This is a genomic window from Roseomonas fluvialis (genome assembly GCF_022846615.1).
Classification (GTDB): domain Bacteria; phylum Pseudomonadota; class Alphaproteobacteria; order Acetobacterales; family Acetobacteraceae; genus Neoroseomonas; species Neoroseomonas fluvialis.
The window spans coordinates 832657-888663 of sequence record NZ_AP025637.1 but is presented as its reverse complement, the minus strand read 5'-3'; the positions used below and the strand labels follow the sequence as shown (position 1 = coordinate 888663).

At 71.7% G+C, this 56007-nt stretch carries 50 protein-coding genes (2 of these 50 cut by a window edge); 31 read left to right on the top strand and 19 right to left on the bottom strand.

Annotated elements, in window-relative coordinates:
- From MWM08_RS04345 to MWM08_RS04315, 7 genes are all read left to right on the top strand, one after another.
- A protein-coding gene (locus MWM08_RS04345) for a tripartite tricarboxylate transporter substrate-binding protein (RefSeq protein WP_244458249.1) crosses the window boundary here: on the top strand, positions 1-900 show its 3' portion. Its footprint begins 48 nt before the window's first position; the window shows 900 of its 948 coding nt (coding positions 49-948); its start codon lies off the left edge, out of view; it ends in the stop codon at positions 898-900.
- Positions 901-1120: 220 nt separating this feature from the next.
- Positions 1121-1567, top strand: coding sequence for a succinate dehydrogenase, cytochrome b556 subunit (gene sdhC / locus MWM08_RS04340; RefSeq protein WP_244458248.1), 447 nt, complete (start codon positions 1121-1123; stop codon positions 1565-1567).
- A 5-nt stretch (positions 1568-1572) separates the two neighbouring features.
- Positions 1573-1965: a succinate dehydrogenase, hydrophobic membrane anchor protein gene (sdhD, locus tag MWM08_RS04335; protein ID WP_244458247.1), complete on the top strand. Its 393-nt coding sequence runs from the start codon at positions 1573-1575 to the stop codon at positions 1963-1965.
- Positions 1966-2067: 102 nt separating this feature from the next.
- On the top strand, positions 2068-3879 hold the full coding sequence (gene sdhA / locus MWM08_RS04330) for a succinate dehydrogenase flavoprotein subunit (RefSeq protein ID WP_244458246.1): 1812 nt from the start codon (positions 2068-2070) through the stop codon (positions 3877-3879).
- Positions 3880-3951: 72 nt separating this feature from the next.
- Entirely contained in the window at positions 3952-4734 is a 783-nt protein-coding gene (locus tag MWM08_RS04325) for a succinate dehydrogenase iron-sulfur subunit (RefSeq protein ID WP_244458245.1), read from the top strand.
- A gap of 91 nt (positions 4735-4825) precedes the next feature.
- On the top strand, positions 4826-6496 hold the full coding sequence (locus tag MWM08_RS04320) for a glycosyltransferase family protein (protein WP_244458244.1): 1671 nt from the start codon (positions 4826-4828) through the stop codon (positions 6494-6496).
- A 48-nt stretch (positions 6497-6544) separates the two neighbouring features.
- A complete protein-coding gene (locus tag MWM08_RS04315) occupies positions 6545-8140 on the top strand; it encodes an ABC transporter substrate-binding protein (RefSeq protein ID WP_244458243.1) in 1596 nt (531 codons plus the stop codon).
- Positions 8141-8225: 85 nt separating this feature from the next.
- Here the strand turns inward: MWM08_RS04315 and MWM08_RS04310 are convergent, their stop codons facing one another.
- Positions 8226-9461 (bottom strand): OprO/OprP family phosphate-selective porin, encoded by a 1236-nt coding sequence (locus MWM08_RS04310; RefSeq protein WP_244458242.1) that lies wholly within the window; start codon positions 9459-9461, stop codon positions 8226-8228.
- A gap of 62 nt (positions 9462-9523) precedes the next feature.
- The gene (locus MWM08_RS04305; protein ID WP_244458241.1) at positions 9524-11746 is read right to left on the bottom strand and encodes a primosomal protein N'; all 2223 of its coding nucleotides are present in this window, start codon (positions 11744-11746) and stop codon (positions 9524-9526) included.
- Between the two features lie 73 nt (positions 11747-11819).
- Between MWM08_RS04305 and fsa the strand changes: the two genes are divergently transcribed.
- From fsa to pap, 4 genes are all read left to right on the top strand, one after another.
- Entirely contained in the window at positions 11820-12476 is a 657-nt protein-coding gene (gene fsa, locus MWM08_RS04300) for a fructose-6-phosphate aldolase (RefSeq protein ID WP_244458240.1), read from the top strand.
- Complete coding sequence (locus MWM08_RS04295) at positions 12473-13153, top strand: DUF484 family protein (RefSeq protein WP_244458239.1); 681 nt, start codon at positions 12473-12475, stop codon at positions 13151-13153. Before fsa ends, MWM08_RS04295 begins: the two co-directional genes overlap by 4 nt.
- Position 13154: 1 nt before the next feature.
- Positions 13155-14087, top strand: coding sequence for a tyrosine recombinase XerC (locus MWM08_RS04290; RefSeq protein ID WP_244458238.1), 933 nt, complete (start codon positions 13155-13157; stop codon positions 14085-14087).
- 156 nt (positions 14088-14243) lie between these two features.
- Complete coding sequence (gene pap / locus MWM08_RS04285) at positions 14244-15728, top strand: polyphosphate:AMP phosphotransferase (RefSeq protein WP_244458237.1); 1485 nt, start codon at positions 14244-14246, stop codon at positions 15726-15728.
- A 274-nt stretch (positions 15729-16002) separates the two neighbouring features.
- Here pap and MWM08_RS04280 read toward each other — a convergent pair whose 3' ends face one another.
- Entirely contained in the window at positions 16003-16479 is a 477-nt protein-coding gene (locus MWM08_RS04280; protein ID WP_244458236.1) for a septal ring lytic transglycosylase RlpA family protein, read from the bottom strand.
- Positions 16480-16862: 383 nt separating this feature from the next.
- Between MWM08_RS04280 and MWM08_RS04275 the strand changes: the two genes are divergently transcribed.
- Complete coding sequence (locus MWM08_RS04275) at positions 16863-18107, top strand: Zn-dependent hydrolase (protein ID WP_244458235.1); 1245 nt, start codon at positions 16863-16865, stop codon at positions 18105-18107.
- Between the two features lie 13 nt (positions 18108-18120).
- On the opposite strand, the gene MWM08_RS04270 is transcribed toward MWM08_RS04275, so the two are convergent.
- A complete protein-coding gene (locus tag MWM08_RS04270) occupies positions 18121-19095 on the bottom strand; it encodes a Bug family tripartite tricarboxylate transporter substrate binding protein (RefSeq protein ID WP_244458234.1) in 975 nt (324 codons plus the stop codon).
- 321 nt (positions 19096-19416) lie between these two features.
- Here MWM08_RS04270 and MWM08_RS26410 point away from each other — a divergent pair, with 321 nt between their 5' ends.
- Positions 19417-20928: a helix-turn-helix domain-containing protein gene (locus MWM08_RS26410; RefSeq protein WP_279323232.1), complete on the top strand. Its 1512-nt coding sequence runs from the start codon at positions 19417-19419 to the stop codon at positions 20926-20928.
- 52 nt (positions 20929-20980) lie between these two features.
- Here the strand turns inward: MWM08_RS26410 and MWM08_RS04260 are convergent, their stop codons facing one another.
- The 3 genes from MWM08_RS04260 to MWM08_RS04250 are packed head-to-tail and all read right to left on the bottom strand — an operon-like array spanning position 20981 to position 23347.
- Positions 20981-21376: an AtzH-like domain-containing protein gene (locus tag MWM08_RS04260; protein WP_244458233.1), complete on the bottom strand. Its 396-nt coding sequence runs from the start codon at positions 21374-21376 to the stop codon at positions 20981-20983.
- A complete protein-coding gene (locus tag MWM08_RS04255; protein ID WP_244458232.1) occupies positions 21376-22554 on the bottom strand; it encodes an amidase in 1179 nt (392 codons plus the stop codon). The genes MWM08_RS04260 and MWM08_RS04255 overlap by 1 nt, the downstream gene beginning before the upstream one ends.
- Positions 22555-22585: 31 nt before the next feature.
- Entirely contained in the window at positions 22586-23347 is a 762-nt protein-coding gene (locus MWM08_RS04250; protein WP_244458231.1) for a VIT1/CCC1 transporter family protein, read from the bottom strand.
- A gap of 280 nt (positions 23348-23627) precedes the next feature.
- On the opposite strand from MWM08_RS04250, the gene MWM08_RS04245 reads away from it, so the two are divergent.
- The 3 genes from MWM08_RS04245 (at position 23628) to gap (ending at position 28089) form a co-directional block, all read left to right on the top strand.
- Entirely contained in the window at positions 23628-24707 is a 1080-nt protein-coding gene (locus tag MWM08_RS04245; protein ID WP_244458230.1) for a calcium:cation antiporter, read from the top strand.
- Between the two features lie 296 nt (positions 24708-25003).
- The gene (gene tkt, locus MWM08_RS04240; RefSeq protein WP_279323231.1) at positions 25004-27046 is read left to right on the top strand and encodes a transketolase; all 2043 of its coding nucleotides are present in this window, start codon (positions 25004-25006) and stop codon (positions 27044-27046) included.
- 23 nt (positions 27047-27069) lie between these two features.
- Complete coding sequence (gene gap / locus MWM08_RS04235) at positions 27070-28089, top strand: type I glyceraldehyde-3-phosphate dehydrogenase (RefSeq protein WP_244458229.1); 1020 nt, start codon at positions 27070-27072, stop codon at positions 28087-28089.
- 34 nt (positions 28090-28123) lie between these two features.
- Here gap and MWM08_RS04230 read toward each other — a convergent pair whose 3' ends face one another.
- From MWM08_RS04230 to MWM08_RS04210, 5 genes are all read right to left on the bottom strand, one after another.
- On the bottom strand, positions 28124-28354 hold the full coding sequence (locus MWM08_RS04230) for a hypothetical protein (protein WP_244458228.1): 231 nt from the start codon (positions 28352-28354) through the stop codon (positions 28124-28126).
- Between the two features lie 35 nt (positions 28355-28389).
- Positions 28390-28737, bottom strand: a complete 348-nt coding sequence (locus MWM08_RS04225) for a hypothetical protein (protein WP_244458227.1) — start codon at positions 28735-28737, stop codon at positions 28390-28392.
- Positions 28738-29208: 471 nt separating this feature from the next.
- Positions 29209-29553, bottom strand: a complete 345-nt coding sequence (locus MWM08_RS04220; RefSeq protein ID WP_244458226.1) for a hypothetical protein — start codon at positions 29551-29553, stop codon at positions 29209-29211.
- A gap of 199 nt (positions 29554-29752) precedes the next feature.
- The gene (locus tag MWM08_RS04215) at positions 29753-30730 is read right to left on the bottom strand and encodes an AraC family transcriptional regulator (RefSeq protein WP_244458225.1); all 978 of its coding nucleotides are present in this window, start codon (positions 30728-30730) and stop codon (positions 29753-29755) included.
- A 114-nt stretch (positions 30731-30844) separates the two neighbouring features.
- Positions 30845-31231: a DUF6636 domain-containing protein gene (locus MWM08_RS04210; RefSeq protein ID WP_244458224.1), complete on the bottom strand. Its 387-nt coding sequence runs from the start codon at positions 31229-31231 to the stop codon at positions 30845-30847.
- Positions 31232-31262: 31 nt separating this feature from the next.
- Here MWM08_RS04210 and MWM08_RS04205 point away from each other — a divergent pair, with 31 nt between their 5' ends.
- The 4 genes from MWM08_RS04205 (at position 31263) to MWM08_RS04190 (ending at position 33964) form a co-directional block, all read left to right on the top strand.
- On the top strand, positions 31263-32450 hold the full coding sequence (locus MWM08_RS04205; RefSeq protein ID WP_244458223.1) for a phosphoglycerate kinase: 1188 nt from the start codon (positions 31263-31265) through the stop codon (positions 32448-32450).
- A gap of 233 nt (positions 32451-32683) precedes the next feature.
- Positions 32684-32893, top strand: coding sequence for a hypothetical protein (locus MWM08_RS04200; protein ID WP_244458222.1), 210 nt, complete (start codon positions 32684-32686; stop codon positions 32891-32893).
- Between the two features lie 97 nt (positions 32894-32990).
- Positions 32991-33530, top strand: a complete 540-nt coding sequence (locus MWM08_RS04195; protein WP_244458221.1) for an NUDIX hydrolase — start codon at positions 32991-32993, stop codon at positions 33528-33530.
- Positions 33527-33964 carry a hypothetical protein gene (locus MWM08_RS04190; RefSeq protein ID WP_244458220.1) on the top strand — a complete coding sequence of 146 codons (438 nt, stop codon included), beginning with the start codon at positions 33527-33529 and terminating at the stop codon, positions 33962-33964. Before MWM08_RS04195 ends, MWM08_RS04190 begins: the two co-directional genes overlap by 4 nt.
- Before the next feature lie 70 nt (positions 33965-34034).
- Here MWM08_RS04190 and MWM08_RS04185 read toward each other — a convergent pair whose 3' ends face one another.
- A complete protein-coding gene (locus MWM08_RS04185) occupies positions 34035-35675 on the bottom strand; it encodes a tetratricopeptide repeat protein (RefSeq protein WP_244458219.1) in 1641 nt (546 codons plus the stop codon).
- Positions 35675-35959, bottom strand: a complete 285-nt coding sequence (locus tag MWM08_RS04180) for a BolA family protein (RefSeq protein ID WP_244458218.1) — start codon at positions 35957-35959, stop codon at positions 35675-35677. Before MWM08_RS04180 ends, MWM08_RS04185 begins: the two co-directional genes overlap by 1 nt.
- Before the next feature lie 84 nt (positions 35960-36043).
- On the opposite strand from MWM08_RS04180, the gene MWM08_RS04175 reads away from it, so the two are divergent.
- The 4 genes from MWM08_RS04175 to MWM08_RS04160 all read left to right on the top strand — a co-directional run bounded on the left by MWM08_RS04175 (position 36044) and on the right by MWM08_RS04160 (position 40803).
- The gene (locus tag MWM08_RS04175) at positions 36044-36646 is read left to right on the top strand and encodes a J domain-containing protein (protein ID WP_244458217.1); all 603 of its coding nucleotides are present in this window, start codon (positions 36044-36046) and stop codon (positions 36644-36646) included.
- A 56-nt stretch (positions 36647-36702) separates the two neighbouring features.
- Positions 36703-37707 carry a cobaltochelatase subunit CobS gene (gene cobS, locus MWM08_RS04170; RefSeq protein WP_244458216.1) on the top strand — a complete coding sequence of 335 codons (1005 nt, stop codon included), beginning with the start codon at positions 36703-36705 and terminating at the stop codon, positions 37705-37707.
- 236 nt (positions 37708-37943) lie between these two features.
- On the top strand, positions 37944-39818 hold the full coding sequence (cobT, locus tag MWM08_RS04165; RefSeq protein WP_244458215.1) for a cobaltochelatase subunit CobT: 1875 nt from the start codon (positions 37944-37946) through the stop codon (positions 39816-39818).
- Entirely contained in the window at positions 39784-40803 is a 1020-nt protein-coding gene (locus MWM08_RS04160; protein ID WP_244458214.1) for an esterase-like activity of phytase family protein, read from the top strand. Before cobT ends, MWM08_RS04160 begins: the two co-directional genes overlap by 35 nt.
- Positions 40804-40864: 61 nt before the next feature.
- On the opposite strand, the gene MWM08_RS04155 is transcribed toward MWM08_RS04160, so the two are convergent.
- Both MWM08_RS04155 and MWM08_RS04150 read right to left on the bottom strand, forming a co-directional pair.
- Entirely contained in the window at positions 40865-41629 is a 765-nt protein-coding gene (locus MWM08_RS04155) for a competence/damage-inducible protein A (RefSeq protein ID WP_244458213.1), read from the bottom strand.
- A gap of 46 nt (positions 41630-41675) precedes the next feature.
- The gene (locus MWM08_RS04150; protein WP_244458212.1) at positions 41676-42323 is read right to left on the bottom strand and encodes a class I SAM-dependent methyltransferase; all 648 of its coding nucleotides are present in this window, start codon (positions 42321-42323) and stop codon (positions 41676-41678) included.
- Between the two features lie 178 nt (positions 42324-42501).
- Here MWM08_RS04150 and MWM08_RS04145 point away from each other — a divergent pair, with 178 nt between their 5' ends.
- On the top strand, positions 42502-44019 hold the full coding sequence (locus MWM08_RS04145) for a class I SAM-dependent methyltransferase (RefSeq protein ID WP_244458211.1): 1518 nt from the start codon (positions 42502-42504) through the stop codon (positions 44017-44019).
- 21 nt (positions 44020-44040) lie between these two features.
- Here MWM08_RS04145 and MWM08_RS04140 read toward each other — a convergent pair whose 3' ends face one another.
- The 3 genes from MWM08_RS04140 to MWM08_RS04130 form a co-directional block, all read right to left on the bottom strand.
- Positions 44041-45120 carry a glycosyltransferase family 4 protein gene (locus tag MWM08_RS04140; RefSeq protein ID WP_244458210.1) on the bottom strand — a complete coding sequence of 360 codons (1080 nt, stop codon included), beginning with the start codon at positions 45118-45120 and terminating at the stop codon, positions 44041-44043.
- A gap of 16 nt (positions 45121-45136) precedes the next feature.
- On the bottom strand, positions 45137-48133 hold the full coding sequence (locus MWM08_RS04135; RefSeq protein ID WP_244458209.1) for a glycosyltransferase family 4 protein: 2997 nt from the start codon (positions 48131-48133) through the stop codon (positions 45137-45139).
- Between the two features lie 78 nt (positions 48134-48211).
- The gene (locus MWM08_RS04130) at positions 48212-49078 is read right to left on the bottom strand and encodes an FkbM family methyltransferase (protein ID WP_244458208.1); all 867 of its coding nucleotides are present in this window, start codon (positions 49076-49078) and stop codon (positions 48212-48214) included.
- Between the two features lie 231 nt (positions 49079-49309).
- Between MWM08_RS04130 and MWM08_RS04125 the strand changes: the two genes are divergently transcribed.
- From MWM08_RS04125 to rfbB, 6 genes are all read left to right on the top strand, one after another.
- Positions 49310-50218: a glycosyltransferase family 2 protein gene (locus tag MWM08_RS04125; RefSeq protein WP_244458207.1), complete on the top strand. Its 909-nt coding sequence runs from the start codon at positions 49310-49312 to the stop codon at positions 50216-50218.
- A 123-nt stretch (positions 50219-50341) separates the two neighbouring features.
- Entirely contained in the window at positions 50342-51427 is a 1086-nt protein-coding gene (gene gmd / locus MWM08_RS04120) for a GDP-mannose 4,6-dehydratase (protein WP_244458206.1), read from the top strand.
- Entirely contained in the window at positions 51420-52370 is a 951-nt protein-coding gene (fcl, locus tag MWM08_RS04115) for a GDP-L-fucose synthase (protein ID WP_279323230.1), read from the top strand. Before gmd ends, fcl begins: the two co-directional genes overlap by 8 nt.
- A 12-nt stretch (positions 52371-52382) precedes the next feature.
- The gene (locus MWM08_RS04110; protein ID WP_244458205.1) at positions 52383-54047 is read left to right on the top strand and encodes a glycosyltransferase; all 1665 of its coding nucleotides are present in this window, start codon (positions 52383-52385) and stop codon (positions 54045-54047) included.
- Complete coding sequence (locus tag MWM08_RS04105; protein ID WP_244458204.1) at positions 54044-54955, top strand: glycosyltransferase family 2 protein; 912 nt, start codon at positions 54044-54046, stop codon at positions 54953-54955. The genes MWM08_RS04110 and MWM08_RS04105 overlap by 4 nt, the downstream gene beginning before the upstream one ends.
- 124 nt (positions 54956-55079) lie before the next feature.
- Positions 55080-56007, top strand: partial view of a dTDP-glucose 4,6-dehydratase gene (gene rfbB, locus MWM08_RS04100; protein WP_244458203.1) — the 5' portion only. Its footprint extends 134 nt past the window's final position; only the first 928 of its 1062 coding nucleotides appear in the window; it begins with the start codon at positions 55080-55082; its stop codon lies beyond the right edge, outside the window.

Below are 56007 nucleotides of genomic sequence, written 5' to 3'. Positions count from 1 at the left end.
TCCCTACCGGCTGCGGCGCACGCCCAGCCCGTACCGACACTGGACCTTCTGATCGGCCGGGGTGGCCCGGCGGCCGGCGCCGGTGTGCTCGACGAAGCCCTGTGCCAGGCGCTGGGCCAGGTGCGCCGCGGGCGCGTGGCGTTGCGCGCGGACGGGCGGGCGATCCCCGACACCATCGCGGCACCGCCCGACGGCAGCACCCTGCTTCTGACCGATGACATCGCCACCTTCTTCCGGCCCACCACGCGCGCGATCCTGCCCGACCGGATGCACGATCTGGTGCCGGTCACGATGGTCTTCCGCTTTCCCAGCGTGCTGCTGGCGAAGGTGGAGCTCGGCGTGTCGGACCTCGCGGCGCTGCTCCGGCTGGCAGGGCGGGAGCCGGACAGCGTCGCGGTCCGGGTCGGTCCCACGCTGCGCTCGGAGGGCGTGGCCATGGCGCTGGTCGAAAGCGCGGCGGGCGTGCGCTTTTCCCTGGTCGATTTCGGCGTCCGCGGGCGCGGCTCGCCGCCGCGCTGGGACCTGGCCGTCGAGTCGCCTTCGGCCGCCACGCCCCGGCCACCGGGGGGACCCGCGCTGCGCCCCATCGCGGTCACGACGCCGCGGCGCGTCGCGCGGCTGCCGACTGTGCCCAGCTTCACCGAGCTCGGCCAACCGGGCTTCGAGGCGATCGGCTGGTGGGGGGTCTTCGCCCCGCCAGGCACCACGCCCGAGACCTGCGACGGCCTGCACCGCGACATCGCGCGCGCCTGCGCCCTGCCCGCGGTGCGCCAGGCAGTGGCGGGCTGGTACGCCGAGACGCCAGTGATGCCGCCGGCTGAGTTCGCCGCTCTCCTGGCGCAGGAGCGGCCGCGGATCACGGCGCTCGCGCCACGGCTGCGCCGAAGCATGTTGGGCTGATCGACCGTTCGAGATTGCCGTGCCGAACTGCGGACTTTGCCGGACGGCGCCGTCCCGAACGCTCGTGGAGAAGCCCCGGCTTGCGCCGTGCCCGAAACGGGCGCCGCGCGGAACCCGCGCGATTTGACGCTCTGCCGCGCCGCACCATACAAATGCGCGAGATCAAGGCCGCATCTTCCGCACGGGAACGGGACAAGCGGCCGCCTGGAGTACCGGACCCATGTCCAAGACCACCGATGTGCGGGAGGCCGTGATGGTCGGCCGCCGTTCGGACGGCACGCTTGTGCGCCGTCCGCTGTCGCCGCACTTGCAAGCCTACGACATGATGCAGATGACCAGCGTGCTGTCGATCACGCACCGCATCACCGGCATCGTGTGGTCGATCGGCATGGTCTTCCTGGTGTGGTGGCTGGCGGCCGCCGCCGCCGGCGAGGCATCGTTCAACGGCGTGCAGTGGTTCTTCGGATCCTTCTTCGGGATCCTGGGGCTGATGGCCCTGACCGCGGTGGCCTGGTACCACACGCTGGCGGGGCTGCGGCACCTGTATTGGGACAGCGGGCGCGGCTACGACCTGCCGACCACCTATGCCACAGGGCGGATGGTGCTGATGGGGACCGCGGGCCTCACCGCGCTCACCTGGCTCGTCCTGCTGATCACCTGGATCTGAGCGCGATGTCCCAGCCCACGCTCCGCACGCTTCGTTCCCCGCTCGGCCGCGCGCGCGGCATGGGGGCGGCCAAGACCGGCACGCATCACTGGTGGATGCAGCGCGTCACCTCGGTCGCGCTGCTGCCGCTGACGCTGTGGCTGGTGTTCTCGCTGGCGCGGATGCCCGACAGCACCTGGCAGCAGGCGGTGTCGTGGATCGGTCGGCCGTTCAACGCGGTGCTGCTGCTGGCCTTCCTGGCCGCCGCCTTCCACCATACCGCGGCCGGGCTGCAAGTGGTGATCGAGGATTACGTACGCGGCGAGCTGCCGCGCATGGGCGCAGTGCTGGCGGTGAAGGGCCTGTGTGCGCTGCTGTGGCTGGTGGCCACGCTGGCGGTACTGCGGATCGCGGTCTGAAACCCCTGGCAGGATGCCGGGGAACGCCCAAGTGGCTAGACGACACATGACGCGGGCCGGAGGGCTTCTTCCCCGCCGCGCGGAACGGATGAGACGGGATCGATGAACGCGATCAGCAAGCCTTCCAGCGGCGCCTACCGCATCGTGGACCACACCTATGACGTTGTGGTGGTGGGGGCCGGCGGCGCCGGGCTGCGCGCCACCTTCGGCATGGGTGCGGCGGGGCTCAAGACCGCCTGCATCACCAAGGTGTTCCCGACCCGCAGCCACACCGTGGCGGCGCAGGGCGGCGTCGGTGCCGCGCTCGGCAACATGGGCGAGGATGACTGGCGCTGGCACATGTACGACACCGTGAAGGGGTCGGACTGGCTGGGCGACCAGGACGCCATCGAATACATGTGCCGCGAGGCGGTGCCCGCGATCATCGAGCTCGAGCACTACGGCGTGCCGTTCTCCCGCACCGAGGACGGCAAGATCTACCAGCGCCCCTTCGGCGGCCACATGACGCATTACGGCAAGGAGCCCGCCATGCGGGCCTGCGCCGCGGCAGACCGCACCGGCCACGCGATCCTGCACACGCTGTACCAGCAGTCGCTGAAGCACAATTGCGAGTTCTTCGTGGAGTATTTCGCCCTCGACCTCATCATGGATGACGAGGGCGTGTGCCGCGGCGTGACCGCCTGGTGCCTCGAAGACGGCTCCATGCACCGCTTCCGCGCGCAGACGGTGGTGCTGGCCACCGGCGGCTATGGGCGCGCGTATTTCTCCTGCACCTCGGCGCATACCTGCACGGGCGATGGCGGCGGGATGGTGCTGCGCGCCGGCCTGCCGCTGCAGGACAACGAGTTCGTGCAGTTCCACCCGACCGGCATCTACGGATCGGGGTGCCTCGTAACGGAAGGCGCGCGCGGCGAAGGCGGCTACCTGACCAATTCCGAAGGCGAGCGCTTCATGGAGCGCTATGCGCCGACCGCGAAGGACCTGGCGTCGCGCGACGTCGTCTCCCGCGCCATGTCGATGGAAATCCGCGAAGGCCGCGGGGTGGGTCCGCACAAGGACCACATCCATCTGCACCTCGAGCACCTCGGCGCCGACATCCTGCACGAACGCCTGCCCGGTATTTCCGAGACGGCAAAAATCTTCGCCGGCGTGGACGTGACCAAGGAGCCGATCCCGATGCTCCCGACCGTCCACTACAACATGGGCGGCATCCCCACGAATATTCACTGCGAGGTGTTGGCCGCGACCGGCAAGGACCAGGACAAGGTCGTCCCCGGCCTGATGGCGGTGGGCGAGGCCGCCTGCGTGTCGGTGCATGGCGCGAACCGGCTCGGCACCAATTCGCTGCTCGACCTGGTGGTGTTCGGCCGCGCGGCGGCGCATCGCGCGGCGGAGACGATCCGCCCGGGCGCGAGCCAGCCGCCGCTGCCGGCCAAGGCGGGCGAGGCCTCGCTCGACCGCTTCGACCGCGTGCGCAACGCCAAGGGCAGCACCAGCGTGTCCGAGCTGCGCCTCAACATGCAGCGCACCATGCAGACCCACGCCGCGGTGTTCCGCACCACGGAACTGCTGCGCGAGGGCGTGGAGAAGATGGACAAGGTCGCCGCGGGCTATTCGGACATCAAGATCGCCGACCGCTCGCTGATCTGGAATTCCGACCTGGTCGAGGCGCTGGAACTCGACAACCTGATCGGCAATGCGCTGACCACCATCCACGGCGCCGATGCCCGCCACGAGAGCCGTGGGGCGCATTCGCACGAGGACCATCCGGACCGCGACGACCAGAACTGGATGAAGCACACGCTGGCGCGCGTGGACGACAAGTATGCGGTGAAGCTCGACTACCGCGACGTGAAGATGCGCACGCTGACGAACGAAGTGCAGGTGTTTCCGCCCAAGGCGCGCGTTTACTAGGACCCGGGCCGTCCGGCCGCCGCGGGGGCACCGGCCCCGGCGCGCGGCCCGGGCGGCGCAAAGGACAGCAAGATGGCCACCTTTACGCTTCCCAAGAACTCCACCGTCGGCGAGGGCCGCACCTATGCCGCGCCGTCGGGTGCGAAGAACGTGCGGTCCTTCCGCATCTACCGCTGGGACCCGGATGGCGGCGCCAATCCGCGCACCGACACGTATGAGATCGACCTCGACCAGTGCGGGCCGATGGTTCTCGACGCGCTGATCAAGATCAAGAACGAGGTCGACTCCACGCTGACCTTCCGCCGGTCCTGTCGCGAGGGCATCTGCGGGTCGTGCTCGATGAACATCGACGGGCTGAACACGCTGGCCTGCCTCAAGCCGATCGAGGAGGTGAAGGGCGATGTCCGCATTTCCCCGCTGCCGCACATGCCGGTGGTGAAGGACCTGGTGCCGGACCTCAGCCAGATCTACGCACAGCTGCGCAGCGTCGAACCCTGGCTGAAGGCCGACACGCCGCCGCCGCCGGATGGCGAGCGCCTGCAGTCCAAGGAGGAACGGGCGAAGCTCGACGGGCTGTGGGAATGCATCCTGTGCTTCTGCTGCTCCACCGCCTGCCCGTCCTACTGGTGGAATGGCGACCGCTACCTCGGCCCGGCCGTGCTGCTGCAGGCTTACCGCTGGATCGCCGACAGCCGCGACGAAGCCACCGGCGAACGGCTCGATGCGCTCGAGGACCCGTTCAAGCTCTATCGCTGCCATACCATCATGAATTGCACCCGCACCTGCCCCAAGGGGCTGAACCCGGCGCAGGCGATCGGCGAGATCAAGAAGCTGATGGTCGAACGCCAGGGCTGAGCCCCGGCGCAATGCCGGGAGCGGCACGCGCGCGCAGCTGGGCGGGCAACGCCCAGGCCCGGCGCCACCCGGCGCCGCGAGACCCCGCCCCTTGAGCGAACCTCCGCCCGATCCTGGCGCCATTGCCGGCCTGGTCGCCCGCCATGCGCCTGGGGCGCGCCGTTTCCTGGCCTGGCGCGCCGCCGCCGCGCTGCCGGCGCTGCTCACGGCGGCCCGGCGCGGCCAACCCGACTGGGTGATGGGCATGGAGGCGCGCGAGGCGGACCTCGCGCCGCTGCTCGCGACGCTGCCGCACGACCCCTGCCTGCACCTGCGCGGCCTGCCGCCGATCGAACCGCCGCCGCCGGGCCAGGCGCACCCCCTGCTGGTGCGCGCGCAGCACGGGCTGCGCCCCGACGTGGTGCTGGTCGGTGCCGAGGACGCGGTGCGTGGCGCGCTCGGCGCCACGCGGCTGCTACGGACGGACGGGCTTCTGCTCGCCCCGCCGCTGACCGCCGAGCAGGAAGACGCGATTGCGCGTGGCTTTACCGTGCTGGCACGGCTGCCGGGCCTGACCGCGCTGCGCCCGCGCCGCGGCGCCCCGCCCGCAGCACCACGCCCGCCCGGCCGCCACGCCATCATCGTCACCGTGGTCGGCGCCCAGACCGAGGCGGAATGGGAGATCACCGGCCCGTCCGTGCGCGCCTATGCCGCCGCGATCGACGCCGAGCTCGTGGTGGCGCGCGACGGCGCCGGCCTGCCCGGCCCCACGCTGAAGGCGTTGTCCATCCCGCTGGCCGAGGCCTTTGACCGCGTGATCATGATGGATGCCGACATCCTGGTCCGCCCGCACGCGCCCGACCTGTTCGGGTTGGTGCCGCCGGAGAAAGTCGGCGCCTATCCCGAAGCGCGGCACTTCCCGCGCGCCGAGATCGCGGCCGAGGCGGCGGCCATGCACGGCGTGCCCCCCTTCCCGCCCGAGGACTACTTCAATGCCGGGCTGATCGTGCTCTCGCGGTCGCACCTCGACCTGGTGCGCGCGGTCGGCGAGGGCCTCGTTGGCGGCACCCATCCCGAACAGGACACGATCAACGCCGAACTGCGCCGGCTCGGCTTCCCGCTGCACCGGCTCGATCCGGAGTTCAACCTGATCGCCACCGGCCGGCACCTCACGGATTGGCGCTGCGGCTGGATGCTGCACACCGCCGGCGCGCCCAAGGCCACGCAGCGCCGCCGCTTCGGCTGGCGCCGCCAGGACTTCCCGCGCGGCGTGGTCTGGACGCGGCAGCCCATCACCGGGCGCGGCCTGCGCCTGCCGCACATGGTGGCCCAGGCCGCGCGCATCGCCGGGCAGGAGGCGCGCGTGATCGACCCGGACGAGATCGCGGTCACGGCCCCGCGCGGCTTCGCCCGCGTGATGCCGAATGGCGTGGCAGCGATCTGGATCGAGGCTGCCGCGACCAACGCGCCGGATTGGCCGGCGGTCGCGCGCCTCGATGGGCTGGCGCCGGGGCGCTGGCAGCTGCGCGCGGTCCCGGTGCCGGAGGAGCCCCTGCCGGATTGTGCGCTGCGCGTGCAGCAGGCGGGCGGCGCGGCGCCGGTCCTGGACGGGCGCCTGCGCGCCGAGGTGTTCTTCGACCTGCCCGACGGTGCGCCGGCGATCGAGGTCGCGCTGGGCGGCAGCGGGGCGGGCGGGGCGCTGGCGGGGCTGGTGTTGCTGCGCGACCGGTCGTGGCCGAACGGGGACTGGCATCCGGCGCCAACTGTGCCAGCATCCCCCTGAAGGCCGGCCGCGCGACCGCGGGACGGCACGCAACGGGAGAACCGACCCATGGAACCTCGTGCCACGCATCGCCGGGCCCTGGCCGCGGCCGCAGGCCTCGCCGCCCTCGCCTTCGGCTTCGCAGCACCTGCTGCGGCTCAGACGCTGACGCTCGGGTCGGCCGCGCCGGTCACCACCATCGACCCGCATTTCCACAATGTCGGGCCGAACAACGCGCTGACGATGCACATCTTCGACCGGCTGGTGGAACGCGACGGGCGGGCCCGCCCGCGCCCTTCGCTCGCGGAATCCTGGCGCGTGGTGTCGGACACGGTATGGGAGTTCAAGCTGCGCCAGGGCGTGACGTGGCATGATGGGCGGCCCTTCACGGCGGACGATGTGGTCTTCACCTTCGGCCGCGTGCCGAACGTGCCGAACAGCCCGGGCGGCTTCCAGGGCTTCCTGCGCGCGATCGAACGGGTGGAGGTGGTGGACCCGCACACCATCCGCCTGCACACCCGCGCGCCGCATCCGCTGATGCCGCTCGACCTCGCATCCGTGTCGATCATTGCGCGGCACGCGGCGGAAGGGGCGGCGACCGAGGACTTCAACACCGGCCGCGCGGCGATCGGCACCGGGCCCTATCGGCTAGTGTCCTACCGCTCCGGCGACCGGATCGAGATGGCACGCAACGAGGCGTATTTCGGCGGGGCGGAGCCCTGGGCGCGCGTGTCGTACCGCATCGTCAACAACGACGCGGCGCGCACCGCTGCGCTGCTGGCCGGCGACCTCGACCTGATCGAACAGGTGCCGACCTCGGACCTCGCGCGGCTGCGCCGCGACAACCGCGTGACCATCACCGAGATCCCGTCGCTGCGCACCGTCTACATGGCGCCCGACTACACGCGCGACGGCAACACGCCGCTGGTGACCGACAACAACGGCACGCCGCTGCCGGTCAACCCGTTCAAGGACGTGCGCGTGCGCCGCGCCCTGTCCATGGCCATCAACCGCCAGGCGCTGGTGGACCAGGTGATGGAGGGTGCCGCCACCGCCACCGCGCAATGGCTGCCCGAGGGCGCCTTCGGCTACAACCCGCGCGTCCGCCCGCGCGCCTACGACCCCGACGGTGCGCGCCGGCTGCTGGCCGAGGCCGGCTACCCGAACGGCTTCCGCGTCACCGTCAACACGCCCAACGACCGCTGGCCGAACGATGCGCGCCTGACCCAGGCGATCGCCCAGATGTGGACGCGCGTGGGCGTGCGCGTGACGGTCGATGCCGCGCCCTGGACCGCCTTCGTGCCGCGCCGCGCACGCCTGGAATACGCCATGCAGATGGCGGCCTGGGGGTCTTCGACCGGCGAGGGCTCGAACTTCCTGGTCAACACCATCGCCACCAACAACCGGCAGCTGCTGACCGGGGCGAACAACAATGCGCGCTTCTCCTCGCCCGCCTTCGATGCTCTGGCGGCACGCGGTTCGGCCACGCTCGACGACGAACGGCGCGAGGCGATCTGGCAGGAAGCGGTCGAGCTGTTCGCCCAGGAGGAACCGGTGATCCAGCTGGTGCAGTACATCAACACCTGGGCGGCGCGTCGCGGCCTGGTGCATGACCCGCGGATGGACGAGCGCACCATCGCGATGGGCGTGCGCGCGGCACGGTAGCCTGATGCCCGCGGCCACGCGGCCCCGCCACGTCGCGAAGGGCGGGCGGGACGCGGCCTTGGCACGGGGCCCCGTGCCGTGCCGGTCACGGCGCCAGTGACACGCGCCACCCGACCGCCTGGAAGGGACGGTCGGGCCCGTTGCCGGTGATCCGCCCGGCCTCGGCCTGCATCGTCACGCGGATGCGGTCCTCGGGGTACCAGTTGAACGCCAGCGTCCAGATCGACTGGATGCCGCCGCGCGTCGGCCCGTCATTCAGGTCGGCCCGGCTGTAGCGGCCGGCGAGTTCCAGCCAGCCCCATTCGCCCGCGGCGGGATCGAGCAGCGCGCCGCCCGGCCGCGTCCAGGCACCCAGGCGTGGGTCCCAACGTCGCGGCGCCCCCAGCAGCGGCCAGGATGCCGCGCCGTACCAGCCGCCGAAGCGCCGCGCGCCGCCTGCGTCGGCATCGACGCCGATCGCCTGGGCCTCGGCGGCCAGGTGCAGCGGCCCGACCATGCCGGAGAGTTCCGGCCCCGCCGCCCAGGCCTGGCCGGCGGCGATGCTCCGCGTGTCGAGGAACCTGTTGGGCGAGATGCGCAGTTCGGGATAGTCGCGCAGCCGCACCGACGCGTCGCCGCGCGTGCCCGGCTCGGTCTGCAGCGCAGCATTGGCGCCCAGCGCCACGCGCAACCATCCCGCGAAGGGCTGCACGACGGCGCGGCCGGCGACGCCGCGCTGCTGCCCGTCATCGGCGGTGGTGGTGACGCCGCCGGTGGCATAGGCGGAGGCGAACCAAGTCTCGCCGCGCAGTTCGACGCCGGCCGCCAGCCGGCTGCTGCCCGAGGCCAGGCTGGTGGCGATCTCGATGATCGAAGCGCGTTCCATGAACAGTTGGGAGAACGACCCGCCCGACACCTCCAGCGTGTGCAGCGGCGTGAAGACCCCCGCCCGCGCGGTCATCCAGTCGAGGCCCGACCAGGCGAGCTGCGCCTCGTAGAGCTGCCCGCCATCCGGCTGCCCGCCCGGCGCGCGCGGGGCGAATTCCCACAGGACCACATAGTCGAGCCCGGGCAGGATCTGGCCCCGCACACCGACCTCCGCCCGCCGGACCGCGACATTGCTCTGGAAGCCCGGCCGCACCTCCTGACCGGCGAATGACCCGGCATCGAGGTCGAGCCGCCCGGCCGGCGCCAGGGTGAACCGTCCGTCGAACAGGTCGAGCCGCGGCATGGCGGCGCGCGGCGTATCCTCCGCGCGCGGCGTCGCCGGCACCAGCAGCGCGGCCAGCGCCATCGCGCCGCACCGAACCCGCCATCGCGCCTGCGCGCCCTGCTTCACCATGGCCCCGCCATCCCACGCTGCCCGGTCGGACCGTACCGTATCGGGCTGTCCCGTCACCCGAACTACAGGAAGCCCACCGGGTCCACATCCACCTGGACCCTGACATTGCCCGGGACGCTCACCTTGGCCAGCCAGGCTTCGAGCAGCGGCTGCACCGCGATGTCGCGCCGCGTCTTGAGCAGCAGTCGCCGCCGGTGCCGCCCGCGCAGGATCGCGAGCGGCGCGGGGGCCGGCCCCAACACCTCCACGCCATCGCCCCCCGGCGCCGCCAGGCCGAGGTCGCGCGCGATGCGGTCGGCCGCGCGCTCCTCCTCGGCACTCACGATCAGCGCCGCCAGGCGCCCGAAAGGCGGCCAGTGGCCCGGGCGGCGCGCATCGGCCTCGGCCGCCATGAAGGCCTCGAGGTCGTCGGCCACCAGCGCCTGCATCACCGGGTGTTCGGGCGCGAAGGATTGCAGCAGCACGCGCCCGGGCCGTTCCTCCCGCCCGGCCCGCCCGGCCACTTGGTGCAGCAGCTGGAAGGTGCGCTCCGCCGCGCGCAGGTCCCCGCCCGCGAGGCCGAGATCCGCATCGACCACGCCGACCAGCGTCAGGTGCGGGAAGTGCCAGCCTTTGGCGACGATCTGCGTGCCGATCACCAGGTCCACCGCGCGGTCCTGGATGGATTTCGCCGCCGCCGCCGCTGCCGCCGGGCCGGGGATGGTGTCCGACGCCATGACCAGCCGGCGCGCATCGGGCCAGATCGCGCTTGCTTCCTCGAGCACGCGCTCGACACCCGGGCCGATCGGCACGGTGGAATGGGGCGTGCCGCATTCGGGGCAGGCCTCGGGAATGCCCTCGACATGGCCGCAATGGTGGCATTGCAGGCGGCGCGCAGCGCGGTGTTCGACCAGCCAGGCGGTGCAGTTGGGGCAGCGCAGCCGGTGGCCGCAGCTGCGGCACAGCGTCATGGGCGCGTAGCCACGGCGGTTGAGGAACAGCATCGCCTGCTCGCCGCGCGCCAGCGTGTCGGTCACCGCCTGCACCAGCGGCGGGCTGATGAACCGGCCGCGCTCGGGCGGCGTTGCGCGCATGTCCACCAACGAGACGCTGGGCAGCGCCGCGCCGCCGTGCCGCGCGGGCAGATGCAGCGCGGCGTAGCGCCCGGTCTGCGCATTCACGCTCGATTCCAGCGAGGGCGTGGCGCTGGCCAGGACGCAGGCGGCCGAACACAGCCGCGCGCGCACCACCGCCATGTCGCGCGCGTGGTAGACCACGCCCTCCTCCTGCTTGAAGGCGGTCTCGTGTTCCTCATCGACCACGATCAGGCCAAGGTCGGGGAAGGGCAGGAACAGCGCGGAGCGTGCGCCGACCAGTACCGGGGCCTCGCCCTCGGCCACCGCGCGCCAGGTCTCGCGCCGCGTGCGCGACGTCAGTTCGGAATGCCACAGCGCAGGGGCGGCGCCGAAGCGCGCGGCGAAGCGGTCGAGCCATTGCGTCGACAGCGCGATCTCGGGCAGCAGCACCAGCGCCTGGCGGCCCTGCGCCAGGGTCGCGGCGATGGCTTCGAAATATACCTCGGTCTTGCCCGAGCCGGTCACGCCGGTCAGCAGCGTCACGCCGAAGGCCCGCCGGCCGGCGGCCAGGCGCAGCGCGGCCGCGGCATTGTCCTGCTCCGCACCCAGCACCGGGCCGGGGTGCGCCGCGTCGGGCCGCGTGAAGTGCGCGGGGCGGGGCAGCAGCGCGGGTTCCAGCAGCCCCGCATCGGCCATGCCGCGCAGCACCGCGGGCGCCACGCCGGCCTCCCGCGCGATCTCGCCGCCCGCGCGCGGCGCGCCGTCGGCCAGCAACGCCAGGACGCGTGCGCGGGGCGGTGTGATGCGCGGACCCTCGGGCCGGGCGGCGGTGCTGCGCCAGCCGGCTTGTGGCGCGCGGGCTTCGAGAGCCGAGGGCGTGCTCATGGCCATGCGCAGCACCGCGCCGGGCGGGCTGAGCGTATAGGCCGCGACCCAGTCCACGAATCGGCGCAGCGTTTCGGTCATGGGCGGGGCGTCGAGAACGCCGCGGATGTCGCGCAGGCGAGCATCCTGCAGCGCAGGATCGGCCGCGCCGTCCCACACCACGCCAGCGACTTCACGTCCGCCCAGGGGCACCACGACGAAGCAGCCCGGCGCCACCGCCATGCCGGAGGGCACGCGGTAGTCATAGGCCGCGCCCAGGGGCAGGGGCAGCAGCACCCGCACCCGTGTCGTGGCCGCAACAGCCTGCGCCGTCACGGGACCGCGCGTGTTCGCCGCGCCAGCCATCGGTTACACTGTGACCCCCGACACCGCCGGCGCGCGCGGCGCGCCCCAGACTGCCGCAGGAAGGTCTCCGGATATGAAGTTCTTCGTCGATACCGCCGAGGTGGCCGACATACGTTCGCTCGCCGAGGCCGGCCTGGTCGATGGCGTCACCACCAACCCCTCCCTGATCGCGAAATCCGGCCGCGACTTCAAGGAGGTGATCGCGGAGATCTGTGCCATCACCACCGGCCCCGTCAGCGCCGAGGTCACCGCCACCGACGCCGCCGGCATGGTCGCCGAGGGCCAGGTGCTGCGGGCCATCGCGCCGAACGTGGCGGTGAAGGTGCCCCTGACGGAAGCCGGGCTGGTCGCCTGCCGCCGCCTGGCGGACAACGGCGCGATGGTCAATGTCACGCTGTGCTTCTCCCCCGCGCAGGCGCTGCTGGCGGCCAAGGCGGGGGCGGCCTTCATCTCCCCCTTCGTGGGCCGGCTGGACGACATCGCGACGGACGGGATGCGGCTGATCGCTGACATCGTGCAGATCTACCGTAACTATCCCGCGCTCACGACCGAAGTCCTGGTGGCGTCGGTCCGCCACCCGATCCACCTGGTCGAAGCGGCGAAAATGGGCGCACACGTGGCAACCCTTCCTCCATCGGTGATCCGTATGTTGCTGAAGCACCCGCTGACCGACCGCGGGCTGGAGGCCTTCCTGGCCGACTGGAAGAAGACGGGGCAATCCATCCTGTGAGCACATCCCTCCCCGTCGCGGACGTCCAGCCGGATCTCCGGGCGGAGGAGGTCGAGGCCTTCCTGCGCGCCCACCCGCATTTCCTGGCCGAACGCCCGGAGATCTACCGCGTGCTGGTGCCGCCCCGGCGACTGCATGGCGAACGCCTGGCCGACCACATGGCGGCCATGCTGGCGGCCGAACGCGCCCGGGCGCGCGCCATGGAGGCCGAGGTGCGCGCCGCGGTCGAGGCCGGGCGCGCCGGCGCCGGGCTGACCGTGCGCATCCGCCTGGCCGTGCTGGCGCTGATGCGTGCCCCCGACGTGATGGAAGCCGTGACGCAGGAAGTGCCCGCGCTGCTGGGTGTCGAGACCTGCTCGCTGGCGGCCGAACCCGTGCCGCGCGCCATCCCGGCCCTGCCGCACGGGGTGCGGATGCTGCCGGGCGGCGCCGTGGCGCGCCTGATCGGGCGCGGGCGCGACGCCGTGGTGCGCGCCCAGCCCACCGAAACCGCGCTGCTGCATGCCGAGGCCGCGGGCCTGGTGTTGCGCGACGCGCTGGCACGCGTGCCGCTGGTCGATGGCCCCCCCATGCTGATCGCGGTCGGCGCGCGCGAGGCCGCCGCCCTGCCGGTGCGCCAGTCGGTCGCGGTGCTGGCCTTCCTGGGCCGCGCCGTGGCGGCCGCGCTGTCGCGGTGAGATGACCGGCGAACAGGCGCGCGCGGCCTGGCTCGCCTGGCTGGCCGGGGAACGCCGTGCCAGCCCGAATACGCTCGAGGCCTATGGCCACGACATCGCGGAATTCCTGGGCTTCCTCACGCGCCACCTGGGCGGGGAGCCCGATATCGCGGCGTTGGGCGCGCTGCGCCCGGCGGACCTGCGCGGTTTCCTGGCGGCGCGCGCGGGCGCGGGCGATGGCACCGCGACACGCGCTCGGCGGTTGGCGGCGGTGCGCGGCTTCCTGCGCTACCTGACGCGCCGGCATGCCATGGCGGCGTTGCCGGTCGGCGCGCTGCGCGGGCCTCGCCCGAAGCCACCCATCCCGCGCGCCCTGACGACCGCGGATGCCCGCGCCGTCGCGCGCGACGTCGGCGAGCACTACGACCCCGCCCGGCACGAACGCGCGCCATTGCAGGCGGCGCGGGACGTCGCGCTGTTCACGCTGCTGTATGGCGCTGGGCTGCGGATCGCCGAGGCGCTGGCGCTGAACCTGGGCGATGCGCCGCTGCCCGGCGGCAGCGCGGCGCTGCGCGTGGTGGGCAAGGGGGCCAAGGAACGCCTGGTGCCGGTTCTGCCGGCGGTGCGCGTGGCGATGGCCGACTACCTGAAGCATCGCGGGCCGGGAGCCGCGGATGATCCGCTGTTCCTCGGCGCGCGGGGCGGGCGGCTCGATGCCGCGGTGGCGCAGAGGTCGCTGCGCGAATTCCGCCGCCTGGCGGGGCTGCCGGAACACGCCACGCCGCACGCGCTGCGCCATTCCTTCGCAACGCACCTGCTGGGCGCGGGAGCGGATCTGCGCGCCATCCAGGACCTGCTGGGCCATGCCAGCCTGTCGACCACGCAGCGCTACACCGCGGTGGATGCGGCGGGGCTGCTGGCGACCTGGAAGAAGGCGCATCCGCGCGCGGGGTGACCCGAGCAGGCACCCATATGCGCGCAGGATTGGCGTGGCGGAAGCCAGGGCGTGCCGCCGCGGCACGACGCGCTGCTATCGCATCCCTGCGCGAGCCTGCATGATCGTCGGGCAGGACGCGCCCGGTACGCGGCGCGCCGCAGGGAACGACGCGCCATGTTCGAAGCGGCCGAGCTCGACCACAAGGTGACGAAGGCGGACTACAAGCGCGAGGAGGCGGAACTCCGCCGCGCGCTGCTGCAGGCGCAGCGCGACCTGGCCGAGCAGCAGCGCTTCCCGGTGCTGGTGCTGATCGCCGGCGTCGAGGGTGCGGGCAAGAGCGAGACGGTCCACCTGCTGAACGAATGGATGGACCCGCGCTTCATCGAGGTGACCGGCTTCGCCCTGCCCACCGAGGAGGAGGCGGCGCATCCGCCGATGTGGCGCTTCTGGAAGGCCCTGCCGCGCAAGGGGCGCATCGGCGTGTTCTTCGGCGCCTGGCAGACCCTGCCGATCCTGGAGCGGGTGCTGGGCAAGCTCGGCGCCGGCGGCTTCGCGCGCCGCACGGAGGAGATCCTGCGGCTCGAGCGGATGCTCGCCGCCGAGGGCGTGCTTCTGGTGAAGTACTGGTTCCACCTGTCCAAGGCGCAGCAGAAGCAGCGCATCAAGGGGCTGGAGAAGGACCGCGAGACGTCCTGGAAGGTCACGCGCTACGACCGCGTGCTGTTCGAGCGCTACGACGAGTTCATCGAGGTCTGCGAGCCCTTCCTGCGCGAGACCTCGACCGGTGAGGCGCCCTGGACCGTCGTGCCGGCGGCCGATGAACGGTATCGCGCGCTGTTCGTCGGGCGGCACCTGCTGGGGGCGATGCGCGCCAGGCTCGACGCGCCCGCCTCGGTGCCGGCGGCCGTGAGTGTCGCGGCATCCCCGCCGCCCGACCGCGTCAACGTCATCCGCGCGCTGGACCTCGACCAGGAGCTGTCGCGCGAGGACTACGAGGAGCAATTGGCCGAGGCGCAGGGGCGGCTCGCGCGGGCCACCCGGCACCGGCACTTCGGGCGGATCAGCGTCGTGGCGGTGTTCGAGGGCAACGACGCCGCCGGCAAGGGCGGCGCGATCCGCCGGCTAGGTGCGGCACTCGACCCGCGCGCGTATCGGATCGTGCCGGTCGCGGCGCCGACCGAGGAGGAACGCGCGCAGCCCTATCTCTGGCGCTTCTGGCGCCACATGCCGCGGCCGGGGCGCTTCGTGGTGTTCGACCGGTCCTGGTACGGGCGCGTGCTGGTCGAGCGCGTCGAGGGATTCGCGCCCGAGCACGACTGGCGGCGCGCCTATGGCGAGATCAACGATTTCGAGGAGCAGCTGGCGGCACGCGGCGCGGTGGTGGCGAAGTTCTGGCTCGCGATCAGCAAGGACGAGCAGCATCGCCGCTTCAAGGAACGCGAGGCCACGCCCTTCAAGCAGCACAAGATCACCGCCGAGGACTGGCGCAACCGCGAGAAATGGGACGCCTACGAGGAAGCGGTCTGTGAGATGGTGCAGCGGACCTCGACGCGCATCGCGCCGTGGACCCTGGTCGAGGCGGACAACAAGCTGCATGCCCGGGTCAAGGTGATCCGCACGCTGGCAGAGCGGGTCGAGGCGGCGTTGAAGAGCGCCTGAGGTCTGACAAACGGACCGCGCAGCGATCCGGAAGCGGAAGAAGCGACCGCGCCGAGACCACCCCTCGCGCTCGGCGCACCAGCACGCGGCGCGCAGCCAAGTTGGCGCATGCCGCTGCCCGGCGTTCAGGGGAAAGACAACGGATCGTGCAGCGATCCGCGAGCGCACAGCGCGACCGCGCCCAAACCTTCCGTCCCGCCTGGCGGATCAGTCCGTGGCGCGTAAGCCAAGCGGCCGGAGGCCGCGCCCGGCGCCTGAGGGCAAAAAAAGCGCGTCAGTCCCGCGCCTCGGCCACCTCGATGACCGGCACCACCTCGACCCGCGCGACGCCGCTGCGGATCATGTCGAGGTTGTGGGCAATGCGCGGGCTGAGATCCACGATGCGCCCGCGCGTCCAGGGCCCGCGGTCCTGCACCACGCCGGTCACGCTGCGGCCGTTGTGCAGGTTGGTCACGCGCACGATCGTCCCGAACGGCAGCGTGCGGTGCGCGATGGTGTCCGACTGCGGGTCGAAGGGCCGGCCATTGGCCATGCGCCGGCCGGTGAAGTGGCGCGCGTAGTAGGATGCGACGCCGACCTGCGGCGCGCCGGCGGGACGATGCTCGACGGTGGGCGCCGCGGCATTGGGCTGGGCATCGCCCTCGGCGGATTGGGCGCAGCCCATGGTCATCAGCGACAGGCCGAGCGCGGCGCCGCAGGTGGCGGCACGCAGCGCTGGGGCGCGGAAGGCTGGGCGACGGCGGAACGCCATGGGGGGCACACTCCTCGGCGGTTCTGGCGGCACGGGCGCTGGCGATGGCCGGCGCGCGCCCGTGGTTGCCTGAATTCGCAGGCGGGGGGCTTGGCAACGTCCCCTTCCTTGCAGCAATTCCCGGGGGCACGCAATACCCCTGCCATGATGTGCCAGCACATGGGCAAGGAACGCCCCGGTATAGGGGCGGCGTGACTTGCCGCGTCTGTAAAGTATTGTGCTGTAATTTCTATTTGGATTGCCCTGCGCGTCCATTGAATTCACCGCTCTCGTTATTGTATTCGCCGGACCGCAAGCGACGCGCGGCCGGGCGGCAGGGGATTGGCGCCGCGCGGCCGGTCCAGTACACGCGCCCGTCTCCCCCGGCACGGACCCGACGCACCATGAGCGGCACCAACCAGCGCATCGACGGCAAGCGATTGTGGGACAGCCTGATGGCCATGGCGCAGATCGGCGCCACGCCCAAGGGCGGCGTCAGGCGCCTCACGCTGTCCGACGTGGACAAGCAGGGCCGCGACACCTTCAAGGGCTGGTGCGAGGCGCTGGGGCTCACGGTCCGCGTGGATGCCATCGGCAACATGTTCGCCAGGCGCGAGGGGCGCGACCCCAGGCGCCTGCCGGTGCTGCTGGGCAGCCACCTCGATAGCCAGCCCACCGGCGGCAAGTTCGACGGCGCGCTGGGCGTCATCGCCGGGCTCGAGGTGATGCGCACGCTGGCCGACCTCAACATCACGACCGAAGCGCCGATCGAACTCATCAACTGGACCGACGAGGAAGGCTCGCGCTTCGGCCATTCGCTGATGGGGTCGGGCACCTGGGCCGGCATCTACAGCCTCGAGAAGACCTACGGCCTGCGCGACGTCGATGGCGTGTCGGTCGGCGAGGCGTTGGACGCCATCGGCTACAAGGGCCCGCACGACGCCAAGCCCTTCCCGGCCGACGCCTATTTCGAACTGCACATCGAACAGGGGCCGATCCTGGAGCGCGAGGGCAAGCAGGTCGGCATCGTCACGGGTGCACAAGCACAGGTCTGGTACGACGCGGTCATCATCGGCCAGGACAGCCATGCCGGCACAACGCCGCCCTCCGCGCGGCGCGACGCGCTGGTGGCGGCCGCGCGCGTGGTCACGCTGGTCGATCGCCTGATGCGCGAGCGCGGCGAAGATGGCCGCGGCACCGTCGGCTGGCTGACCATCCCGCAGGCGAGCCGCAACGTGGTGCCCGGCGAGGTCCGCTTCAGCGTCGAATTCCGCCACCCCGACGACGCGCAGATCACCGGCCTGGCGGAATCCTTCCCGGCCGAGGCGGCGCGGCTGGTCGCCGAGACCGGCTGCCGGCTCGACCTGTCGGAACTCTTCCGCATCCCGGCCCAGCCCTTCGACCCATCCTGCGTCGACCTGGTGCGCCAGGCGGCGCAGCGGCTGGGGTTCACCTCGCGCGAGATCATCTCGGGCGCGGGGCACGACGCGGTATACGTCGCACGCAGCATCCCGACCGCGATGATCTTCACGCCCTGCAAGGACGGGCTGTCGCACAACGAAGCGGAGAGCATCCTGCCGGAGGAAGCGGAGGCAGGATGCCAGGTGTTGTTCGAGGCGGTTGTGGCGCGCGCAAACCGCGTCGTGTGACGCCGGGGGGTCGTCAATCCGGTCGGATCCCAGCGCGGCGAATAACTCCCGCCCAACGCTCGGCATCGGCCCGAATGACGGTGGCCATCGCCTCGGGCGGCTCGTCCAGTGGCTGGGCGCCGAGGGCAAGAAGACGCTCGACCACCTCAGGTCTCTGGACGGACTCGCGAATCGCAACGTTCAGGCGTGCAACGATTGTCGCGTCGGTGCCCGCCGGCGCCAACACGCCCTGCCATCCCACGGCAGGTGGCACGCCGGTCACGCCCGCCTCCAACAGGGTCGGGACCTCCGGCAGGATCGCGAGACGCTCGGCTGTCGAGACGAACAACCCGCGCAGCCGCCCGCTGCGAACCAGGTCCGCGACGGGCGTCACGTTGATCGCGACGCACTGCAGCACGCCGGCAAGAAGGTCGTTCATCGCCGGGGCACCGCCGCGATAGGGCACATGCGTCCAGCGTGTCCCGGTCGCCGCCTGGACCTGCTCCGCGACCAGGTGCGCCAGCATGCCGTTGCCGGCGCTGCCAAAGGAGACCGGCTGGGATCGTGCAGCGGCGATGAAGGCCGCGAAGTCCCGCGCACCGCCATCGGCACGCACGACCAGGATCTGCGGGACGCGCACCGCCCGCGCGACCGGGGCGAAGTCGGCGACGGGGTCGTAGCCGACGCGGGCGTAGAGTCCCGGATTGATCGACAGGCTGTCCGACCCGGCGAGCAGAGTGTAGCCGTCGGGCCTGGAGCGGGCGACGAACTCGTAGCCGATGTTGCTGCCCGCGCCGGGCATGTTCTCCACCAGCACGGATTGCCCGAGCGCGTCCGTGAGCGGGCGGGCCAGCAACCGCGCGACGATGTCCTGGCTGCCGCCGGGCGTGACCGGGACGATGAATCGGATGGGGCGGGCGGCAGGCCAGGATGGGCCCTGCCCATGGGCGCGCGGCAAGGCGATCGGGAGAAGCGCGGCTGGAAGGCCCAGCAGGACGCGTCGACGCATGCGATCCTCCGTTCAAATGCGCGGCAAATGCGCGGCGCATCGAAACTGCGGAAGCACGGATGGAGGCACTATCCAGTTTCGGCCACTCCTGTCCGGGAAATGCCAGAATCTACGTCCGGGGGATCGGTGGGCAGCCTATGCTCACGCCGCGGTGTGGCCGAGGGTCCAAGAAGGAACGCCGGGCGGTGCCGCTGCCTGGAGCATGCCATGGTGCCAGATGGCTCCCGTGCGTTCCCCGGATCGGCCGCGTGTGCTGCGGTCCCGCGCGATGTCGGGCGTGCGCTGGCGTATATGCGCAGGGCGCTGTCGCACCCGCTGTCCGTGACGGACCTTGCCCGCTTCTGCGACGTGCCAGAACGCACGTTGCATCGCCATTTCGTTGCCTTCGTCGGTCATCCGCCGCTCGCGCATTTTCGCGGTATGCGTCTTGCCGCGGCGCGCGAGGCGCTGCTGGCACCGAGACCCGACACGTCGACCACTGACATCGCCACACGGTTCGGTTTTGCCCACCTCGGGCGCTTCGCCGCGGAGTATCGGCGCCGTTTCGGCGAGGCACCATCCGCAACGCTCGCGCGAGGCCGCGGCATCACGGCAGACGCACGCACCGTCGACCACCTTGCTGTACCCCACCTATCGCGCCGGCGTGACGCGCCGGTGATTGCCGTTCACAGCTTCCAGACCGAAGGCGGCTGCTTCGAACTGCGGCGGCTTGCGGAAGCTGTCTCCGAGCAGATTTCGGGCGCGCTGGCCCGCAACCATGGCTTCGCTGTTCGCCTCGTCCGGCCAGCACCGGATGGTCGGGGCGTGCAGCCATCCGATGCGCGCTATGGTCTCACCGGACGGGTCGTGCGCCTGCCCGGCGGCACTGTCCGCGTCCTGACCGCCCTGCGCGACCTCGCGGACGGGTCGCGGCATCTTTGGGGCGACGCGCACGACGGGACGGTCGAGCAGCTGCCGCAGCTTCAGGACCGTATCGCTCATCAGGTCGTTCGCGCGACGCGGCAGAGCATCGACGCCGCGGAGATGGACTCCGCCCGTCGCAAGCCGCCAGGCAGCTTGCGCGCGCACGATCTCGTGTTGCGTGCGCTGCCGTTCATCCTGGCAGCCGACCCGACCAGCGCCCGCGCGGCGCTCGGGCCGCTCGAGCAGGCGATGGGACTCGACCCGGACGACCCGCGGCCTGTCGCGCTGGCATCGTGGTGCCGGGCCCAGCTTCTCCTCTACGACGGGACCGCGCATCCGGACGCCGAAAGGGTATTGGCGCGGCAGCTCGCCGACCGCGCAGCGGCACTCGATCCATGCGGCGATCCGTTGGTGCTGACGGCGCGCAGCGGCGGCGCCATTGCCGCAAACCGATGCGATCAGGTCGACGCGCTGCTCGCACGCGCGGGAGCCGTCGACCCGGGCTTCGGCTGGGTGTGGGAGCGCAAAGGGTGGCTACGGGCGATCCATGGAGAACCCGAGGCCGCGCTCGCGTGCTTTCGCCGCGCGATGCAGCTCAAGGGGCCGCGGGCACCCATCGCGAACTGCCTCGCGGGTATCGGCAAGGCGCATTTCGTCGCCGGACGCTTCGAGGAAGCGGCGCGCTGGATGAATCGGGCGCTGTCGGAGAACCCCGCGGCAGTCTGGCTCAACCGGGTGCTTGCGCCGTGTTACCTCGCATTCGGTGAACAACAGTCTGCCGCCCGCTCGCTTGACCTGCTCCGTCGGGCCTATCCGGGCATCACGCTCGCGCGGGTCGAAGCCGCGCTTCCAGGCATCGGCGACTCACGCTGCGACGATACTCAGGGCCGGCTCCTGGAGGGACTGACCGCGCTTGGCCTGCCGGCATGAGGTGACGGATGCGCCGGCGCTCGCGGCCGCGGGCCGTCAGGAGCCGGCGCGCTCAATAGGCCGGGCTCGACTCCGTCACCGAGACATGCGCCAGGACCACCTTCCAGCCGACATCCGGCAGGCGCACCCAGGTCTGGGATTGGCGCGCGGGCATGTCGCGGCCGCGCATGTCGAATTCCAGGTGGACGGTGGCGATGTCGCGGCCGAGCGTGGTGATCACCAGGCGCCGGCGGTTCAGCTTGATGCCGGGGCCGGGCGGGCGACGGACGCGATGGGCGTGGATCTCGTCGAAGCCGAAGCCGTTCTCGTGGATGGCCGAACGGATCGTCAGCGGCGAATTCCAGAAGGTCGCGTCGAGCACATCGACATCCTTGTCGATCAGCGCCTGTTCGTAGCGTTCGAACAGGGCGCGGACCTCCTCCACGACCTCGGGGTTGTTGATCTCCATCAGGCAGTCTCACTTTCGTTCGCAAGGGCAACGGCGGTAGCGACCAGCAGCGCATCGGCACCCCGCGCGGCCAGCAGGGAAAGACCGACCGGGCGGCCATCGCAGACCGCGCCCGGCATGCTGACCTGCGGATGCCCCGCCAGCCCGCCGAAGGCACACAACACGTTGATCGCGGCACGGATGGCTTCGAGCTCGGGCAGCGGCAGGCCGGTGCGCGGCGCGGGAAACGGCGTGGTCGGCAGCGCCAGCACGGTGCCCGGCGGCAGCAGATGCGCCATGCGCCCGCGGGCCTCGCGCCGCACCAGCGCAGCCCTGCCGCGCTCGGCCTCGGGCATCGTGGCCCCCAGCACCAGGCCGCGCGCCACATTGAAGGCGAAGCGCGGATTGTCGCGCTCGACCCAGGGGCGGAAGGTCTCCCAGGCCTCGACCGGCTGCAGCGTGCGCTGGGCGCGCGACCAGGTGGTCAGGCCGGGCGGGGCCAGGATGTCCTCCCGCCAGTCGGGAATGATGCGCTTCAGGCGATCCAGCATCGGCTGAAGCACGTCGCGAGTCGCCGGGTCGGCGAAGCCGAACGCGTCGGTCGCCACCACCAGGCGCGTGGGCAGCGCGGGGGCGATGGGCTCCTGCAGCAGCACCGCCGAAACCCGCGCGAAGGTCGCGGCATCGCGCGCGAACCAGCCCGTGGTGTCCGAGGTCGGCGCCTGCGGCAGCATGCCCGACAGGTCGAGCCGTCCATGCGTGGGCCGGATGCCGAACAGCCCGCAGAAGGAGGCCGGCACGCGCACGCTCCCGCCGGTATCTGTGCCGAGCGCGGTGTCGCAGATCCCCGCCGCGACCGCGCTCGCCGAACCGGAGGACGACCCGCCCGGCACGTAGCCCGGCGCTGCCGGGTTCTCTGGCGTGCCCTCGAAGGCGTTCTCGCCGAGGATGCCGAGCGAGACCTCGTCCGTGATGGTCTTGCCGACCAGCGTGCAACCGGCATCGAGCAGCGCCTGCACGGCCCAGGCGTGGCGCGTCGGGATGGGGTTCTGCCGGGCCCAGTCAGGGTTGCTGCCCCCGGTCGGGTGGCCGGCGACGTCGAACAGGTCCTTGGCGGCGAAGGTGAGGCCCGCGAGCTGGCCGCCGGGGGCGCCATCGATGCGGACGGAAGTGCCGGGGACGAAGGGGGAGGAGGTCATGCGCCCATCCTGCCCCGCCGGGCGCGGCGCGTCAGCCGCCCACCGCACGCGCCACGATGAAGGCCACCGCCGCGGCCGCACCGCCGATCGCCAGCGTCTGCAAGGCCCCGCGCGCGGGCGGCAGTCCTGTCGCGCGGGCCTTCAGCCAGCCGAATCCGAACAGCGCGCAGGCGGTCAGCGCGGATGACAGCGCCAAGGCCGGTGGCGTGGTCGCGAACATCATGTAGGGCGACAGTGGAATCATGCCGCCCACCACATAGGCGCCGCCGATCGCGATGGCGGATTTCGCGGCGCGCTGGGGCTCGGGTTCCTTCAGGTCGAGTTCGAAGCGCATCATGAAGTCGACCCAGCGGCGCTTGTCGGCGCAGATCGAATCGACCGCCATGCGCAGCGCGTCGCCGCGCACGCCGTAGCGGTGCAGGATGGCGGCGACCTCCCACCGCTCGCGGTCGGCGTATTCGACCGTCTCCTCCTCCTCGCGCCGGCGCTCGGCGGCGTAGTGGTCGGCCTCGCTGCGCGCGGCCAGGTAGCCGCCCAGGCCCATGGCGATGCACCCCGCGGCGATCTCGGCCAGGCCCGCGGTGACGATCAGCGGGTTGGCGGCGATCGCGCCCGACAGCCCGGCCGCCAGCGCGAAGGGCACCGTCAGGCCGTCGGCGGTGCCGATCACGAGGTCGCGCACCACCTCGTTCTGGGTGAAGTGCTTTTCCTCGTGCGGCGGGCCCGGCGGCATCGGCCAGAGGCCGTCGCGGTTGACCAGGTCTGCGGCGGGGGTTTGCGGCGGGGTGTCCATGCGCACAAGGCTATCGCAACGCGGCGGCCGCGACTTGTTCGCAACTCCTCACGACCCGACGGCGGCAGGCGGAAACGGCGATGCTGCGGATCGCGATGGTCGTGCCCTGCATGGTCTTCGGCGCGCCCGAGGCGATGGTTCGGCCGAGGCGTGCGGCACATCAAGGGCTGGATGCAGCGGCACGGGCTGATGCGCGAGGCACCGCCGGGCAAGCGCCGGCGCGGCGGCTGACGCCGCGGTCGCGGTTGCCGCGGCCACGCGCTCACATTACGTAAAGTTCATGTCAGGCGCGCCGACCGACCGCATCCCACCCCATACCATCCTGTTGCCGGTGCTGGGCGTGGCGGCCTGGCTGCTGCTGGGCAAGGCCGGCGCGGGTCTGGTCGCACTGCTGCTGGCTGCGGTGCTGCTCGGCAATGTCATGGCCGCCGTCCACCATGCCGAGGTGATCGCGCTGCGGGTGGGCGAGCCCTTCGGCACGCTTGTGCTGGCGCTGGCGGTCACGGTGATCGAGGTCGGGCTGATCATCTCCATCATGCTGACCGGCGAACCCAACCCGGCGCTGATGCGCGATTCCGTCCATGCGGTGGTGATGCTGGTGCTGCACGGCCTGGCGGGGCTGTGCATCGTGGTGGGCGCCATCCGCCACCGCACCACCGAGTTCCGCGTCGAGGGGGCCAGCGCCTTCCTGGCGGTGCTGATCCCGATGGCGGTGCTGGTGCTGGTGGTGCCGAACCACGTGGTCTCGGCGCCGGGGCCGTTCTATTCGCCGGTGCAGATCGTGTTCGTCTCGCTGGCCTGCATCGCGCTCTATATCGCCTTCCTGTTCATCCAGACCAATTGGCACCGGGATTACTTCATGCCGGTCGGCGCCATGGCGGATGCCGGGCACGCTCGGCCGAGCGGGCGGATGGCGCTGGCATCATTCGGGCTGATGTCCGTGGCCTTGTTCGCGGTCGTGGTGCTCGCGAAGGCGCTCGCGCCGGCGCTGCAGGCGGGGGTTCAGGCGGTTGGCGCGCCGCTGGCGATCGTGGGCGTGATGATCGCGGCGATCGTGCTGCTGCCGGAGACCACGGCGGCGGTGCGCGCAGCGGCGGCCAACCGGCTTCAATCCAGCATCAACCTCTCGCTGGGCAGCGCGGTGGCCTGCATCGGGCTGACCGTGCCCTCGGTCGCGGTGGTGGCCTGGTGGATCGGCCAGCCTCTCGAACTCGGCATATCGCCCGGGGCCAGCGTGCTGATGGCGCTCGGGTTCACGGTGGCGATCATCACCTATGGCACCGGGCGGACCAACCTACTGTCGGGCATCGTGCACCTGGTGCTGCTCGCGACCTACATCTTCTCGGTATTCGCACCTTGAACCCGGGCGCTCTGCGGGGCGCACGGGTTCAAGAGTCATTCTTGATCCCTCGGACGGCGGGCGCCGGCCGTCCGGCCGGCTTGCCTTCGCGCCGTGGACTGGTGCGCCGGGGACCGCTGGTGGTCTGCGCGCGGTCGCGCAGTCGCGCTCCCGGATTGCTGCGAGATCCGTTCTTGTTGGCGGCCGCGCACCGTACGACCGCCTGGCGCATGGGCGCCACCCGCCCCGCCCGGTTGCTCACGGCGCCCCCCGCCTCTATAGCGGCGCCGCCCCCCGACGCAGCCCCAGGTGCCCCTTTGGCCAGCATTGCCCCGACGCCCGACGCTTCCGCCAACCCGGCCCTGGCCGCCCAGGCGGCGATCCTCGCCCGGCCGGCGAGCGAGGCGCGGCGCATGGCCGACGCCATCCGCGCGCTGGCGATCGACGCGGTCGAAGCGGCGAAGTCTGGCCATCCCGGCATGCCCATGGGCATGGCCGATGTCGCGACCGTGCTGTTCACGAAGTTCCTGAAATATGACGCCGCCGACCCGCGCTGGGCCGACCGCGACCGCTTCGTGCTGTCCGCCGGCCACGGGTCCATGCTGCTGTACGCCCTGCTGCACCTGACCGGCCATGCCGGCATGGGCACGGACGAACTGAAGCGCTTCCGCCAGCTGCATTCCCCCGCCGCGGGCCACCCCGAATACGGCGAGCACCCGGGCATCGAGACTACCACCGGTCCGCTCGGCCAGGGCATCGCCACCGCGGTCGGCATGGCGCTGGCGGAACGGATGATGGCGGCGCGCTTCGGCGTGTCGCTGGTCGACCACCGCACCTGGGTCATCGCGTCGGATGGCGACCTGCAGGAAGGCGTCAGCCACGAGGCGGCGTCGCTGGCGGGCCATTACGGCCTGTCGAAGCTGTGCGTGCTGTGGGACGACAACCACATCTCGATCGACGGCGACACCGCGCTGTCCTTCACCGACGACACGCTGAAGCGCTTCCAGGCCTATGGCTGGGCGACGCGCCGCGTGGACGGGCACGACCCCGACGCGCTGGCCGCGGCGATGGCCTGGGCGACACGCAGCCGCAAGCCGGTGCTGATCGCCTGCCGCACCATCATCGGGCTCGGCGCGCCGACCAAGGCGGGCACGGCCGGGTCGCACGGGTCGCCATTGGGTGCGGCCGAGGCCGCCGCGGCGAAGGAAGCCCTGGGCTGGACCGCCGCGCCCTTCACGGTGCCGGACGACATCAAGGCCGGCTGGGAGGCCGCCGGGCGCCGCAGCGCGGGCACGCGCCGGTCCTGGTTGAAGCGCCTGGCCAAGCACCCGCAGCAGGGCGAATTCGACCGTGCCATTGCCGGCCGCCTGCCGGAATCCTGGCACGAGGCGCTGGCTGCGCTGCGCGCCAAGCACGCAGAGGAAAAGCCCAAGCTCGCCACGCGCGTGTCGTCGCAGCGCGCGCTGGAAGCGCTGGTGCCGAGCGTGCCGGAAATGGTCGGCGGTTCGGCCGACCTGACGGGGTCGAACAACACCAACGTGAAGGGCATCCCGGCCATCGCGCCGGGCAATTTCGCCGGCCGCTTCGTCCATTGGGGCGTGCGCGAACACGGCATGGCGGCGGCCATGAACGGCATGGCGCTGCATGGCGGCATCATCCCGTATTCCGGCACCTTCCTGGTGTTCTCCGACTACCTGCGCCCGGCCGTGCGCCTGGCCGCGCTGATGCACACCCGCGTCATCCACGTGCTGACGCATGACAGCATCGGCCTGGGCGAGGACGGCCCGACCCACCAGCCGGTCGAGCACCTGGCATCGTTCCGTGCCATGCCGAACGTCTTCGTGTTCCGCCCCGCGGATGCCATGGAGACGGCGGAGTGCTGGGAACTGGCGGTGAAGCGCGCCGATGGCCCGTCGCTGCTGGCGCTGTCGCGGCAGAACCTGCCCGCGCTGCGCACCGACACGGGCGAGAACCGCTGCGCGCGCGGCGGCTACGTCCTGGCCGAGGCGTCCGGACCGCGCAAGGCGACGCTGATCGCGACCGGGTCGGAACTGTCCCTCGCGATGGAGGCGCGCGCCGCGCTGGAAGCCGACGGGATCCCGACCGCCGTGGTCTCCCTGCCCTGCTGGGAAATCTTCGCGGCACAGGATGCGTCGTACCGCGACCAGGTGCTCGGTTCCGCGCTGCGCGTCGGCATCGAGGCCGCGATCGGCTTCGGCTGGGAACGCTGGCTCGGCGCGGATGGCATCTTCATCGGCATGGGCGGCTTCGGTGCCTCGGCGCCGGCCGAGGACCTGTACCGGCATTTCGGCATCACGACGGATGCGGTCACGGCGGCGGTGAAGAAGCGCGTCGCGTAGTTCAGGACGGGAAGGACAACACCATGGCGGTGAAGGTTTCCATCAACGGGTTCGGGCGCATCGGTCGCCTGGTGCTGCGCGCCGCCTGCGAGGCCGGCCGGCAGGACCTCGAATTCGTCACCATCAACGACCTCGGTTCGGTCGAAGCGAATGCCCACCTGTTCCGCTACGACAGCGTGCATGGGCGTTTCCCGGGCGAGGTGATCGTCGAGGGCGACACCATCACGATCAAGAACGCGGGCAAGACCTGGGGCCCGATCAAGATCACCGCGGAGCGCGATCCGTCCAAGCTGCCGCTGGCCGGCATCGACGTCGCGATGGAATGCACCGGCATCTTCACCAGCAAGGAGAAGGCCTCGGCGCTGCTGACGGCCGGCGCGCGCAAGGTCGTCATCTCCGCACCCGGCGACAATGCGGACGCGACCATCGTCTATGGCGTGAACGAGAAGACGCTGACCAAGGAGATGACGGTCATCTCCAACGCGTCCTGCACCACCAACTGCCTCGCACCCATCGCGAAGGTGCTGCACGACAATTTCGGCATTGTGCGCGGCTACATGGTGACCATCCACGCCTATACCGGCGACCAGAACACGGTCGATACGCTGCACAAGGACCTGCACCGCGCGCGTGCGGCGGCGGTCAGCGCGATCCCGACCAGCACGGGTGCCGCGAAGGCGGTGGGTCTCGTGATGCCGGAACTCAAGGGCAAGCTGGACGGCACCGCCATCCGCATCCCGACGCCGAATGTCTCGCTGGTCAGCCTCGACTTCGTGCCCGCCAAGGAAGGTGTCACGAAGGAAGCGGTGAATGCGGCGATGAAGGCAGCGTCGGAGTCCGGGCCACTCAAGGGCATCCTCGGCTACAATACCGAGCCGCTGGTCAGCATCGACTTCAACCACAACCCGATGTCGTCCACCTTCGACGCGACGCAGACCCAGGTGGTCGATGGCGGGCTGGTGCGCGTGCTGTCGTGGTACGACAACGAGTGGGGCTTTTCGAACCGCATGAGCGACACGGTCGCGCTGTTCGGCAAGCTCTGAGAGGGGCTTGCGGCCGCCCCCCGGCGGCCGCAGGTCACTGGTCGCGATCGGCGCGCCCTGCCCAGGGTGGCCGCCGATCGCGGCGCGTCCATTGCGCGACGTCATCCAGGTCGTCGCCCCGCCACCACCGTGCCCACTGCAACCACCAGCGCATGGCGGCCAGGGCCACGACGAAGCCGATCACGATCGACGCACCACGACACATCTCGCCGGCGGTTAGCGACGCCGTCGTCTCACTGACAGTCGTGATCAGGTCCGTGATCACCGCGCGAAGGTTCACTGCGCCGGCGTGGGCATTCGTCAGCCGGCGCGCGCGCGACGGCTGATGCCATTGCCGCGGCGCCGTGCGTGACGCGACCGAAGGGCGTCGAGCATCGGCCCGAGCAGCACATGATGGCACGCCAGCGTTTCAGACCGACGGGTGTTGCGGGCCAGTGCCGGCGGCTTGAACAGCGCCACGGCGCCGCCATGGTCGAACAGGTTGCGGTTCCCGTCGTCGAAACAGCATTCCGCCGGCATGCCCTCGGCCACCAGCACGCCGTGATCGGGCCGTTCGACGTGCCAGTCGGTGATCTCGAGTGTCGCCGTCTCGGACGCGGTGACGTCGATCGGCTCATCCAGGATGAGCAGGATGCTGGTGATCGTCATGGCGACTCTCCGCATCGGATGAACCGGACGTGGCGGGCATCCTGCTGCCCCGCCGCGGTGCCGGGCGGCGCGGTTCGGAGGGCGGGCCTCGGCGCCGGGTGGGTCATGATGCTGCCAGCCGGATAGTCGCCAGCACCAGCACCGCGCCCAGCGCCGCCGCCAGCGCGGCACCAGGCAGGCCCGCCGCGAGGCTCACGCCCAGCGCCGGCAGCAGCCCCCCCTGCAGCGACCGCGCCGAGGGCGCCGACCACCATGCTGCCGACCATCCCGAGTGGCCCGCGACGCACCAGCATGGTGGCGAGCCGGCCGACGGCGGCGCCGACGATGACCCAGACCAGGACGCGGAACGCGCCCATTCAGGCGCGCGCCATCGCCGCGCCCGTCATGGAACGGCGCGGCGCGCCGATGCTGCCGGCGTCGAAGACACGGGCGGCATGCGGCGTCGTGGCGGCGGCGCCATCGACGGTGCCCTCAGCGCCCGCAATTCGACGCGGGGACACTGTCGACCGTCGTGTAGCGGCCGCCCGAGGTCACCGTGCGCACGCAGCTGCCGGACGGCGCATGGAGCCAGTAGGCAGTCAGCCCCCGCTGGCGCGCGACCGTGAAGCCGCGCGTCTGCATCTCGCTTTCGCCGGAGGAGGCACGCGCGCCCCGCAGGTCTGCCACGGACGGCGCGGCGGCCGGCTGCGGCGCCGGTGCAGCTTGAGCGGCCGGCGGCGCGGACGCTCCATGCGGGGTCGCCGGCTGGCCACAGGCCGCAAGGCCAAGCAGGAGAGCGAGCACGGAGGCGAGGGTGACGTTGCGGTGCGTGAGCATGGCGAGCCTTTAATTGTTCATTAACCTGATCATGCTGCGTGGCGCCGCTGGTCGCCGCCATCCACCGGGCGAAACCGCCATCCACCCGGCGAAGCCCGTCCGCCGATTTTCGTGGCCGGCGCGATCACCGAAACGTCACCGGAAGGAACGGCCACTTGGCCGCCCGCGCGCAGGCATGCGGTGGCGGACGCCACGCCGTTCAGTCGGAGCGACGGGTCCGCGCCAATGTCTCGGACGGTGCTTCCCCGAAGCGATCCCGATAGTGCGCGGCGAAGCGACCGAGATGCGTGACGCCGCAGTCCAGGGCGATTCCCGTAACCGACGCCGCCGGCGACGCCGCACTCAGCAGCGCATGCGCTGCATCCAGTCGGGCCGTCGCGATGGCCTCCCGCGGCGTCACCCCGCGATGGGCCCGGAAGGCGAGCTGCAAGGCACGCGTACCGACACCGAGTTCGGCCGCCAGCGCGGGCACCGACAGGTCTTCCCCGACGCGGGCACGGATCGCCGCTTCGGCGCGTTCCACATGCCGGCGGCCGGCGGCGGCCGCACGCTGCGGCGCCGTCGTGGCCGCCACTGCCGCAAAGCAGTCCAGCACCAGCGCGGTCACCATGTTCGCCGCGGCCTGCGCACCCCGCGGCGCGCGCAGCACCGTCGTATCGTGGTCGACCTCGGCGGCGAGGTAGCGCAGATAGCGTGCCAGCACGGCGGTCGCGCTGCCCGCGCTGCGCCGGTCGAAGCCGCCATCGATCGCACGGGCCAGGACGGCGCCGTCCTCGGGGTTGTGGCTGGCGCTCAGCCGCAGCGAGCCAGTCGAGACCTGGACCACCAGGCCGACATAATCCTCGCCGACGAGGGTCCGCCTCGGCCCGCGTCGCGGCGCAACCAGGTCGCCGGCACGGGCTTCCAGTCGGCCAGCCGTGGTGTCCGTCGCGATGATGCCCCGATAGGGTGCCAGCAGCGTGATGGCATCGTCCTCAACGAGGCCGATGGCATGGCCGGTGCTCGTGACAGCGCTCAGCCTGATGGTGTCGATAGCGGCGGTCGCGACAACCAGGCGAAACGCGGCAGGGTCGCCGAGCGGGCTGAGGTGCAGCGGGCCGCGAAACAGCCGGTTGGCGTCGCGCGCGACCGAGACCGAACGGGTGTCGAGCACGACATGGCGGCCAAGGAGAGGCAAGGCACCTCCTTCTATCCACCGATGACACGGGGCCGCCGGCCGGGCTGAGGTTGAAGAATCATTGCCGGAGTTTCAAGAGCCGTCCAGGTTTGCGGCCGAGGCGGCCCGCGGCGTTCAGAACAGCAACAACCGCGACCGCGCCATCTCAAACCCGCGCCCATCCGCATTGACGCAGCGCAGCGCCTGGGGCGTCGCCGTGCAGGTCATGCCCCTGCCCTGCCAGGCCTGGCCATAGCCCAGCACCGGCGCCATCGGGTTTGCCACCGTGTCCCCGTGGCAGATCAGCGCGGCCGCGCCCTGCGCGCGCATCTCGACCGCGCCGCCAAAGTCCAGGTCGCAACTGCGTGGCCGCGGCGGGCGTTGGTAGGTGAAGTTCAGCACGTCGCAGCGCAGGCTGCCGTCATGCACGGCGCAATGGATGTTGCCCGAGGGCAACTGGAAGGCCTCCTGTGCCGATGCTAGGACCGGCAGAAGGACGAAGACCGCGATCCACCGGACCATCCCACCTCTCCTCGCCAGGATTTTCGACGCGATGACCTACCGAACCATCGATGCGCTGGACGCCCAGGGAAAGCGGGTCCTGCTGCGCGCCGACCTTAACGTCCCGGTGCGCGACGGCGCCATCACCGATCGTACGCGCATCGAACGCCTGTGCCCGACCATCGCGGAGCTCGCCAATGCCGGCGCGCGCGTCGTCATCTGCAGCCATTTCGACCGCCCCAAGGGAAAGCGCGTGCCCGAGATGTCGCTCAAGCCGCTGGCCGAGGCGCTGTCGGCCGCGCTGAAGCGCCCCGTGGCCTTCGCCGACGATTGCATCGGGCCGGTGGCCGAGGCGGCGGTCGCGGCGCTGGCCGATGGCGAGATCCTGCTGCTGGAGAACACCCGCTTCCACGCCGGCGAGGAGACGAACGACCCCGCCATGGCCGCGGCGCTGGCGAAGCTGGCTGACGCCTATGTGAACGACGCGTTTTCCGCTGCCCATCGCGCCCACGCGAGCACCGAGGGCGTGGCCCACCTGCTGCCGTCCTATGCCGGGCGGCTGATGGAAGCCGAGCTCAAGGCGCTCGATGCCGCGCTGGGCAACCCGGCGCGCCCGGTGGTGGCGATCGTCGGTGGGTCGAAGGTGTCGACCAAGCTCGACCTGCTGGGCAACCTGTCCAAGCGCGTGGACGTGCTGGTGATCGGCGGCGCGATGGCCAACACCTTCCTGGCGGCGCAGGGCCACGGCATGGGGAAGTCCCTGCAGGAGGCCGAGATGCACGACACCGCGCGTGCCATCCTGGACACCGCGCGCGCCGCCAATTGCGAGATCCTGCTGCCGACCGACCTGGTGGTGGCCGAGGAGTTCAAGCCGAACGCGCCCACCCGCACCGTGCGCGCGGGCGCGGTGCCCGAGGGCAGCATGGCCCTCGATGTCGGCCCCGAGACCGAGCAGGCGATCGAGGCGCGGCTGCGCGGTGCCTCGACCCTGGTGTGGAACGGCCCGCTGGGCGCCTTCGAAACGCCGCCCTTCGACGCCGCGACGGTGGCGACGGCGCAGGTGGTGGCCGCTCTGACGCAATCCGGTGCGCTGAAGTCGATTGGCGGCGGCGGGGATACGGTGGCGGCGCTGCGCCATGCGGGCGTGGCGGAGCGCATGACGTATGTCTCGACCGCCGGGGGCGCCTTCCTGGAATGGCTGGAGGGCAAGACGCTGCCGGGGGTGGCCGCGCTGGGCTAGCGCGGATCCCGGTCGGATGGACTCATCCGAGCGGGTGCAGAGGCGTTGCCGCGAGCCAGGGCGAGCGGAGGAGGCCCCAGCCGCGGCCGTCGGCCCAAATTGCAGCCACTGGTTGCTGGAAGGTTAACGGCACCTGGGCGCAGGGTCCGGATATGCGTATCTCCCCCTTGCGCCCTGTCGTGCGTCGGCCGCCGTTCAGCCATTCTTCACGTCTTGGCTGGACAATGCTGCGCATGATCAGCCTGAATTCCCTGGCCGCCTTCACGCAGGAGGTCACCCGCAGCGCCGGCATCCAGCCGGTCCGCGGTACCGAACGCCCGACGGACGCCGCGCGCGCCGCTTCCCCCGCCCAGCAGCGCACGCTCGAGACGGTGCCGCCCTCAGGCAGTCTGCCGGCGCTGCAGATGCTGCCGCGCGGGTCGCTTCTCGACCTGCGGGTTTAGCCTCGGGTCGCGCTGCACGCGGCCTGTCGACAGTTTTTGAACGCGGCGGCGCAACCAGCGCTTGCGGCGGTGGGGTGGGCTGCCCCATGATTCCGTCATGTCCCGCTTCATCCGGCGGATCCCCGAGGGCGATGACCGCGAAAGGCTGATGTGCCCCGATTGCGGGCATGTCGCTTATGAAAACCCAAAGGTCGTCGTTGGCTCCATCGTGGCCGAGGGCGACACGGTCCTGCTATGCCGCCGCGCCATCGAACCGCGTCGCGGCTTCTGGACCATCCCCGCCGGCTACATGGAAATGAACGAGACCACCGAGGAAGGCGCGCGCCGCGAAGCCTGGGAGGAAGCGCGCGCGCGCATCGCTCTGGAGGGCGTGCTCGCGGTCTATTCCATCGCGCGGCTGGGCCAGGTGCAGGTCATCTTCCGCGCCCGCATGGCCGAACCGGGCTTCGAGGCCGGGCCGGAAAGCCTCGAGGTGCGCCGCTTCGCCTGGGACGAGATCCCGTGGGACGACCTCGCCTTCCCCTCGGTGCGCTGGGCGCTGCACGCCTGGCGGGATGGTCCGCCCGGCGCGGTCGCGACCAACCCGCCCGAGGATGCGCGCGGCATGCGCCCGTTGCCGGCCGGGAGCGCGGCATGACCCCCCGGCGCGCCCTGCTGGTCGCTGTGCTGGCGGCGTTGGCCGTGCCGGCCGTGGCGCAGACGAGCCCCGCGCCGGGACAGGCGCCGTCCGCCCGCACAACGGCGCAGGCGGCCACCGCACCCACGACCCGCGCCGCGCAGCGCCCGGCTCCGCGCCGCGCGCAGCCACAGCGCCGCGCTACCCCGGCCCCCGCGCCGGCGCAGGCCGCGCATCCGCGCGGCGACCCCGCACCGGTGCCAAACAGGGACATGGAACCGCCGCGCGCACGCGAGGCACCTGGGCCGACCGCCCGGCTCGACCCGACCCTGATCGACCCGAACGAACCGCGCTACGGCACTGCGGTGGACCGCAATAACCTGCAGGCCCGTGAGGACCGGCTGCTCCGCCAGCCCGCGCCGGGTGCGAGGCTTCGCCTGCCCTTCGCCTATTGAAGCGAACGGCCCGCGTGCTGGCGCGTGCTGCGGACCAGGGTCGGCGCCGCCGGTCGTCCGGCGCGCCGCGTCAGCCCCGCGGGGCCGTCAGCGTACGTCCGCGCGTCAGCAGCCGGCGCAGCCGTCCCATGATCCCGGTCCGCGCGCGCGCCGGCGCGGCCAGCCGGCGCAGGGCGTCGCCCAGCGCGCCATCCCCGGGCCGGTCGGTGGCGGCCCGGCGCAGCAGTGCCAGCGCCTCCCCGCGGCGGTCCAGCGCCACCAGGGCATCCGCCAGCCCGACCTGCGCCTCGGCCGAACCCGGCATATCGCGCAGGATGCGGCGAAACCGGCGCTCGGCCCGGGCGGCGTCGCCGGTCGCGAGGCACAGCCGCGCCTGCAGCAGCCGCACATCGCCCCGCCCGGGCAGGCGCTGGGCCGCGCGTGTCGCGAACAGCAGCGCCGGCACGTGGTCCGCACGCGCCGCGAGCACGCTGGCCAGGCCGAACAGCGCCTGACCCATGCGCGGGTCGCGCGCCAGCACGGCCCGGAACACCGCCTCGGCGTCCGCCTGACGGGCGGGGCCGGCGGCGTTCAGCAGGTGGCCATAATGCGCACCGAGGTCGGTATCCTGCGGCAGCGCGGTGTGGCCGGCGGCGGCCGCGGCCAGCGCATCCGCCGCGCGGCCCTGCGACGCCAGCGCCAGGCTCAGGCCCAGATGCAGGTCGGCGGCCTCCGGCCGCAGGGCCAGAGCCTGATGGAAGGTCGCCTCGGCCTCAGGGGCGGCGCCGGTCGCGAGCATCAGATGGGCCGCGCGCCCCAGCCGCTGGGCCGAAGGCGGTTCCATCGCGGCGAGGCTGCGGCAGGCCTGCGCCGCTTCCTCCCGCCGGCCGAGTGTCATCAGGCGCAGCGCGCGGTCGGCGACGGCCTCGGCGCGTTCGTGGCGCAGCACCGCAGGCGGCACGCCCAGTTCGGCGGCACGCGCCCAGAGGGCCTCGGCCAGGCTGGCATGGCCGCGGCCGAAGGCGGCCCGGCCCATCAGGCGGAACCAGTGCGTGGAGCGCGCGCGCCGTTCGCGCAGCAGGCGGCGCATCGCCGCCGCGTCGCCGGCCAGCGCCGCGGCCAGGATGGGCGCCAGCACCTCGGTCCCGGCCAGCAGCCAGATCGCCCCATGGCCGGACAGTGGCGCGCGCAGCAGGTGCACCGGCCCCGCCTGCGCCGCGAGGCGCGCATGGCGCCAGTCGGCCGCGTCGTAGGGGTCGGCGATCACCGCCGTGAAGGGCGCGAGGTCGCCGGCCTCGATCCGCATGCCGCGATGCGCCGGGGGGCGGTGGAAGCGATGGAACCGCTCGTCCCAGGGCACCTCGGCCGGGGCGATGCTGACCTGCGGCGCGACCGCGATGGCGCTGCCGATGCCAAGCCGCCCGGCATGCTTCAGCACGCCATACCCGCCCATGCTGTAGCCATATGCGACCGCGCGGGGCTTCAGCGCGGCGCGCACCGCGGTGGCCGCGGCATCGACCGAGGCGCGCGGGAACCAGTTCTCCCGCCGCGCGACGAAGCCGATCGCATCGAGGCCGAGCTTCGCCGCGGCGTCATCCCCCCAGAAGGCCGCGCGCTTCGGACGGGTGGTGAGATCCGAGAAGGTCACGAGGCTGTGCTCGGACTCGCCCGGCTGATGCACCACCAGGATCTCGCGGTCGCTGTAGATGATCCGGCGGCGGGGGCGCGGCATCAGCGGCGCGCCGCTTCCTCGGGCGTGAGGAGCCGCAGCGCGAGGGCGTGCAGGCCGGTGTCGAATTCGGCGGCGAGCAGGTCGTGCACGGTGCGCGATCGCGCCACGCGGGACTGCCCGGCGAAGGCCGCGCTCACGATCGTGACGCTGTAGTGCGTCTGCCCGCCCGGCCGTGCGCCGGCATGGCCGGCATGGCTGGCGCTGTCGTCCTGCACCGTGACCTGGGCGGAGGCGAAGGCAGCTTCGAGGATGGACCGGATGCGCTGGGCGCGGCTGTCATTCATGCGCGCTTTTCCCGCCTTCGGCCCACGCTGCCAAGGGCCGTCTCGTGCCTTGCGGGACGGGCGCACCCCTACCATAACGGCTGAATGCGCAAGGGTGGCAGGAAGGTCGAGCCGGATCCCGAGGACATGCCGCGGCACGCCTGCGAGCATCCCGGCTGCACCGAGGCCGGCCTGTACCGCGCCCCGCGCGACCGCACGCTGCGCCAGTTCCTGTGGTTCTGCCTGCCGCATGTGCGCGCCTACAATGCCGCCTGGGACTACTACAAGGGCATGGCGCCGAACGAGATCGAGGCGCATCTGCGCGACGACACCGCCTGGCAGCGCCCGACCTGGCCGCTCGGGCGGCTTGGCGGCGCGGGCCGCTTCGATTCCGAGATCCTGCGCGACCCGCTGGGCATCCTGCGCGAGGAAGCGCCCACACGCCGGCGTGCGCGCGAGGTGGTCGAGACACCGCCCGACCTGCGCGCCGCGCTGGAGCTCATGGAACTGACCTGGCCGCTCGACCAGGTGGAACTGCGAACCCGCTACAAGGACCTGGCCAAGCGCTACCATCCCGATGCCACCGGCGGCGACCGCGCCGCCGAGGATCGCCTGAAGGACATCAACCGCGCCTATAGCCTGCTCAAGCGCCGCGTTCCGGCGCGTGGGCGCGTGGGTGCCGAGCCCGCCGGCGCGCCCGCCGGGTAGCCGGATCGCCCGCGCACCCCTAGTATGCCCCCGACAGTGACGGAACCGGACTGCAGATGAACAAGGTCGCCCCAATCTCCGACATCCGCCCGACCTCGGCGATCGACGCGCCGGACATCAAGGTGACGGCGCGCGAGGCCTTCGGCCTCGACCTCGACCTCGAGGTGCCGGCCTTCTCGGTGCGCACGGAGCATGTGCCGGAGGTCGACAGCACCTATCGCTTCGACAAAGAGACGACGCTCGCGATCGTGGCGGGCTTCGCCTTCAATCGCCGCGTGATGATCCAGGGCTACCACGGCACCGGGAAGTCGACCCACATCGAGCAGGTGGCGGCACGGCTCAACTGGCCCTGCATCCGCGTGAACCTCGACAGCCACATCTCGCGCATCGACCTGATCGGCAAGGACGCGATCGTCCTGAAGGACGGCAAGCAGGTCACGGAATTCCGCGAAGGCATCCTGCCCTGGGCGCTGCAGCACCCCTGCGCGCTGGTGTTCGACGAATACGATGCCGGCCGCCCGGACGTGATGTTCGTGATCCAGCGCGTGCTGGAGGTCGAGGGCAAGCTGACGCTGCTGGACCAGAACAAGGTGATCCGCCCGAACCCGTATTTCCGTCTGTTCGCCACCGCCAACACGGTGGGCCTGGGCGACACGACCGGCCTGTACCACGGCACCCAGCAGATCAATCAGGGCCAGATGGACCGCTGGTCGATCGTGGCGACGCTGAACTACCTGCCGCACAAGATGGAAACCGAGATCGTGCTCGCGAAGATGGGCATGGAAGGCGACGCCAAGGCGAAGAAGCAGGTCGAGGCGATGGTGGCCCTGGCCGACCTGACGCGCGCCGGTTTCATCGCGGGGGACATCTCGACCGTCATGTCGCCGCGCACCGTCATCACCTGGGCGGAGAATGCGCGCATCTTCGGCGATGTCGGCTTCGCCTTCCGCCTGACCTTCCTCAACAAGTGCGACGAGGCGGAGCGCGCGACGGTGGCGGAGTACTACCAGCGCTGCTTCAACGAGGAAGTCTCGACCGGGCTGCTGAAGAAGGCGGGCTAGGCCGGACCTGGGGGGCGGATATCCTGCCCCCCACCACGCAGTAACGCAGACGGCCGTCCCGATGACGGAGCACCGCAGCGCCGCAGGCGCCCGGAGCGAAACCCGGATCGGGCCGACCCAGACGAACGCAGTAACGCAGAGGGCCGTCCTGATGACGGAGCCCCGGAGGCGCACGGCGCCGAGGAGCGAAGTCTGAATCAGGCCGGCCCCGCCGGAGCGAAGCGGAGGCCACACCTATGTCCGGCAAGCAAGACCTCACCCGCCAGGAAGAATTCAAGCGTGCCACGGCCGGCGCGCTGCGCGCCGTGGCGCACGCCGACCCCGAGGTGCAGGTGGCGTTCCAGCCCGGCCCTTCCGGCGTGGCGGGCAAGCGCGTGCGCCTGCCGCTGCCCACGCGCGCGCTGCCCCCGGCCGAGATGGCGAAGCTGCGCGGCGCCGCCGACGCCGCCGCGCTGCGGCTGCGCCACCACGACGAATCCCTGCACGCCGCGCGCATCCCCGGCCGGCGCGAGGCACGCGAGGTGTTCGACGCGCTGGAACAGGTGCGCGTCGAGACCGTCGGCTCGAAGTTCATGGAAGGTGTCGCCGCCAACCTGCGCGCCAAGCTGGCCGAGGAATGCGAGGCCGAGGGCTACGACCGCATGACGCGGAAGGACCAGCTTCCGCTGCCCGCCGCGCTCGGCATGCTGGCGCGCGAACGCCTGACCGGCCACCCCGCGCCCGAGATCGCGCACCGCGTGCTCGACCTGTGGCGCGACACGCTGGGCGAGAAGGCCGACGAGGCGCTGGCCGAGATGGCGACCAACGCCGAGGACCAGGTCGCCTTCGCCAAGGCCGCGCGCAAGCTGCTGACCGCGCTTGACTTGGCCGAAGCCGAGGTCGAGGCCGAATCCGAACAGCAGGACGAGGAAGGCGAGGAGGGCGGCGAGAGCACCCCCCAGCAGGACCAGTCCGGCGAAGGGCAGTCCCAGTCCGAGCAGGAAGACCAGATGCTCGGCGCCCAGCCCGAGCAGATGCAGGGCGAGGCCTCCGACGAGGAAGGCGAGGAGACCGAGGAGGACGGCGCCGCCGCCGATGGCGACGACAAGCCCGGCGGCCCGCAGCAGCGCCGCGAGGTGCCGCAGGTCGATGACACCACGCGCTACCACGCCTTCACGACGCAGTTCGACGAGACGGTCTCGGCCGACGACCTGTGTGACCCGGATGAGCTGAACCGGCTGCGCCAGCAGCTCGACCAGCAGCTGAGCCATCTGCAGGGCGTGGTGTCGAAGCTCGCGAACCGGTTGCAGCGCCGGCTGCTCGCGCAGCAGCAGCGCGCCTGGGAATTCGACCTCGAGGAAGGGATGCTGGATGCCGCGCGGCTGACGCGCGTGGTGACCAACCCGATGCACGCGCTGTCCTACAAGCGCGAGCGCGACACCGATTTCCGCGACACCGTCGTCTCCCTGCTGATCGACAATTCGGGGTCGATGCGCGGGCGGCCGATCACGGTGGCGGCGATGTGCTGCGACATCCTGGCGCGCACGCTGGAACGCTGCTCGGTGAAGGTCGAGATCCTGGGCTTCACGACGCGTGCGTGGAAGGGCGGGCAGAGCCGCGAACGCTGGGTGCAGGAAGGCAAGCCGCGCAACCCAGGCCGCCTGAACGACCTGCGCCACGTGGTCTACAAGGCCGCCGACGCGCCGTGGCGGCGTGCGCGCAAGAACCTCGGCCTCATGCTGCGCGAGGGTCTGCTCAAGGAGAACATCGACGGCGAGGCGCTGGAATGGGCCTACAAGCGGCTGCTGCCGCGGCCCGAGCACCGGCGCATCCTGATGGTGATCAGCGACGGCGCGCCGGTTGATGACAGCACGCTGAGCGTGAACCCGGGCAACTACCTGGAGCGCCACCTGCGCAAGGTCATCCACGAGATCGAGGGCCGCAACCAGGTGGAACTCATCGCCATCGGCATCGGCCACGACGTCACGCGCTATTACCGCCGCGCCGTCACCATCGTGGATGCCGAGGAACTTGGCGGCACGATGATGAAGAAGCTGGCCGAGTTGTTCGACGAGGATGCCGCCGAGGCGTGGCAGCGTGCGGCGGCGGAGCGCGGGCCCGTGCTGGTGTGATGGTGCTGCGTCGCGTCGCCAGCCTCTGACACGGCGCGCCTTCCTTGCCGGCGCCGCGCTTGTCACAGCCTGCGCGCGTGCTCCGCAGGCGGCCGACGGCGCCGGCTCGGTCCTGCCGCCGCTCCCAAACGACGGCCCGCTGCGCAGCCTCGGCGGCTTCGCGATCGACGCCGCGCGCCTCGGCGCCGCCAACCTGTCGGGCATCCACCTCGACGACGACCTGGTCGCGACCATGGTGGACGATCGTGGCCGCTGGGCGCAGGCGCGCATCGAATTGCGCGAAGGCGTGGCGCATCGCCTGGTACCGATCGCCTCCGGCCCGTTGCGCGACGGCGCCGGCCGTCCCTTGCCGCGGGGGCGCGCCGCCGATGCGGAATCGATCGCCCGCCTGCCCGACGGCACCTGGCTGGTCGGCTTCGAACGCTGGCACCGTCTCCGCGCCTATCGTCGGCTCGACGGCCCCGGCGCCTATGTCGATGCACCACCGGGTCTCGACCGCGCGCCCGTCAATGGCGGGATGGAGGCGCTGACGCTGCTCGCCGATGGCCGCCTGCTCGCCATCACCGAGGAATTGCCCCCGCCCGGCGCGCCGGCGCTGCGCCAGGCCTGGCTGGGCCGCCCCGGCCGCTGGATGCCGTTGGCCTGGCAGCCGGAACCCGGCTTCGTGCCGGTCGATGCGGCGGGCCTGCCCGATGGCGGCGCGCTGGTGCTGGAACGGCGCTTCACCCTGCTGACGGGCTTCGCGGCGCGGCTGGTGCGCGTGGCGCCGCAGGCGCTCGCGTCCGCCACGGAGGGCAGCGTGCTGACCGGCGCGCCGATCCTGCGGCTGGATGGCGGCGCGCTGCCGGCCGAGAACTGGGAAGGCGTCGCGGCGGCACGCCATGGCGGGCGGCTGATCGTCGCGCTGGTGGCCGACGACAATGGCAGCCTGGTCCAGCGCAGCCTGATGCTGCTCTTCGAACTGCACGGGGAACCGACGCGGTGATCCCGCCGCGCGATGACGGCGATGGCGCGACCCGACGACCGGGACGACGCCGGCGCGCCGTTCAGTCCGGCTCGCCCTCGATGGGCTGCCCGCCGCAGGCGCGCATGAACACCAGCACGTCGCGTGCCGCCTGCTTCACAGCGTCCGAATCCGTGCCCTTCGCCACCACCGCCACGCCCCCGCCGCCGGGCCTGTAATAGGGGTAGGACCCGATATCGAGATCCGGGTAGCGGGCCTGGATGTCCGCCAGGCCCTCGGCGATGCGCCCTTCCATCAGCCCGTTCGCGTGCACCGCCGCCGAGACGACCGGCGGGCCGCCCTTGAGCGTGGGGGCCAGCGCCTCGAACATCGCCTGCATGATGCGGGGCACGCCGGCCATCACGTGGACATTGCCCATGGTGAAGCCGGGCGCCAGCGAGATGACATTGTCGATCAGCACCACGCCACGCGGCATGGTCGCCATGCGCTGGCGCGCCGCGTTGAAGTCTCCCGGCGGGGTCTGCCGCGCGTAGTGGGATTCGAGCCGCCGCCAGGCTTCCGGCTGCGGTTCCCAGGGCACGCCGAAGGCCTCGGCGATGCATTCGCTCGTGATGTCGTCATGCGTCGGCCCGATGCCGCCGGTGGTGAAGACGTGGTCGTATTTGGCGCGCACCTCGTTCACCGTCCCGACGATGGTGGCACGCACATCGGGGATGACGCGCACCTCGCGCAGCGGGATGCCGATCTCGCCCAGGCGGGTCGCGAGGAACTTCAGGTTGGCGTCCTGCGTGCGGCCCGAGAGCACCTCGTTGCCGATGATGAGCAGGCAGGCTGTCGGGCTGGTCATGTCGAGGTCCTCCGGCGCGCAGGATAGGCGCAGGCGGCGCGGCGCGTCAGCCCGCCGGGCGACGCAGCGCGATGTCGTACAGCGCCTCCCCGTTCATCGACAGGTAGGCGACAGCCCAGCCCTCGGCCGCGGCGAACTCGCAGACCGCCTGGTGCACGCCGAAGACGCCGAAGCCCGGCCGGACGATGCGCGCAAAATCGTTGAACACCAGCATGCCGCCCGGCTTCACGCGGTGCTTGGCCGCGGCGATGTCGGCCACCACGGCCTCGTAGCCATGGTCGGCATCGACATAGATCCAGTCGAAATCGGCGGTATCCGACGCGGCCAGGAAGGCCACCGTCGTCATCTCGTGCCGGCGCACCGCCGCATGGTCCAGCACGTCCTGACGACACAGCGCGAAGGTCACGTCCACCAGGTGCAGTTCGTCCGGCTGCACGGTGTCGAGGATGATGCGCGCGAAGTCGCCGCGATAGGTGCCGAGTTCGCACACGCGCCCGCCCATGGGGAAGCGGCGCAGCATCTCGGCGCGGTCGTTGAGCAGGACGCAGCCTTCAAGCTGCCCCTGCGGGATCGGCGGCGCGGGCGGCGGCGGCGGCTGGAAGGCGAGGCGCGCGAGGCGGCCGAGGGTCTTCAGCCCCTCGGGCATGCGCCGGCGCAGCAGAAGCTCGGCCAGGTAGCCGCGGCCGTCCGTCATGGCGCGGCAGCCGCCGGGGGCGTGATGGACATGGTGGCTGCGGCACTCCCCCTGACCGGCCCGGCATGGGCCCGGGGCGGCGTTATGGCGCGCGGCGGGCGCGCCCGCCAGGGGCGCTGCGCCAGCCACCGCGGTCAGGCTATGATCCCGGACGAATCCTCCAGGGCGGATGGTCCGGATGTCTCAGTTTGCTGCCGATGATCGCCGTGACCTCGCCTGCCCGCAGTGCGGGTCGGTGCTGGATGGGCTGCGCTGCACCGGCTGCGGGGCGGAATACCGGCGCGTGCTCGGCGTGCCCTTCCTCGGCGCCTTCGAGGGCGAGGACGCGCTCGGCCTGATCGAGATCGCAGCGAATGCGCCCAACCGCGCGAGCCTGCCGGTCGACCCGCAGGCGGTGGAGCGGCTCGATGCGCTGTGCAGCGGCTACCAGGCCGCCGCCGACAAGGATGCGTTCCGCGCCGCCAACCCCGAGGCGCAGGCCTGGTGGTTCGGCCATCGCTACAGCGAATGGGTCGCGGTCGAGACGCTGCTCGACGGCACCGCCCTGGCCGGCCGCGACGTGCTCGACATTGGCGCCGGGCCGGGCTTCGACGCCTGGCGGCTCGCGTTGCGCGGGGCGCGCGTCACGGCGTTGGAATTCAGCCCCATCCTGACCGAGGCAGGGCTGAAATCCTTCCCCTCGATCCGCTGGATCGGCGGGTTCTCGCACGCGCTGCCCTTCGCCGACGCATCCTTCGATTTCGTCTTCATCAACGCCGCGCTGCACCACATGCGCGATATCCCGGCCTCGATCGCCGAGGCGCTGCGCGTGCTGCGCCCGGGCGGCACGCTGATCACCACCGGCGATCCGTTCCGCAGCGACGCCTTCGGGCCTTCGCACGAATTCGACATCTTCGACCGGCACGAGGCCGTGCTGCTTGGGATCAACGAACAGATCCCCCGCGCCTCCGACTTCCTCGCGACGCTGGAACGCCATCGCGGTGTGCTGGCGCCGGAACTCTTTACCCAGATGCTGCATGGTGGACGGTTGGGCAAAGGGCCGGATCTGACGGACTGGACGGCGTGGGACCTCGATGCCGACTCTGCGCTGCTCAAGGCGCGCAGTGGCAGCCTTGCGATGCGCGTGCGCCTCACCGCGCCGTGGCCGGCGGCGCGGCACCTGCAGACGGCTGGCATCCTCGATCCCGCCACCTTCGCCGCCTGGCTGGACGAACCGGAACGCGCGGTGGCGGAACTCGCGCGGATCATGCCACGCGCCTACCTCGACACGCCCTTCCCTGGTGCGCCGGCGAAATTCGACCTGCTGAACGGATGGCGCGTGGCACGCAGCACGCCGACCACGCGCACCGCCTATCGCCGCGCCCGCCTGTTCCGCACCCGCGCGGCCGCGCCGGTGCTGCGCTTCGAGATCCGCGCCGCCACGCCGGCCGCCTTCACCTTCCACGCCAACGCCCAGCCGGCCGGTGCAGCCGAGGTCGGCACGGACTGGACGCCGGTCGAGGTCGATGTCTCGGCGGTGCCGCCCCACGACCCCTTCGTGCTCGAACTGCGCCGCGAGGGAGAGCGCGCGGACTTCAACGCCGGCTGCTTCGACGTGCGGCTGCCCGACGCCAGGGCGCGCTTCGGCGCCGGCCTGGCGGACTGGTTGCGCACCCTTGTGCCCGGTCGCTGGCGACGTCGCGTAACGGCAGGCTGAGCCACCGCCGCCCGCGGCCTGTCAGCCGCGCAGCGCCGCGACAAGCCGCGCGGCGATCGCATCCCAGTCGGCCAAGCGCCGGCCGGTTTCGCGTGCGCCGGCCGCGAAGCGCGCTGGGTCGGCGGCCAGTGCCTCCATCGCCGCGGCCAATGCCGGCGCGGTGACGGCACGGGCCACCAGGCCGTCGACGCCGTCGCGCACCTGTTCGGCCAGGCCGCCGACGGGGGTCGCGACGACCGGCACGCCGAGGCCATGCGCCACCGGGGCCACGCCGCTCTGGCTCGCCTCGCGATAGGGCAGCACCACGGCATCGGCGGCGGCGATCAGGGATGCCATCTCGGCCTCGTCCAGCCAGCGCGCGTCGACCGTGACGCCGGGCAGCGCCGACAGGCCGGGGGCGAGGGCTTCCGGATCGCCCTCCCCGGCCACCAGCAAGGTCGCGTCGGGATGGCGCGCGACGAAGGCGGCCCAGCCGTCGCGCAACAGGTCGAGGCCCTTGTACGCGCGCATGCGCCCGAGGTTTACGAAGCGCAGCCCGGCCCGGTGCGCGGCGGCGGGTGGCACGCTGCCGGGCAGCAGCGCGCCCAGCGTCAGGCGATGCAGCGGCAGTGCCGGCCGGCGCCGGTGCACGCCCTGCGCGACGCTGTCGGAGAACACGATGGCGCTCTGCGCCGCGTCCAGTTCGCGCCCGAGCCGCCACTCCCAGAAGGCGCCGGCATCGCCCGGATGCGGTTCGGCATCGTGCACCATCGGCACGAAGCGCAGACCGGCGCGCGGCAGGGCGGGGGCGACCAGCGGCGTCCAGAGATGCGTCATCACCGAGACCACGGCATCGGCGCGGAGGTCCCGCGCCTGGCGCACCAGCCCGCGCGCCAGCCCCGGTACCCGCAGGAAGCCCGCCACGAAGCCGGCCGCGCTGGCATAGGTGCGCACACGGTCCGTCGGCAGGCCGAGCGCGTCGATCTCGGGCGCGAGGTCGGCCTGGGCCGAGAGCGAGAGCGCCACCGCCACGTCGTCGCGCCGCGCGAGCGCCCGCGCCAGGGCCAGCGTGAGCTGCCCGCCCGCGCCGCGCCGGCCCCAGTACCAGAGCAGCAGGCGCATCGCGCGGTCCGGCGCCTCACCCGCGATGGCGCAGGCCCGCCTTGCGCAGCCCACGGATCACGAGGCTGCGCAGGCGCCAGAACGGGCTGTTCTTCATCGCTTCGATCTCGGCCAGCGCGCGCATCAACTCGCCCGAAGGGCGGGCGGGCGCGGCGGGGCCGGCGTCGGCACCTCGCGCGGGGCCGGTCGCGGCCAGGTCGGGGCGTTCCTGCAGCCAGGCCTGGATGCCGGCCTGGTAGCGGCGGAATTCCGCCCAGCCCGCGCCCGGGCGTGGACGGCGGCCCGCCTCGAGGTCGGCGATGGTGGCGCGGAAGGCGGTAATGGCGGCATCTGCCTGCGCCTTGGTGGTGAAGCGCGCCGCCTGCGCGAGGCCTGCGGCGACGCGCCCGGCGCGGACCGCCGGGTCGCGCAGCGCCAGGATGGCATCGGCCATGCCCGCCACGTCGTCGGCATCGACGAAGACCGCGGCGTCTCCGCCCACTTCGAGCAGCGAGGAATTGGGGCAGGTCACGACCGGGCAGCCGCAGGCCATCGCCTCGAGCACCGGCATGCCAAAGCCTTCGTAGCGCGAGGGATACAGCAGCGCATGCGCGCCGGCATAGACCAGGCGCAGCGCTGCATCGTCGGTCTTGAGGCGCAGCATCTCGATGCCGGGCGCGGCGGCGCGGAAGTCGGGCTCGATATCCGCTAGGCCGCCGATGCACACGATGCCCAGGCGCTCGCCGCGCTTCGCAGCCTCGGCCACCGCGCGGAAGGCGAGGATGCCGTTCTTGTAGCCGCCGGCGCCGGAGCGGTCGCCCACCATCAGCACGTAGCGGTCGGGCAGTTTCAGATCGCGCCGCGCCGCCGCGATCTCGTCCGCCATGGCCGGCGTGAAAATGGGCGGCAGGCCGCAATACGTCAGGTCGACGCTGTCCTCGGCCACGGCCGGGAAAAACCGCGCGAGGTCGCGGGCGGAGGAGCGCGAGATCATCGCATGCCCCGCCGCATGGCGGATCGCGCGCGCCTTCTCCTGCCAGCCTTCCTCAGTGAGGTCGAGGCCGGTGACCTCGGGGATCATGTCGTAGCCGAAGAAGTAGGACGGCGTCGCGGTCGGCGTGGAGTAGTAGGTCGAGACGAACAGGTCCGCGCCGAGCTCCTGGCAGATGCGTTCCAGGTACAGGCTGTCGGCGCCGCAGCGCCCGTAGTCGTGCGCCGCGATGGTGCGGGTGTGTACGCCGGCGATGCGCGGCGCGGTGCCGGCGCGATCGAGCAGGATGATGTGGTGCGCCAGCCCGTCCCGCACCCATTCCTCGAGCATGGAGTGCCAGACGCGCCCGATGCCGGAGGACAGGTACTGCCAGTACACCCCATCGACCACGATGCGCGGGCGGGCCGGCACGCGGCCGCGGTCCTTCGCGCCCTCGGGCGGGGCGAAGGACCATACGCCGGCGGCGTCCTGGCGCGCGATGGGTTCGACGCGGAACACCGCCGCGTCGTCGAACATGGTGCGGTCCTTCACCCAGGCGAAGTGATCGGCGAGGAAGCCTGCGCCGCGCGCGCCCTGCAGCCCGTGCCACTGCGCCACCGCGCCGGCGTAGCCGTAGTAGGATTCCTTGAAGCGCGCCTGCGCCTCGGTCACGTAGGCGACGTGCTGGAACACCGCGCCATGCGCCTCGGTCTCGTCGTGCGAGAAGGGCGCCATCGTCGCGACATCGACTGGCTTCGCCCCGTCCGGCTGGGGGCGCACCAGGATGGGGGGCTCGTGCGCGGCCCAGGTGTCGCCGGGGCGGAAGCGCCAGGTGCGCAGCCATTCCTGCGCGGGGTTCTGCGCGTAGTTGTTGCGCGTGCTGATGACCTTGTCCGGCGAGACGAAGTACCAGCACCAATAGAAGGCTGCGCCACGCGCCGGTTCGGCGATGAAGCGGTCGCGCATCGCGGTCACCTGGTCGACCGTCCAGAGCTCGTCGGCATCGACCTGCCAGAGCAGGCATTCCTCGGTGATGTGGGGCAGCGGTGCGTTCACCATCTCCCGCTTGCCGTCCCAGAACTCGCCCGGCGGCTTGCGGTGGATGGTGATCTGGCCGGGGAAGCGCGCGGCCAGGTCGTCGAGGTATTCGCTGGTGCCGTCGTTGCTGCGCCCGTCGCGATGAATCGCATCGAGCACGCGCCCGCCGCTGGCGGTGGACCATGCGGTGTCGTGGCGCAGCGCCGCCACCCCTTCCACCACATGCCAATGCCAGCGGAAGGGCAGCTTCGCCAGCATGGTCTCGTGGTAGCGGATGAAGGGCTCACCGTTCAGCACGATGGTGAAGAAGTGGACCGGCAAGTCCGCGGCGCGCGTCTTGCGGCGGAAGGCGGAGAAGCCGTTGCGCAGCGCCTGGTCGTCGGCGATCACCTCGTAGTCCGGGTGTGCGAGCAGCGTCCGGCGCGCGGCGAAGCACTTGAAGGTGTTGGTGTCGTCCAGCAGGATCAGCCGCGCGCCGATCACCTTCGCCAGCTCGACCTCCCCGGTGAATTCCGAGCCGTCGATCAGCACCATGTCGAAGTGCTCGATGCCGTGCTCGGCCTTGATGCGCTCGATCGCGCCCGCGTCGACGCCGGCGTCGCGGACATAGGCGATGTCCTGCTCGAGCCAGCGCAGCACCTCGGGCAGCGGGAATTTCGACAGGCCCGAGGTTTCCTCGCGGTAGAAGCGTTCGACCTCGGCCGGCGTCGGGAATTCCTCCACCGCGACCGAGGACATGTTGTAGCACTGCACTAAGGACCGGTCGGCGTAGGTCTGGCGCAGCACCTCGAAGCGCGGCTTCGACACCTCGATGCAGAACAGCCTGGGCTGGCCCGGATTCTGCGCGAGGCCAGCCACGAAGGCCTCGGTGCTGCCGCCGCCGGCCGAGGAGCCGATCTCCAGGACATGGCGCAGCGATTCGCTGGCCGCGAGATCGCGGATCAGCCGGTAGAACGCATCGTCCTTGATCTCGGGAGCGATGATCCGGTCGAGCTCGGAGGTGGTGGCGCCCTGGGGCTCGCTCATGCTGCTGCTCCTTGGACCGTACTTGGCCGGCGGGTTTCGGGCGGTCCGCGCGCGGCCTAGGGCAGCGGCCCCGCAGCGTCAACCGCCCGCGAGCAGCCACCCGGATTCGAGGTCGCGCCGCACGCAGGCGATGTTCTGGAAGGCGAAGATCTCCATGAAGCGCGCGTCATAGGCGTCGAACGGGATCGCGCCGTCCGGCAGCAGGCGGAAGATCCGGTAGTCCGGCAGCAGGTCGAAGAAGTCCTTCATGAAGACGCGGGAGACAACGTTCATCTCGTTGAATTCGAACTGGATCACGTCGATGGCGCGGGCGGCTATGAGCCCGGCGGCGCCGCGCAGCACGGCCAGCTCGTGGCCTTCCGTGTCGATCTTGAGCAGGCCGACGTGCCCGATGCCACGTTCGCGCGCGATGGTGTCGAGCTTCGCGATGCGCACCGTCACGGCGGCGGCGGGTCGGCGATGCACGCCCTCGATCACCTCCCGGTAGAGCGAGGCGTGCTGGGAGCCGGTCTCGTCCGCGTAGTCGAACATCTCGATCGCGCCGTCCTGGTCGCCCAGCGCCAGCTGTTCGGCGGTCACGTCCAGGCCGGCCGCACGATCGGCGAGCTGCGCGAAGGCAACCGGGTGGGGTTCGAAACTGTGGATCGCGGCCGCCGCGCCCTCGGCCCGCGCAGTGGCGGCGAACTGGCCTGTGTTGGCGCCCACGTCCAGGATCAGCGCCTCGGGCCAACGCTGCAGGTAGCCGCGCAGGAAGCGCTCTTCGCCGCTGGCCGCGGCGCTCTCCCAGTTCAGCACACCCACGCGCTTCAGCGCGGCGAAGAAGCCCTCGCCCGGGTCGTCGGGCACGACACGCGCTTGGAGCGCCGCGATCTCGGCCGAATGGGCGACGGCGGTCTGCGTGGCCGCTTCGCGCAGCCGGGCGTTTTCCTCGCGGAGGCGCTTCATGCGGCGGAACATGGCAGTCACGACGAACGAAGATGTGATGAGGCGCTTCGGCACCACGCGTTGCTACCCCCAGGCGCGCCGTGCCTCCGGACTCCGGAAACCCTGCTGCCGGCCGGACGTTGTTGCGGTTGCGTCATCTCTGCAAGGGGGCGCGAAAATTTTCTGTGACGCGACGATCGATCCCGGTATTGCACCTCCGTATCGGGCGCCACCGCGCCGTGAAGCGAGTCCATGCCGCCCAGCCAGGATGCCATCCCTGTCGTCTCCGTCGTGACGGTGTGCCGCAACGCCGCCGCGACACTCGACGCGTGCGTCGCCAGCGTGCTGCAACAGACCTGGACGGCGATCGAGTACGTGGTGGTGGACGGTGCGTCGACTGACAGGACCGCGGCAATCCTCGACCGCCACCGCGCCGGCATCGCGGCGCTGGTGAGCGAGCCGGACCGCGGCATCTACGACGCGATGAACAAGGGCCTGGCGCGCGCAACCGGCGAGTTCGTGATCTTCCTCAACGCCGACGACCGCTTTGCCGGGCCGACCGCCGTGGCCGACGCCATGGCGGCCATCGCCCGCGCCCCGCGCGCCGACGTCTATTACGGCTCGCTCGAACTCCGGCACGGCACTGACCGCATGCGGCACGACCCGCCGCCGCCCGAAAAGGCGGCCGAGGAAATGGTGCTCGGCTGCCTGCCGCACCAGGCGACCTTCGCGCGGCGTGCCGTGTTCGACCGCACCGGCCCCTTCGACCTGCGCTGGCGCCGGCATGCCGACTACGACTGGTGGCTGAAGGTGTTGGCCGACCCCTCGCTGCGGCTGGAGCGGATCGATACGCTGGTGGCGTCCTACGCGATGGGGGGCGCTTCGGCCGACCTCCGGAAGGGCCAGCCGGAGGTCTTCGCTATCCAGAACGCGTCTCCGGTGTTCCGGACCCCCGAATGGGATCGCCGGCGCATCGAGATGTATCAGTACGCTCTGCTGTCGCAGCGGATCGAGGAGATCGAGCGCCAGGACGGCCGCGCCCCCTGGACCCAGCCGCATGGCATCGGCTTGGTGCGGTCCTGGCTGGTGCGGCACCTGCCCCGGCCCGCGGTCGGCGCCATCCGCGCCGCGAAGCGTCGCCTGGTGGGCCCGCGGGCCTGAACCCGGCGGTGGCCTTCCGGGCCGGCCCGCCACCTGCTAAAGCCCGGCCCGACGCAGACCGCCCGCGGCCGGCCACGCGTGCCCCTTGCGCGTCGCCGCTCCGCGCAGACCATAAGGAAGCCTATGTCGGATCGTCGCAAGGTTGCCCTCGTCACCGGCATCACCGGCCAGGATGGCTCCTACCTGGCCGAATTGCTGCTGGCGAAGGGCTATGTGGTGCACGGCATCAAGCGCCGGTCGTCATCCTTCAACACGGGCCGCGTCGACCACCTGTACCATGACCGGCACGACCCGGGCGTCGGATTCTACCTGCACTACGGCGACCTGACGGATGCCACCAACCTGATCCGTATCCTGGCCGAGGTGAAGCCGGACGAGATCTACAACCTGGGCGCACAGTCGCACGTGGCCGTGTCGTTCGAGACGCCGGAATACACCGCCAATTCCGACGCCATCGGCACGCTGCGGCTGCTGGAAGCCATGCGCATCCTGGGCATGGACAAGACCGCGCGCTTCTACCAGGCCTCGACCAGCGAGCTGTACGGCAAGGTCCAGGCCGTGCCGCAAGACGAGACCACGCCCTTCTACCCGCGCAGCCCCTACGCCGCCGCCAAGCTCTATGCCTACTGGATCGTGGTGAACTACCGCGAGGCCTATGGCCTGCATGCCTCGAACGGCGTGCTGTTCAACCACGAGAGCCCGCGCCGGGGCGAGACCTTCGTCACCCGCAAGATCACCCGCGCGGTCGCCGCCATCCACTTGGGCCGACAGGACTGCCTGTGGCTCGGCAACCTCGATGCGCAGCGCGACTGGGGCCATGCGCGTGATTTCGTCGAGGGCATGTGGCGCATCCTCCAGCAGGACACGCCGGACGACTACGTGCTCGCGACCGGCGTGACGCACACGGTGCGCCATTTCTGCGACCTGGCCTTTGCCGAGGCGGGCATCGCCCTCGAATGGCGCGGGACGGGTGTCGAGGAGGAGGGCGTCTGCCGCGCCTCCGGCCGCACGCTGGTGCGCGTCGATCCCGAATACTTCCGCCCGACCGAGGTGGACCTGCTGATCGGCAACCCCGCCAAGGCGAAGCGCCAGCTGGGCTGGAGCCACACGGTCGCGCTGCCCGAACTGGTGCGCGAAATGGTCGCCGCCGACATAGCCCTGCTGCGCGACGAGGCCGCCCCGGTGCCCGGCCAGCGCCAGCATGGCTGAGGTCTTCGCGCTGGCCGGCACGCGCATCTATGTGTCGGGCCATCGCGGCATGGTGGGGTCGGCCTGCGTGCGGCGCCTGGAGGCGGCCGGCGCGCAGGTGCTGACCGCCGACCGCGCCACGGTGGACCTGCGCCGCCAGGACCAGGTCGAGGCCTTCATGGCCGCGACCAAGCCCGATGCCGTGGTGGTCGCGGCCGCGCGGGTCGGCGGGATCCTGGCCAATGACAGCTACCCGGCCGAATTCCTCTACGACAACCTGATGATCGAGACGAACCTGATCGAGGCGGCGCATCGGGCCGACGTGAACCGCCTGCTGTTCCTTGGATCGTCGTGCATCTACCCCAAGGAAGCGGCGAACCCGATCACCGAGGATGCGCTGCTGACCGGCCCGCTGGAGCCCACCAACCAGTGGTACGCCATCGCCAAGATCGCCGGCATCAAGCTGTGCCAGGCGTATCGCCGCCAATACGGGCGCGACTACATCTCGGCCATGCCGTGCAACCTGTACGGCCCGGGCGACTACTTCCACCCCGAGCGCAGCCACGTCATTCCCGCCCTGCTGCAGCGATTCCACGCCGCGGCGCGCGCGGGCGACGCGGTGGTCACCTGCTGGGGCTCCGGCACACCGCGGCGCGAATTCATGCATGTGGACGACGTGGCGGATGCCTGCGCCTTCCTGCTCGAACGTTATTCGGGCGAAGGGCACCTCAACATCGGCACGGGCAGCGACATCACCATCGCCGAACTGGCGCAGGCGATCGCGCGCGTGACCGGCTTCGCCGGGGGCATCGACTGGGACCGCAGCAAACCAGACGGCACCATGCTGAAGCGGATGGATGTCTCGCGCATCGGCGCGCTGGGTTGGCAGTCGCGGATCGGCTTCGACCAGGGGCTGGCCGATACCTATCGCTGGTTCCTCGACCAGCCGGCGCTGCGCACCTGACCGCGCGGCGACATGCGCGTCGCCTTCTTTGGCCTCGACTACCATGCACGCACCGGGTCGAGCCGCTTCCTGCTCGACCTCGTGCAGCGCCACGCGACGGTGGATGCCGTCTTCGCCCCGCCGGACGTGGCGGCGCTGCGCCTGGCCGCGGCGGGCTTCGACGAGGCACGCTACGACGCCATCATCGTCTGGCAACTGCACGAGGCCTTCGCGCTGCTGAGCGGGCGGCACCGCAACGTGACCTTCGCGCCCATGCTGGACGCGATGTGGCGCGGCGGCGCCTTCACCTGGCGGCCATCCTTCGATGCCGCGAAGATCCTGTGCTTCTCCTGGGCGCTGCGCGAACAGGTGATGCGCCGCGCGCCGGTGCATGCGCTGGTCCAGTACTATCCCGACCCCGCCGCGCGCCCGGCGGTGCGCGACTTCGACGCGCTGCGCGGCTTCCTGTGGTACCGTCGGCGCGACATCCCGCCCGGGCAGGTCTTCGCGCTGACCGCAGGGGCGCGGTTCGACAGCCTCGCCATCCATGACGCACCCGACCCCGGGCACGAGGCGCCCTTCCCTACCGCTGCGCCCGCCCATGTCGGGCGGCTGCTGCGCAGCACCTGGTCGGCCGACGGCGCGGCCTTCGCCCAGCGCCTGGCCGAGGCCAACGTGTTCTTTGCACCGCGGCCGATGGAAGGGATCGGCATGGCGGTGCTCGAGGCCATGGCGGCGGGCATGTGCGTGGTGGCCCCCGATGCGCCGACCATGAACGAGTATGTGTCGCATGGCCGCAACGGGCTGCTGTATGCGCCCGGCGCGCACGGCCCGTTGGACTTCGCCCGTGCGGCCGAGATCGGCGCAAGGGCGCGCGACGACATCGCCGCGGGCCATGCGCGCTGGAGCGCCGCCGAGCCCGCGCTGGTGGACTTCCTGTTGACGCCCATGGCGCGGCTGGCGCAGCGCAGCGCGCTGCTGCGGGCGGCCCTGCCCGCGCGGGGCCTGGCCGAGGCCGGCATCGCCGTGGCGCGGCCCAACGGGCCTCTCCCGGAGGCGGACTGGCTGCTGGCCCTGCCCGAAGGCGCTGCGCCCGGCGACGCGGCCACCCTGGCGCAGGCGGTGGCGGAGGCCCCCGCCGGTGCCGGCATCATCCGCGGCCACCACCTGCTACGCGGCGCCGACGGGGCCGAGGCGCTGCACCGCACGGCGGAGCCCGCGGCAGCCTGGGCGCGCGTGCTGCGCGGCGATGTCTCGCCCGACGGCCCGGCCGGCTTCGGCGTGCCGGAGGCGACGCTGGTCCGTCCCGACATCCTCGCCCGGCTGGGCGCGGCGCTGCCGCGCGACGTGCCGGCCCTGGCCGACCTGCTGCTGCAGGCGCAGGCGGCAGGGGTCGCGATCCATGACGCCGATGCCGTGCTGGTCCGCGCCGCACCCGCGCCGGCCGGGCGCGCCGCCTGGCTGGCGCTGGCCCGCCGGCGCGCCGGGGCCGAGGCCGAGGCCGAGCAACGGTTGGATGCGGGGTGGGATGCGGCGATCGCCGCAGCGCGGGCACGGGATGCGGCGGCCGCCCCGGCGCGACGTGCGCTGGCGCTGGTCGCGGCACTCGACCGCGCATCCCCGGCGCTGGCGCGGGCGGCGGAACGCCTGCTGGCGGGTGGTGCGATGCGCCGTTTGCGGGCATGGCTGCGCCGATGACCCCGCGGCTGAGCATCGTCACCCCCTGCCTGAACCGCGCTGCCACCATTGGCGCGGCGATCGACAGCGTGCTCGCGCAGGGCCACCCGTCCTTCGAGCACATCATCGTCGATGGCGGGTCGACCGACGGCACCGCCGATGTTCTGGCGCGCTACCCGCACCTGGTCGTGGTGCGCGAAGCCGACCGCAACCTGTACGACGCGATCAACAAGGGCCTCCGGCGCGCGCAGGGCGACCTGGTCGGGCTGCTGAACAGCGACGACCTCTATGCCCCGGGCGCCTTCGCCGCGGCGGAGGCGGCGCTGGCCGACCCCGCGCTCGACCTCGTGATCGGCGCCGCCGAATTCTTCGCCACGGAGCACGGGCGCGAGGTGACGCTGCGCCACCTGTCCGGCGCAGCCGCGGTCGGGCTGACCGAGGCGAATGCGATCGGCGGCGTCACCACCATGAATGCCGCGATCTACCGCCGCGCCCTGTTCGACCGGGTCGGCCTGTTCGACGACCGCTTCCCGCTCGCGGCCGACAAGGATTTCTGGCTGCGGCTGGTGTTGGCCGCGCCGCGCTGCCTGGTGATCCCGCAGACCATCATCCGGTATCGAAGCCATGCCGGGTCGCTGACCTTCGCGGCGGGCGACCTGCGGGACAAATTATCGCGACATCTGCTCGACCTCGCGCGCGCGCGCCTGGCCGAGTGCGCGCCCGGCACGCCGGCGCATGCCGCCTATCGCCGCTGGCATGGCTGGGCGGTCGGCTACCGGGCGGGGCTGCAAGCGCGCCAAGGCGCGGTCGGCGCGGCGGCGACGACCGCGATGGCCGGGCTTGCGGCGGACCCGATCTGGCCGCTGCGCTTCGCAGCACGCCTGCCGGGGCATTGGCGCGACCGCGGCCTGCGCCGGGGCACGGCGTGACGCAATTTTCCACACGGCCGCGCGGAGTCGCAGCCCGCGGCGCGATGGAATATTCATCTAATGATTGCACCATCGCCGCGCTTCCGCGAAAGCGGGACCAACCCCTGTTCTGTCCGGACCCTCCATGACCCTGATGATCACCGGCGGCCTTGGCTTCATCGGATCGGCGGTGGTGCGCCGCCTGCTGTCCACCACGGACGAAGTGGTGGTGAACCTCGACTGCCAGACCTATGCCGCAAGCCCGGACAGCCTGGGCTCCTGGTTCGCGGACCGGCGGCACGTCCACATCAAGGCCGACATCTGCGACGCGGCGGCGGTGCGCGCGGCCTTCGCGCAGCACCGGCCCTCGCGCGTCATGCACCTGGCGGCTGAATCGCATGTCGACCGGTCGATCGACGGGCCGGCGGAATTCATCCGCACCAACGTGGTCGGCACGCAAGTGCTGCTGGAGGCGGCGCGCGAATACTGGGCGTCGCTGGACGGGGCGGCGAAGGACGCGTTCCGCTTCCACCACGTTTCGACCGATGAAGTGTTCGGCTCGCTGGAAAGCCGCGACGACAAGCCCTTCGACGAGGACACGCGCTACGACCCGCGCAGCCCGTATTCGGCGTCCAAGGCGGCATCGGACCATCTGGTGCGCGCCTGGCAGCACACCTACGGCATGCCGAACTTCGTCTCGAACACCACGAACAACTACGGCCCCTGGCAGTTCCCCGAGAAACTGATCCCGCTGGTCACGCTGAACGCGCTCGATGGCAAGCCGCTGCCGGTCTATGGCGACGGTTCGAACATCCGTGACTGGATCCACGTCGAGGACCATGCCGAGGCGCTGTGCCTCGCGCTGTTCCGCGGCATGCCGGGCGCGACCTATTGCCTCGGCCCGCGCCAGGAACGCACGAACCTCGAAGTGGTGCGCGCCATCTGCGCGACGCTCGACCGGCTGCGACCCGACCCGGACGGGCCGCGCGAGCGCCTGATCACCTATGTGCGCGACCGGCCCGGGCATGATTTCCGCTACGCGATGGACCCCTCGGGCGCCGAGGCGGCGCTTG

Excerpts from the sequence above, each read along its gene's own strand:
- sdhC (WP_244458248.1), top strand. The coding sequence starts at position 1,121 with ATGTCCAAGACCACCGATGTGCGGGAGGCCGTGATGGTCGGCCGCCGT.
- sdhD (WP_244458247.1), top strand. The coding sequence starts at position 1,573 with ATGTCCCAGCCCACGCTCCGCACGCTTCGTTCCCCGCTCGGCCGCGCG.
- sdhA (WP_244458246.1), top strand. The coding sequence starts at position 2,068 with ATGAACGCGATCAGCAAGCCTTCCAGCGGCGCCTACCGCATCGTGGAC.
- MWM08_RS04325 (WP_244458245.1), top strand. The coding sequence starts at position 3,952 with ATGGCCACCTTTACGCTTCCCAAGAACTCCACCGTCGGCGAGGGCCGC.
- MWM08_RS04315 (WP_244458243.1), top strand. The coding sequence starts at position 6,545 with ATGGAACCTCGTGCCACGCATCGCCGGGCCCTGGCCGCGGCCGCAGGC.
- MWM08_RS04310 (WP_244458242.1), bottom strand. The coding sequence starts at position 9,461 with ATGGTGAAGCAGGGCGCGCAGGCGCGATGGCGGGTTCGGTGCGGCGCG.
- MWM08_RS04305 (WP_244458241.1), bottom strand. The coding sequence starts at position 11,746 with ATGGCTGGCGCGGCGAACACGCGCGGTCCCGTGACGGCGCAGGCTGTT.
- fsa (WP_244458240.1), top strand. The coding sequence starts at position 11,820 with ATGAAGTTCTTCGTCGATACCGCCGAGGTGGCCGACATACGTTCGCTC.
- MWM08_RS04290 (WP_244458238.1), top strand. The coding sequence starts at position 13,155 with ATGACCGGCGAACAGGCGCGCGCGGCCTGGCTCGCCTGGCTGGCCGGG.
- pap (WP_244458237.1), top strand. The coding sequence starts at position 14,244 with ATGTTCGAAGCGGCCGAGCTCGACCACAAGGTGACGAAGGCGGACTAC.
- MWM08_RS04280 (WP_244458236.1), bottom strand. The coding sequence starts at position 16,479 with ATGGCGTTCCGCCGTCGCCCAGCCTTCCGCGCCCCAGCGCTGCGTGCC.
- MWM08_RS04275 (WP_244458235.1), top strand. The coding sequence starts at position 16,863 with ATGAGCGGCACCAACCAGCGCATCGACGGCAAGCGATTGTGGGACAGC.
- MWM08_RS04270 (WP_244458234.1), bottom strand. The coding sequence starts at position 19,095 with ATGCGTCGACGCGTCCTGCTGGGCCTTCCAGCCGCGCTTCTCCCGATC.
- MWM08_RS04260 (WP_244458233.1), bottom strand. The coding sequence starts at position 21,376 with ATGGAGATCAACAACCCCGAGGTCGTGGAGGAGGTCCGCGCCCTGTTC.
- MWM08_RS04255 (WP_244458232.1), bottom strand. The coding sequence starts at position 22,554 with ATGACCTCCTCCCCCTTCGTCCCCGGCACTTCCGTCCGCATCGATGGC.
- MWM08_RS04250 (WP_244458231.1), bottom strand. The coding sequence starts at position 23,347 with ATGGACACCCCGCCGCAAACCCCCGCCGCAGACCTGGTCAACCGCGAC.
- MWM08_RS04245 (WP_244458230.1), top strand. The coding sequence starts at position 23,628 with ATGTCAGGCGCGCCGACCGACCGCATCCCACCCCATACCATCCTGTTG.
- gap (WP_244458229.1), top strand. The coding sequence starts at position 27,070 with ATGGCGGTGAAGGTTTCCATCAACGGGTTCGGGCGCATCGGTCGCCTG.
- MWM08_RS04225 (WP_244458227.1), bottom strand. The coding sequence starts at position 28,737 with ATGACGATCACCAGCATCCTGCTCATCCTGGATGAGCCGATCGACGTC.
- MWM08_RS04220 (WP_244458226.1), bottom strand. The coding sequence starts at position 29,553 with ATGCTCACGCACCGCAACGTCACCCTCGCCTCCGTGCTCGCTCTCCTG.
- MWM08_RS04210 (WP_244458224.1), bottom strand. The coding sequence starts at position 31,231 with ATGGTCCGGTGGATCGCGGTCTTCGTCCTTCTGCCGGTCCTAGCATCG.
- MWM08_RS04205 (WP_244458223.1), top strand. The coding sequence starts at position 31,263 with ATGACCTACCGAACCATCGATGCGCTGGACGCCCAGGGAAAGCGGGTC.
- MWM08_RS04200 (WP_244458222.1), top strand. The coding sequence starts at position 32,684 with ATGATCAGCCTGAATTCCCTGGCCGCCTTCACGCAGGAGGTCACCCGC.
- MWM08_RS04195 (WP_244458221.1), top strand. The coding sequence starts at position 32,991 with ATGTCCCGCTTCATCCGGCGGATCCCCGAGGGCGATGACCGCGAAAGG.
- MWM08_RS04190 (WP_244458220.1), top strand. The coding sequence starts at position 33,527 with ATGACCCCCCGGCGCGCCCTGCTGGTCGCTGTGCTGGCGGCGTTGGCC.
- MWM08_RS04185 (WP_244458219.1), bottom strand. The coding sequence starts at position 35,675 with ATGCCGCGCCCCCGCCGCCGGATCATCTACAGCGACCGCGAGATCCTG.
- MWM08_RS04180 (WP_244458218.1), bottom strand. The coding sequence starts at position 35,959 with ATGAATGACAGCCGCGCCCAGCGCATCCGGTCCATCCTCGAAGCTGCC.
- MWM08_RS04175 (WP_244458217.1), top strand. The coding sequence starts at position 36,044 with ATGCGCAAGGGTGGCAGGAAGGTCGAGCCGGATCCCGAGGACATGCCG.
- cobS (WP_244458216.1), top strand. The coding sequence starts at position 36,703 with ATGAACAAGGTCGCCCCAATCTCCGACATCCGCCCGACCTCGGCGATC.
- cobT (WP_244458215.1), top strand. The coding sequence starts at position 37,944 with ATGTCCGGCAAGCAAGACCTCACCCGCCAGGAAGAATTCAAGCGTGCC.
- MWM08_RS04155 (WP_244458213.1), bottom strand. The coding sequence starts at position 41,629 with ATGACCAGCCCGACAGCCTGCCTGCTCATCATCGGCAACGAGGTGCTC.
- MWM08_RS04150 (WP_244458212.1), bottom strand. The coding sequence starts at position 42,323 with ATGACGGACGGCCGCGGCTACCTGGCCGAGCTTCTGCTGCGCCGGCGC.
- MWM08_RS04145 (WP_244458211.1), top strand. The coding sequence starts at position 42,502 with ATGTCTCAGTTTGCTGCCGATGATCGCCGTGACCTCGCCTGCCCGCAG.
- MWM08_RS04140 (WP_244458210.1), bottom strand. The coding sequence starts at position 45,120 with ATGCGCCTGCTGCTCTGGTACTGGGGCCGGCGCGGCGCGGGCGGGCAG.
- MWM08_RS04135 (WP_244458209.1), bottom strand. The coding sequence starts at position 48,133 with ATGAGCGAGCCCCAGGGCGCCACCACCTCCGAGCTCGACCGGATCATC.
- MWM08_RS04130 (WP_244458208.1), bottom strand. The coding sequence starts at position 49,078 with ATGAAGCGCCTCCGCGAGGAAAACGCCCGGCTGCGCGAAGCGGCCACG.
- MWM08_RS04125 (WP_244458207.1), top strand. The coding sequence starts at position 49,310 with ATGCCGCCCAGCCAGGATGCCATCCCTGTCGTCTCCGTCGTGACGGTG.
- gmd (WP_244458206.1), top strand. The coding sequence starts at position 50,342 with ATGTCGGATCGTCGCAAGGTTGCCCTCGTCACCGGCATCACCGGCCAG.
- fcl (WP_279323230.1), top strand. The coding sequence starts at position 51,420 with ATGGCTGAGGTCTTCGCGCTGGCCGGCACGCGCATCTATGTGTCGGGC.
- MWM08_RS04110 (WP_244458205.1), top strand. The coding sequence starts at position 52,383 with ATGCGCGTCGCCTTCTTTGGCCTCGACTACCATGCACGCACCGGGTCG.
- MWM08_RS04105 (WP_244458204.1), top strand. The coding sequence starts at position 54,044 with ATGACCCCGCGGCTGAGCATCGTCACCCCCTGCCTGAACCGCGCTGCC.